This is a genomic window from Mycetocola lacteus (assembly GCF_003667575.1).
Taxonomy (GTDB): domain Bacteria; phylum Actinomycetota; class Actinomycetes; order Actinomycetales; family Microbacteriaceae; genus Mycetocola; species Mycetocola lacteus.
The window spans coordinates 54,083-110,263 of the sequence record NZ_RCUY01000015.1 but is presented as its reverse complement, the minus strand read 5'-3'; the positions used below and the strand labels follow the sequence as shown (position 1 = coordinate 110,263).

55 protein-coding genes (2 of these 55 only partly in view) are annotated in these 56,181 nt (G+C 66.5%); 39 read left to right on the top strand and 16 right to left on the bottom strand.

The window, feature by feature from the left end; genetic code table 11:
• Positions 1-1,416, bottom strand: the 5' portion of a protein-coding gene (locus D9V34_RS15885) for a TrkH family potassium uptake protein (protein ID WP_370581415.1). It extends 3 nt beyond the left edge of the window; only the first 1,416 of its 1,419 coding nucleotides appear in the window; its start codon is at positions 1,414-1,416; its stop codon lies beyond the left edge, outside the window.
• 97 nt (positions 1,417-1,513) lie between these two features.
• Between D9V34_RS15885 and D9V34_RS15880 the strand changes: the two genes are divergently transcribed.
• The 6 genes from D9V34_RS15880 (at position 1,514) to D9V34_RS15860 (ending at position 4,623) form a co-directional block, all read left to right on the top strand.
• Positions 1,514-1,966 carry an ArsR/SmtB family transcription factor gene (locus tag D9V34_RS15880; RefSeq protein WP_121689444.1) on the top strand — a complete coding sequence of 151 codons (453 nt, stop codon included), beginning with the start codon at positions 1,514-1,516 and terminating at the stop codon, positions 1,964-1,966.
• 112 nt (positions 1,967-2,078) lie between these two features.
• The gene (locus D9V34_RS15875; protein ID WP_005504750.1) at positions 2,079-2,177 is read left to right on the top strand and encodes a 30S ribosomal protein bS22; all 99 of its coding nucleotides are present in this window, start codon (positions 2,079-2,081) and stop codon (positions 2,175-2,177) included.
• Positions 2,178-2,447: 270 nt separating this feature from the next.
• Positions 2,448-2,939, top strand: coding sequence for a DUF6932 family protein (locus D9V34_RS15870; RefSeq protein WP_121689443.1), 492 nt, complete (start codon positions 2,448-2,450; stop codon positions 2,937-2,939).
• Positions 2,936-3,898 carry a hypothetical protein gene (locus tag D9V34_RS17670; RefSeq protein ID WP_147441716.1) on the top strand — a complete coding sequence of 321 codons (963 nt, stop codon included), beginning with the start codon at positions 2,936-2,938 and terminating at the stop codon, positions 3,896-3,898. Before D9V34_RS15870 ends, D9V34_RS17670 begins: the two co-directional genes overlap by 4 nt.
• 100 nt (positions 3,899-3,998) lie before the next feature.
• Positions 3,999-4,259: a glutaredoxin family protein gene (locus D9V34_RS15865; protein ID WP_030149183.1), complete on the top strand. Its 261-nt coding sequence runs from the start codon at positions 3,999-4,001 to the stop codon at positions 4,257-4,259.
• Between the two features lie 61 nt (positions 4,260-4,320).
• Complete coding sequence (locus tag D9V34_RS15860; protein ID WP_121689442.1) at positions 4,321-4,623, top strand: Dabb family protein; 303 nt, start codon at positions 4,321-4,323, stop codon at positions 4,621-4,623.
• A gap of 126 nt (positions 4,624-4,749) precedes the next feature.
• Here D9V34_RS15860 and D9V34_RS15855 read toward each other — a convergent pair whose 3' ends face one another.
• Entirely contained in the window at positions 4,750-5,715 is a 966-nt protein-coding gene (locus D9V34_RS15855) for a PfkB family carbohydrate kinase (RefSeq protein WP_121689441.1), read from the bottom strand.
• A gap of 33 nt (positions 5,716-5,748) precedes the next feature.
• A complete protein-coding gene (gene uriT / locus D9V34_RS15850) occupies positions 5,749-7,176 on the bottom strand; it encodes a uridine transporter UriT (protein ID WP_121689593.1) in 1,428 nt (475 codons plus the stop codon).
• A 241-nt stretch (positions 7,177-7,417) separates the two neighbouring features.
• Here uriT and D9V34_RS15845 point away from each other — a divergent pair, with 241 nt between their 5' ends.
• Positions 7,418-8,416, top strand: coding sequence for a LacI family DNA-binding transcriptional regulator (locus D9V34_RS15845; protein ID WP_121689440.1), 999 nt, complete (start codon positions 7,418-7,420; stop codon positions 8,414-8,416).
• A gap of 61 nt (positions 8,417-8,477) precedes the next feature.
• Here D9V34_RS15845 and D9V34_RS15840 read toward each other — a convergent pair whose 3' ends face one another.
• From D9V34_RS15840 to D9V34_RS15825, 4 genes are all read right to left on the bottom strand, one after another.
• Entirely contained in the window at positions 8,478-9,413 is a 936-nt protein-coding gene (locus D9V34_RS15840; RefSeq protein WP_121689439.1) for a nucleoside hydrolase, read from the bottom strand.
• 176 nt (positions 9,414-9,589) lie between these two features.
• Positions 9,590-10,189 carry a peroxiredoxin-like family protein gene (locus D9V34_RS15835; protein ID WP_121689438.1) on the bottom strand — a complete coding sequence of 200 codons (600 nt, stop codon included), beginning with the start codon at positions 10,187-10,189 and terminating at the stop codon, positions 9,590-9,592.
• Positions 10,190-10,298: 109 nt separating this feature from the next.
• Complete coding sequence (locus D9V34_RS15830) at positions 10,299-11,441, bottom strand: sensor histidine kinase (RefSeq protein ID WP_121689437.1); 1,143 nt, start codon at positions 11,439-11,441, stop codon at positions 10,299-10,301.
• Positions 11,435-12,127 carry a response regulator transcription factor gene (locus tag D9V34_RS15825; RefSeq protein WP_245992056.1) on the bottom strand — a complete coding sequence of 231 codons (693 nt, stop codon included), beginning with the start codon at positions 12,125-12,127 and terminating at the stop codon, positions 11,435-11,437. The genes D9V34_RS15830 and D9V34_RS15825 overlap by 7 nt, the downstream gene beginning before the upstream one ends.
• Positions 12,128-12,281: 154 nt before the next feature.
• Here D9V34_RS15825 and D9V34_RS15820 point away from each other — a divergent pair, with 154 nt between their 5' ends.
• On the top strand, positions 12,282-12,728 hold the full coding sequence (locus D9V34_RS15820) for a DM13 domain-containing protein (RefSeq protein WP_183092005.1): 447 nt from the start codon (positions 12,282-12,284) through the stop codon (positions 12,726-12,728).
• A gap of 12 nt (positions 12,729-12,740) precedes the next feature.
• On the top strand, positions 12,741-13,202 hold the full coding sequence (locus tag D9V34_RS15815; protein ID WP_245992055.1) for a DoxX family membrane protein: 462 nt from the start codon (positions 12,741-12,743) through the stop codon (positions 13,200-13,202).
• 133 nt (positions 13,203-13,335) lie between these two features.
• On the opposite strand, the gene aspS is transcribed toward D9V34_RS15815, so the two are convergent.
• The gene (gene aspS, locus D9V34_RS15810; protein WP_121689435.1) at positions 13,336-14,676 is read right to left on the bottom strand and encodes an aspartate--tRNA(Asn) ligase; all 1,341 of its coding nucleotides are present in this window, start codon (positions 14,674-14,676) and stop codon (positions 13,336-13,338) included.
• Positions 14,677-14,829: 153 nt separating this feature from the next.
• On the opposite strand from aspS, the gene D9V34_RS15805 reads away from it, so the two are divergent.
• Genes D9V34_RS15805 through ccsB form a run of 5 tightly spaced genes read left to right on the top strand, consistent with a single transcriptional unit; the run spans position 14,830 to position 19,569 of the window.
• On the top strand, positions 14,830-15,465 hold the full coding sequence (locus D9V34_RS15805; RefSeq protein ID WP_030149194.1) for a histidine phosphatase family protein: 636 nt from the start codon (positions 14,830-14,832) through the stop codon (positions 15,463-15,465).
• A gap of 2 nt (positions 15,466-15,467) precedes the next feature.
• Positions 15,468-16,082, top strand: coding sequence for a TlpA family protein disulfide reductase (locus D9V34_RS15800; RefSeq protein WP_245992054.1), 615 nt, complete (start codon positions 15,468-15,470; stop codon positions 16,080-16,082).
• Between the two features lie 4 nt (positions 16,083-16,086).
• Positions 16,087-16,833: a cytochrome c biogenesis CcdA family protein gene (locus D9V34_RS15795; RefSeq protein WP_121689434.1), complete on the top strand. Its 747-nt coding sequence runs from the start codon at positions 16,087-16,089 to the stop codon at positions 16,831-16,833.
• Positions 16,817-18,514 carry a cytochrome c biogenesis protein ResB gene (gene resB / locus D9V34_RS15790; RefSeq protein WP_121689433.1) on the top strand — a complete coding sequence of 566 codons (1,698 nt, stop codon included), beginning with the start codon at positions 16,817-16,819 and terminating at the stop codon, positions 18,512-18,514. Before D9V34_RS15795 ends, resB begins: the two co-directional genes overlap by 17 nt.
• A complete protein-coding gene (gene ccsB, locus D9V34_RS15785; RefSeq protein ID WP_121689432.1) occupies positions 18,511-19,569 on the top strand; it encodes a c-type cytochrome biogenesis protein CcsB in 1,059 nt (352 codons plus the stop codon). The genes resB and ccsB overlap by 4 nt, the downstream gene beginning before the upstream one ends.
• Before the next feature lie 60 nt (positions 19,570-19,629).
• Here ccsB and D9V34_RS15780 read toward each other — a convergent pair whose 3' ends face one another.
• Positions 19,630-21,384 (bottom strand): sigma-70 family RNA polymerase sigma factor, encoded by a 1,755-nt coding sequence (locus tag D9V34_RS15780; RefSeq protein ID WP_245992065.1) that lies wholly within the window; start codon positions 21,382-21,384, stop codon positions 19,630-19,632.
• 177 nt (positions 21,385-21,561) lie between these two features.
• Positions 21,562-22,557 carry an o-succinylbenzoate synthase gene (locus D9V34_RS15775; protein WP_121689430.1) on the bottom strand — a complete coding sequence of 332 codons (996 nt, stop codon included), beginning with the start codon at positions 22,555-22,557 and terminating at the stop codon, positions 21,562-21,564.
• A 66-nt stretch (positions 22,558-22,623) separates the two neighbouring features.
• On the opposite strand from D9V34_RS15775, the gene D9V34_RS15770 reads away from it, so the two are divergent.
• Complete coding sequence (locus D9V34_RS15770) at positions 22,624-23,361, top strand: FadR/GntR family transcriptional regulator (RefSeq protein ID WP_121689429.1); 738 nt, start codon at positions 22,624-22,626, stop codon at positions 23,359-23,361.
• Between the two features lie 61 nt (positions 23,362-23,422).
• Here D9V34_RS15770 and D9V34_RS15765 read toward each other — a convergent pair whose 3' ends face one another.
• The 3 genes from D9V34_RS15765 to D9V34_RS15755 are packed head-to-tail and all read right to left on the bottom strand — an operon-like array spanning position 23,423 to position 25,781.
• A complete protein-coding gene (locus D9V34_RS15765; RefSeq protein WP_121689428.1) occupies positions 23,423-24,457 on the bottom strand; it encodes an L-idonate 5-dehydrogenase in 1,035 nt (344 codons plus the stop codon).
• Complete coding sequence (locus D9V34_RS15760) at positions 24,457-25,227, bottom strand: SDR family oxidoreductase (RefSeq protein WP_121689427.1); 771 nt, start codon at positions 25,225-25,227, stop codon at positions 24,457-24,459. Before D9V34_RS15760 ends, D9V34_RS15765 begins: the two co-directional genes overlap by 1 nt.
• A complete protein-coding gene (locus D9V34_RS15755; RefSeq protein WP_220700609.1) occupies positions 25,224-25,781 on the bottom strand; it encodes a gluconokinase in 558 nt (185 codons plus the stop codon). Before D9V34_RS15755 ends, D9V34_RS15760 begins: the two co-directional genes overlap by 4 nt.
• A gap of 139 nt (positions 25,782-25,920) precedes the next feature.
• On the opposite strand from D9V34_RS15755, the gene D9V34_RS15750 reads away from it, so the two are divergent.
• From D9V34_RS15750 to D9V34_RS15725, 6 genes are all read left to right on the top strand, one after another.
• Complete coding sequence (locus D9V34_RS15750) at positions 25,921-26,607, top strand: SDR family oxidoreductase (protein WP_121689426.1); 687 nt, start codon at positions 25,921-25,923, stop codon at positions 26,605-26,607.
• A 190-nt stretch (positions 26,608-26,797) separates the two neighbouring features.
• Complete coding sequence (locus D9V34_RS15745) at positions 26,798-27,259, top strand: hypothetical protein (RefSeq protein ID WP_121689425.1); 462 nt, start codon at positions 26,798-26,800, stop codon at positions 27,257-27,259.
• A gap of 193 nt (positions 27,260-27,452) precedes the next feature.
• Positions 27,453-27,893, top strand: a complete 441-nt coding sequence (locus D9V34_RS15740) for a hypothetical protein (protein ID WP_121689424.1) — start codon at positions 27,453-27,455, stop codon at positions 27,891-27,893.
• A gap of 147 nt (positions 27,894-28,040) precedes the next feature.
• On the top strand, positions 28,041-28,943 hold the full coding sequence (locus tag D9V34_RS15735; protein WP_121689423.1) for a 1,4-dihydroxy-2-naphthoyl-CoA synthase: 903 nt from the start codon (positions 28,041-28,043) through the stop codon (positions 28,941-28,943).
• The gene (locus D9V34_RS15730) at positions 28,943-30,259 is read left to right on the top strand and encodes an AMP-binding protein (RefSeq protein ID WP_121689422.1); all 1,317 of its coding nucleotides are present in this window, start codon (positions 28,943-28,945) and stop codon (positions 30,257-30,259) included. The genes D9V34_RS15735 and D9V34_RS15730 overlap by 1 nt, the downstream gene beginning before the upstream one ends.
• 65 nt (positions 30,260-30,324) lie before the next feature.
• Positions 30,325-31,311 (top strand): 1,4-dihydroxy-2-naphthoate polyprenyltransferase, encoded by a 987-nt coding sequence (locus D9V34_RS15725; protein ID WP_425454456.1) that lies wholly within the window; start codon positions 30,325-30,327, stop codon positions 31,309-31,311.
• Positions 31,312-31,374: 63 nt separating this feature from the next.
• Here D9V34_RS15725 and D9V34_RS15720 read toward each other — a convergent pair whose 3' ends face one another.
• Positions 31,375-31,776 carry a DUF4229 domain-containing protein gene (locus D9V34_RS15720; protein ID WP_121689421.1) on the bottom strand — a complete coding sequence of 134 codons (402 nt, stop codon included), beginning with the start codon at positions 31,774-31,776 and terminating at the stop codon, positions 31,375-31,377.
• Between the two features lie 99 nt (positions 31,777-31,875).
• Between D9V34_RS15720 and D9V34_RS15715 the strand changes: the two genes are divergently transcribed.
• The 4 genes from D9V34_RS15715 to D9V34_RS15700 all read left to right on the top strand — a co-directional run bounded on the left by D9V34_RS15715 (position 31,876) and on the right by D9V34_RS15700 (position 36,395).
• Positions 31,876-32,274 (top strand): PLD nuclease N-terminal domain-containing protein, encoded by a 399-nt coding sequence (locus D9V34_RS15715; protein WP_121689420.1) that lies wholly within the window; start codon positions 31,876-31,878, stop codon positions 32,272-32,274.
• The gene (menD, locus tag D9V34_RS15710; RefSeq protein ID WP_245992052.1) at positions 32,271-33,998 is read left to right on the top strand and encodes a 2-succinyl-5-enolpyruvyl-6-hydroxy-3-cyclohexene-1-carboxylic-acid synthase; all 1,728 of its coding nucleotides are present in this window, start codon (positions 32,271-32,273) and stop codon (positions 33,996-33,998) included. Before D9V34_RS15715 ends, menD begins: the two co-directional genes overlap by 4 nt.
• 156 nt (positions 33,999-34,154) lie before the next feature.
• Positions 34,155-35,018 (top strand): polyphosphate kinase 2 family protein, encoded by an 864-nt coding sequence (locus D9V34_RS15705; RefSeq protein WP_121689587.1) that lies wholly within the window; start codon positions 34,155-34,157, stop codon positions 35,016-35,018.
• Positions 35,019-35,108: 90 nt separating this feature from the next.
• Positions 35,109-36,395 carry an acyl-CoA dehydrogenase family protein gene (locus D9V34_RS15700; protein ID WP_121689418.1) on the top strand — a complete coding sequence of 429 codons (1,287 nt, stop codon included), beginning with the start codon at positions 35,109-35,111 and terminating at the stop codon, positions 36,393-36,395.
• Between the two features lie 21 nt (positions 36,396-36,416).
• Here D9V34_RS15700 and D9V34_RS15695 read toward each other — a convergent pair whose 3' ends face one another.
• A complete protein-coding gene (locus D9V34_RS15695) occupies positions 36,417-37,664 on the bottom strand; it encodes an isochorismate synthase (RefSeq protein ID WP_121689417.1) in 1,248 nt (415 codons plus the stop codon).
• Between the two features lie 119 nt (positions 37,665-37,783).
• On the opposite strand from D9V34_RS15695, the gene D9V34_RS15690 reads away from it, so the two are divergent.
• The 4 genes from D9V34_RS15690 to D9V34_RS15675 are packed head-to-tail and all read left to right on the top strand — an operon-like array spanning position 37,784 to position 42,033.
• Positions 37,784-38,488 (top strand): demethylmenaquinone methyltransferase, encoded by a 705-nt coding sequence (locus tag D9V34_RS15690; RefSeq protein WP_030149220.1) that lies wholly within the window; start codon positions 37,784-37,786, stop codon positions 38,486-38,488.
• A 10-nt stretch (positions 38,489-38,498) separates the two neighbouring features.
• Entirely contained in the window at positions 38,499-39,566 is a 1,068-nt protein-coding gene (locus D9V34_RS15685) for a polyprenyl synthetase family protein (protein WP_245992051.1), read from the top strand.
• A 57-nt stretch (positions 39,567-39,623) separates the two neighbouring features.
• The gene (locus D9V34_RS15680) at positions 39,624-40,988 is read left to right on the top strand and encodes an FAD-dependent oxidoreductase (RefSeq protein ID WP_121689416.1); all 1,365 of its coding nucleotides are present in this window, start codon (positions 39,624-39,626) and stop codon (positions 40,986-40,988) included.
• A gap of 40 nt (positions 40,989-41,028) precedes the next feature.
• Positions 41,029-42,033, top strand: coding sequence for an alpha/beta hydrolase (locus D9V34_RS15675; protein ID WP_121689415.1), 1,005 nt, complete (start codon positions 41,029-41,031; stop codon positions 42,031-42,033).
• 229 nt (positions 42,034-42,262) lie between these two features.
• Here the strand turns inward: D9V34_RS15675 and D9V34_RS15670 are convergent, their stop codons facing one another.
• Entirely contained in the window at positions 42,263-43,807 is a 1,545-nt protein-coding gene (locus tag D9V34_RS15670) for a PucR family transcriptional regulator (protein WP_121689414.1), read from the bottom strand.
• A 188-nt stretch (positions 43,808-43,995) separates the two neighbouring features.
• Here D9V34_RS15670 and gabT point away from each other — a divergent pair, with 188 nt between their 5' ends.
• From gabT to D9V34_RS15620, 10 genes are all read left to right on the top strand, one after another.
• Positions 43,996-45,339 carry a 4-aminobutyrate--2-oxoglutarate transaminase gene (gabT, locus tag D9V34_RS15665; protein ID WP_121689413.1) on the top strand — a complete coding sequence of 448 codons (1,344 nt, stop codon included), beginning with the start codon at positions 43,996-43,998 and terminating at the stop codon, positions 45,337-45,339.
• A gap of 15 nt (positions 45,340-45,354) precedes the next feature.
• On the top strand, positions 45,355-46,815 hold the full coding sequence (locus tag D9V34_RS15660) for an NAD-dependent succinate-semialdehyde dehydrogenase (protein WP_121689412.1): 1,461 nt from the start codon (positions 45,355-45,357) through the stop codon (positions 46,813-46,815).
• Between the two features lie 19 nt (positions 46,816-46,834).
• Positions 46,835-48,265 (top strand): gamma-aminobutyraldehyde dehydrogenase, encoded by a 1,431-nt coding sequence (locus tag D9V34_RS15655; RefSeq protein WP_121689411.1) that lies wholly within the window; start codon positions 46,835-46,837, stop codon positions 48,263-48,265.
• 26 nt (positions 48,266-48,291) lie between these two features.
• A complete protein-coding gene (locus tag D9V34_RS15650) occupies positions 48,292-49,653 on the top strand; it encodes a flavin monoamine oxidase family protein (protein WP_121689410.1) in 1,362 nt (453 codons plus the stop codon).
• 113 nt (positions 49,654-49,766) lie between these two features.
• Positions 49,767-50,651, top strand: a complete 885-nt coding sequence (locus tag D9V34_RS15645) for a universal stress protein (RefSeq protein WP_121689409.1) — start codon at positions 49,767-49,769, stop codon at positions 50,649-50,651.
• Positions 50,648-52,225, top strand: coding sequence for an APC family permease (locus D9V34_RS15640; RefSeq protein WP_121689408.1), 1,578 nt, complete (start codon positions 50,648-50,650; stop codon positions 52,223-52,225). Before D9V34_RS15645 ends, D9V34_RS15640 begins: the two co-directional genes overlap by 4 nt.
• A 120-nt stretch (positions 52,226-52,345) precedes the next feature.
• On the top strand, positions 52,346-52,960 hold the full coding sequence (locus D9V34_RS15635; RefSeq protein WP_121689407.1) for a hypothetical protein: 615 nt from the start codon (positions 52,346-52,348) through the stop codon (positions 52,958-52,960).
• Positions 52,961-53,093: 133 nt separating this feature from the next.
• The gene (locus tag D9V34_RS15630; RefSeq protein ID WP_245992050.1) at positions 53,094-55,271 is read left to right on the top strand and encodes a bifunctional copper resistance protein CopD/cytochrome c oxidase assembly protein; all 2,178 of its coding nucleotides are present in this window, start codon (positions 53,094-53,096) and stop codon (positions 55,269-55,271) included.
• Positions 55,271-55,966: a copper resistance CopC family protein gene (locus D9V34_RS15625; RefSeq protein WP_121689406.1), complete on the top strand. Its 696-nt coding sequence runs from the start codon at positions 55,271-55,273 to the stop codon at positions 55,964-55,966. Before D9V34_RS15630 ends, D9V34_RS15625 begins: the two co-directional genes overlap by 1 nt.
• On the top strand, positions 55,963-56,181 hold the 5' portion of the coding sequence (locus D9V34_RS15620; RefSeq protein WP_121689405.1) for a copper chaperone PCu(A)C. It continues 345 nt past the right edge of the window; only the first 219 of its 564 coding nucleotides appear in the window; the start codon lies at positions 55,963-55,965; its stop codon lies off the right edge, out of view. Before D9V34_RS15625 ends, D9V34_RS15620 begins: the two co-directional genes overlap by 4 nt.

Genomic DNA, 56,181 nt, shown 5'->3' with positions numbered 1-56,181 from the left:
GCCCACGATCGGGCGCTCTTCGGGGCGCCTATAGAGTTTAGAGCTTGTCGAGGCCGCAACCGCTGCGGCGAGGGTCACCGTTCCCACCCGTCCGAGCAGCATGGTCACCGCGAGCACGTACTTCCCCGGATCGTCCAGGGTTTCGGTTAGGCCGGTCGAGAGCCCCACCGTGCCGAAGGCCGAGACCACGTCAAAGAGCACGTTTTCCAGGGGATCCTTGGTCATCTGGATTAGGATGATCGTGGCAATCGCCACGATCGCCGCACCCCAGAACACCACCGAGAGCGCCACCCGCACCACATCCTGGGGGATCCGGCGGCCGAAGGCCTCCATGTCCGGGTTTCCCTTGGCTTCGGCCCAGGCTGCCAGGAACAGCACCGCCAGGGTCGTGACCTTGATGCCGCCGGCGGTGGAGGCCGAGCCGCCACCGATAAACATCAGCATCGAGGCGACCAGCTTGCTGGAGCCGTTCAGATCCCCGATCTCGATGGCGTTGAATCCGCCCGACCTGGTCATCACCGACAGGAAAAACGATTGGAACGCGGTATCACCCGCGTTCATCCCGCCGAGGGTTTTCCGGTTATCAAATTCCAGGACCGTAAACACGATCGCCCCGGCCACCACCAGAATCAGCGTGGTCACGATGGTGAGCTTGGCGTGCAGCGGGAGCTTACGCGGGTGGAAGAGGTTCTTGCGCAGCGCAAAGATCACCGGGAAACCCAGCGCCCCAAGGAACACCCCGACCGCCAGGATGCCGAGGAAGAAGTAGTCGTTACTGAAGCTGCCCAGCCCCGCCGCATTGGGGGTGAACCCGGTATTGGTAAACGCCATCGCCGAATAGTAGAAGCTCTGCCAGGCCGCGGTGCCCGGATCCACCCCGTCAATCAGCATGCGGGGGAACAGCAGCAGCGCCACCGCACCCTCAATCACGATCAGGCTGGTGGCCACGGTGAGCAGCAGGCTACCAATTTCACCCAGCCGGATCGCCTGCCCCTCGGCCACCGGGCCATGGTGCATACGCATCGGGTTGGTGTCCCCGGCGGCGATCAACTTGGCTCGCAGACCGAGCTTGCGGGAGATGATCATGCCCAGGATCGAGGCCAGGGTCAACACGCCGACCGCGCCGATCTGCACTCCGACATAAACAAATACATTTCCGGCGGCCGACCAGTGGGTGGACATATCCACGGTGGACAAGCCGGTGACACAGATCACCGAGACGGCCGTGAACAGCGCATCCGCAAGCGGGGTTACCGTGCCCGAAGCCGAGGCAATCGGCAGCGAAAATAGCAGCGTGAACAGCAAAATCAGCAGCGTAAAGACGCCGATCGCGAAGCGAGAAGGGGAGTGTCCAATCGCGGTATTCCACGCCTCCTTGAGCCGGCCAAAGCCACTCACAGTTGGGCGTTGCGCCACGATTTCCTCCCCACGTTCAAAAAAATACGGACCCGGATTCATGCAAAGCCGGGTGGTAGTCATGGTATCCCGTCCCCGGACTGAGTAGCCTGGGGACATGGCAGACATTTTCGACGTGATCGCGGACGCCACCCGGCGCGATATTCTCAACCTCCTGCACCAGCGCAGCCAGGCCGAGATCGGCACGGGTGAGCAGGGCACCAGCGTGTCCGAAATCGTGACCGCGCTGGGGCTGAGCCAGCCCACGGTTTCCAAGCACCTCAAGGTGCTGCGCGAGGCCAACCTGGTGACCGTGCGTGAAGAGGGACAGCACCGGTTCTACCGGCTCTCGCCCGATCCCCTGGAAGACGTCGAGGACTGGCTGCTGCCGCTGCTCGGCGGCGAAGCCGTCACCGAAGACGTCCTGACCCTGGCCGCCAGCCTGCCCGCGCAGGCCCGCCAGGTGGCCGATGCAATCGGTCAGGCGGCAGCCGCCGGAACCCATCGAGTGGAGTCCGCGGTCCAGGCCGTGGTCAAGAAACTCGGCGGAAATAAGGGCTCCGACTCCTAGTGAAAACCGGCGCGTGCGCGCGTCGCCCCAGAATCGGGTACACTAACCGGAGGTATTTTTAAGCTGGCCGTGGCTCTCGCGTCCTCTGCCCAATCTTTATGTGAGGTCCTACATGGGTTCTGTTATCAAGAAGCGCCGCAAGCGTATGTCGAAGAAGAAGCACCGCAAGCTGCTTCGTAAGACTCGTCACCAGCGCCGCAACAAGAAGTAGACGCAACGCGCCAGTAAGCGCCCTCCTTCGGGAAGGCGCTTTTTGGCGTTAAAGCGGTATGAAGCGAGTATGTGGGAGTCGTCTTTCGCTGTCGAATACTGCTGGAAACATCATTAGATTGTGGCTTATAGACGCAAGATGGTAGTTCTTGTGGTATTGCGGACGGATGACTGGTGCGTCTAGCAATCTCCCCAATCCGGGGGCAATCGCGGGTTTTCGTTCAGGCAAACTGTCGTAAAACTATATGCTCGCGTTCATGGAGCTGCAGAAATGATCCCACTGATACCTGATGGAGAGTGGTACCTGCCCGCAGGAATCTATCGCACCGATCTGAGCGAAATCGAGGACCGCTTCGTAAAAGAGGCTCCTTTTCCGGACGAACGTCAGAGGGTATTTGAAGCTTTCAAACTTTGGATTGCGCTTGTCCGCGACCTGTTGCCAGGAGCCCGTTTCTGGATCAATGGCGGATTTGTTACTCATAAGACCTGGGCTGCACCGTCAGACGTAGATGTTATGATTCTGGTCAAATCTGTGGATGTTAACGCGCTTTCCGAGTCGGAACAGGGTCGCTTTGAACAGCTTCTGACTGATACTTCTGGTCCCAGAGTTCAACCGATGTCTGGTTTGGTAGATGCGTTCGTGTGTTTTCGCGGAGATGTCGGTGACACTGTCTATTGGAAAGAATTGTGGGCAGAGGTCCTGGACCAGGATCGAAAACAGATCATCGGCCGCAAGAAGGGTTATTTGGAGGTGGTCCTTTGACTATCGCACCTGAAGCAGTGGAATCCTTCCGGCGAGCCTGGCTAGATGCAGAAAGCGATGACTTTGCGAGCCGTATGGCGAGGCGTTCACTCGAAGCTTTAGCGCAGGATAACGAGACGTTGACCAAAGCGCTTTTTTCACTTAAAAACAAGTCACAGTCTGAGCTTGATCTACATCTTGAAGGAGGCTCCGTCTTTGGCCACGAAACAGATGCAGAGCCATTTGCCAACTTTATTCGTGCAATCTCAGATGCTTGTAAAGAGGTTGCGAAACAAGCCTTAGGACGTGAGCGGCGAAAGTCAACACTACGCATTTTGGCACCGGCTCCAGGGTCTGTGCATCTCGTACTGAAGGTGCCTGCGCCCGCTGAAAATGGCGTTCAGTCTGAACAAGTTACTCGAACCCCAACTGCCGATTCTCGTTCGCTAGACATGATTGCACGAGTATTAGCTCGGTCTGAAAAGGCTTCCGAGACAGCGCAGGCAGACGACGTCTTGTCTGGGCTTACGGCGTTGTTGCCGGCTAAAGCTCACATCGCGCTTCGTCGAGCTGCAGAGGTGATTGGCTCACAGAATTGGGATATCGAAGGGCAGTTACGCTCGGTCGATGGATTTAGTGACGTCAGCGTGACTTCGGCAGGTGCTGCTCGTCTGCTCGCCGTTCTCACTGAGCGGGTAGAGACAGAATCAAAGACTGAGTTGATAGGGGTGATCGACGGACATCGCCGTTCTCGCGAGTCATTGTGGTTTTCGACGGACTCACATAGTTCTTTCGAGGCGGCCGTGCCTGATCCGGAGTTGTTCGAATCAGTCGCTGCCGCCGCAGCTTCCAACAGCCCAGTGCGAGCCGTTTTTGAAGTTCTAACGGTGACAGGGGGCGGCAAGAATCCGACTGAACGGAAGATTTACAGGCTGGTGAAAATGACACCAGCTACAGACGGGAACGTGACCATGTTCTAGGTTGGTCATGCCTAATTACTTGGAGCCTGATTAGCGTCGGCAGCGCATGCTTTTTTGGTAAATGAATGATGTTTATTCCCAGCGAAGATAGGGTGGAAACATGACTTCGATCGCGCTGACCCTGATTGGAAAACCCGGCTGCCACCTGTGCGAAGACGCCAAGGACACCGTCACCCAGGTGATGGGCGAGTACGCCGACCGGGCCGACATTACGTTGGAAGAACTCTCGATTCTTGACGATTCCGAGCTCCACGACCGACACTGGGAAGAAATCCCCGTGCTGCTTGTTGATGGTAAGCAGCACACCTACTGGCGAGTGGACGCGGCGCGACTGCGTGCCGCGCTCGACGCCGCCCTGTAGCCCCGGCATCCGCTGGGAAATTCCGCTTTCGCACCCCGCGATGCCCGGCTCAAGGAGAATCATGACCGTCCGCCACTTTGTCACCTGGAAGCTCGCCGCCGAGGACGCCGCTACGCGCGCCGCAGACGCCGAGGGTATCCGCACCAACCTGGAAGCCCTCGTGGGCGTTGTACCGGGCCTGCGTGCCCTGAGCGTGCACGCTAACACCCTGTACCCGGAGAACAACTGGGACATCATCCTCGAATCCGAGCTGGACGACGCCGAAGCCCTCGCCGCCTACCAGGTCCACCCCGAGCACCTCAAGGTGGTCGAGTACGTCAAGCCCCGCGTCACCGAGCGCGCCTCGATCGACTTCGCGGTCTAACCCGTAGATACGACATCGGCCCGAACACACCAAGTGTGTTCGGGCCGATGTCGTATCGAGTCGAAGACCAGCGACCGCCGAGTCGTTGCCGAGGGCAGCAGTATCGGATCGCCGATTTGGGTCGCGCTAGGCGGCGCGTGCCGTATGAGCCTCCGCGCCGAAGGCTTCGAGAGCCGCCGCGGTCGGGTAGGAGACCTGTGCTCCGGCCCCGCGTGCCGCAAACGCACCGACCAGTGCGCCGAGCCTGGTTGCCTCGATCAGTGTGGCACCGCCGGCCAGGGCGTGGGCCAGCGCACCGGTAAAGGCGTCCCCGCAGCCCGTGGTATCCACCGCGTCCACGACATATGCCGGAATCGGCATGACCTGTTCGCCGGCCGTCGCGGTGGCATCAAGGACCAGCGCACCCGCGCGTCCCAGGGTGATCACGCAGCGCGAAATCCCCAGCGCACCCAGCGCCTCAAGCGCGTGCGCGCCGGCGATGGGGGCCTCGGGATCGATCCCGATCAGCCCGGCCAACTCGTGCTCGTTGAGGACCAGCAGATCGGTCAGCTCCAGCAGCTCGGGCTCCAGCTCGCGTAGCGGAGACGGGTTCAGCACAACCTGCACGTCGTGAGCTCGTGCCCGGCGGGCGGCGGCCAGCACGGTTTCCGGGGAAACCTCCAGAGCTAGTGTCAGCACCGAGGCTGCGTCCCACAGGGCATCCGGGACCGCGTCCACATGGGTCGCCGCAAGCTGGGCGTTGGCACCCGGCGCGATGATGATGTTGTTTTCGCCCTCGGCGTCTACGGCGATCAGGGCGGCACCGGTCGCGCAGGCGGCGATCCGCTCGACCTGGGTGGTATCCACCCCAAACGCATTCGCCGAGGAGAGCACCCGGTCGGCAAACTCATCGTCGCCCACCGCGCCGACCAAGCTCACGGTGCCGCCCAGCAGGGCGGCCGCCGCGGCCTGATTGGATGACTTGCCCCCGGGGGAGAAGCGCAGCTCGTTTCCGGTCACGGTCTCGCCGGGTCCGGGCAGACGCGGGGTCTGCACCGAGAGATCCAGGTTGAGTGAGCCGACAACGATAATGGTCCCGGGGGCGGGGGTCATAACTATTCCTTGGGGTTGGGGTGCCAGCGCGGGCTAGCGGGAAATTTCGGCGTTGGTCGGGCGGGGAATCAGGCTCGACATGAGCAGTGCGCCCACCAGCAGGATCGCCCCGGCCACCATGGCCGCCTGGTATCCGGCCGCGGTTCCGCCGCCGGAGAATGCTGTCTGGACCGCGTAGATCACCGCGAACGAGACGCCCGCGCCGAGGTTGATCGCACCGGTGTTCAGGCCCGGCAGCGAGCCCGGGGCCTCCTTGGGGGAGAGCACCACGCCCAGGCCGTTGATCATGATGTTGCCGATACCGGCGTAGCTGATGCCGATCGCAATCGAGAGCAGCAGGATGATCACGCGGATGTCGCTGCCGACGGTGAAGACCATCGCCACGATGCCCAGCACCGTGAGGCTCAGTCCGATGCGCAGCATGCGCAGGTAGCCGAAGCTCGCGGCCAGGCGACCCGAAACCGGGCCCATCAGTAGGCCCGCGAGGGCGTAGGGGGTCAGTGTCCACCAGGCCACCTCGCCGGCACCGAGCCCGAGGCCGACCTCGGTGTCCTGGGCGAGCGCGGGCAGGATGCCGTTCATCACCGCGAAGACACCGGCGAGGGTCAGCAGCGAGGTGCTGGCCAGCGCCCAGGTGGAGCGGTGCTTGAGCTGAGCGGGGGCCACCAGCGGGTGGGCGCTGCGGTTCTCCAGACGCCAGAACAGCCAGAAGGACACGGCGGTCACTACGGCGAGGATTGCTACGAGTGCCCAGTTAGCGGCGGCCAGGTTGCCGATCTCGTTGATCATGATCAGCGCGGCACCCACCGAGATGACCAGCAGGGCCGAGCCCCACCAGTCCATCTTGCCGGCGGTTCCGCCGAGGCTCTCGGGGGCCATGAAGCGGACGAAGATCGCGGCGAGCAGGGCGACGGCACCCATGACCCAGAAGATCGAGGCGAAGCCGAAGTTGCCGGCCAGCCAGCCTCCGGCCAGCGCGTCCACTCCGGCGATACCACCGTTGACGGCGGTCACCACACCCAGCAGGGTGCCGTACTTCTTGGGTTCGGTCACCTGGGAGCGCAGCATCAGCAGGCACATCGGAACCACTGGACCCGAGGCACCCTGGATGACGCGGCCGATCAGCAGCATCGGGATATTGGTGGCCAGGGCGGCGATCACGCAGCCCAGCGCCATCACGATGAGCATCGAGACCAGAACCTTGCGACGACCGATCAGGTCGCCCAGGCGTGGGAGGAACAGGGTGGTCAGCGCGGCCGAGGTGAAGAAGGCGGTCTGGGTCAGCGCCACCTGCGCACCGGTGGCCCCGAGCTCATGCTCGATGGTGACCAGGGCGGGGCTGAGCATGCTGGCGTTGAGCTGGAACGCGAAACACGAGGCCAGCAGCGCGACCATGAGCGCGGTGACGCTCGCGGTCCGGGGCGCGAGGGCGGGGCCTCGGCTGGTGAGGGGAGTGCTCATCGGATAGTCCACTTCGTTGTGAGGTTAGACCCTACGCGAGATTCGCGTGCGGGCCCGAGGTTTGGGGAGTTGTGGTGTGGATTGCGCGACCCCGCGGGGAACGAAATGGACTCGTTTTCCGCATGTTTGCGTAATCGTTTACACAGAGAATACCCCACAACATCCACTTCGGCAACGCGGGATTCCTTCGGGGGTTGCCGATAGGCTGGGAATTCTCCAATTTCCAGCGAAAGGGTCCGGGATGAGTGCGGAAGTTCGCCTGCAGGACGTGGCCGATGCGGCGGGCGTCTCGATCGCGACCGCCTCCCGCGCCCTGGCGGGCAAGGATCGGGTCTCTCGGAAGACTCAGGCGCTGGTCAAGCGCACCGCCGAACGCCTCGGATACCAGGTCAATGCGGCCGCCCGCGCGTTGCGAGAGGGAAGCAATCGCACCATCGGCATGATCATCCCCGTGGTGGGTAACCCGTTTTATGCGCAGGTGGTGCACGCGGTCGAGGCCGAGTTACAGGAGCAGGATCTGGAGCTGATCATCGCCGATTCCCACGGCGAGATTGAGCGCGAGGCGCGGCGGCTCGACCTACTGCTGGGTGGCCGGGTCGAGGGTGTGATCGTGGTGCCCTCGGATGCGCAGGGCTCCAGCGAGGCGCTGATTAAGACCGCCGCCCGGATCCCGCTGGTGCAGCTGGACCGCCGGGTCGAGGGGCTGGCCAGCGACTTTATCGGGGTGGATAACGACCGCGGCATCGACCTGGTGATCGCCCATCTGCGCGAGCAGGGTGTGCGCTCGATCGTCTATATCGGCGCCAATGACAACACCTCGGTGGGGCGCGAGCGCCGGTTGGCCTTCGCCCGGGCATCCGCGGGGCTCGATGTGCACGAGCCCATTTTTGGAAACTTCTCCCGCGAGTACGGACTCGAGGCCGGGGCCGCGCTGGTGGCCCGGGGTGAGCTCCCGGATGCGATCGTCTGCGGTGACGACCTGATCGCGGTGGGTGTGCTCGGGGCGCTGCGCGCGGCGGGCAAGCGGGTGCCGCGCGACACCCTGCTCACCGGATTCGATGACACCCTGCTGGCCGAGATCACCGACCCGCCACTGACCTCGGTGGTGCAGCCGATCGCCGCGCTGGCCCGCGAGGCCATTCGCGCGCTGGTGCTGCGCACCGAGGATCGGGATGCCCCGACCGTCTACAGCCGGATCGCCCCGCAGCTCGTGGTGCGCGAGTCCACGAGTCGCCCGTAACCCGCGTACATAGTTACGCCTGTGGCCCGCGGAATTCCGCGGGCCACAGCCATTTTTGAGACTACTTCAGGGTTGCGACGGCATCCTCGACCAGGCTCCAGAACCGGTCCACGTCGAGGTCGATCGCCACGTGGGCGTTCTTCTCGCGCTTCAGCATGTCGTGCAGGTCCACGCAGGTTGCCCCGGCAGTTTCGGTGCCCACCAGCTCGACATCCACGCGGGTGTGCACGGTGGTGGCCACGGCCGCATCGATGACCAGGGCCACTGCCACCGGGTCGTGCAGGGGGCCGTCGGGCATGCCCTCGACATCGTTATAGGAGTTGCAGAAGAACTCCAGCAGCTCGGCACCGAAGACGCCGGTCTCGTTGCCGAGGTTGCGGATACGGCTGCGCACGTCCTGGGTAATCAGGGCCTGGTGGGTGATGTTCAGACCCACCATGGTGAAGTCGATGCCCGACTTCAGCACCACGTCCACGGCCTCAGGATCGGCCCAGGCGTTGAACTCGGCGTAGGCGGCACCGCAGTTGCCGCGGCCGGTCGAGCCACCCATCCAGACGATCCGCTCGATCCGCTCCAGCAGCTCGGGGTAAGTGCGCACAAAGTGGGCGATATTGGTGAGCGGGCCGGTGGGGATCAGGGTGATCTTCTCCTCCGAGGCGCGCACGGTGTCGGCGATCAGCTCGATGGCCGAGCGCTCATCCAGCGGCACGGTGACCTCGGGCAGTACGGGGCCACCGAGGGCGTTCTCGCCGTGGATCCAGGTGCCGGGGGTGAGGGTGCGCTCAAGCGGCTCGGCCGCGCCGGCGGCGATCGGCACGCCGGTGATGCCGGCGACGGTGCAGGCGACGCGCGCGTTGTGGGTGGTGTGCTCGAGGTAGCCGTTACCGCTGACGGTCGTGATGGCCTTCAGATCGAGTGCGGGGTTGCCCGCGGCGAGCCAGATCGCGAACACATCGTCGTGGCCGGGGTCGCAGTCCAGGATGACCGGAATTGGCATTTTTCTCTCCATTGATCGGGGGCCAGAAGCCAAGCTATGCGTAAACGATTACACAAATTTGGAAGCGGGTCAAGCCGATGCCTCGATGGGTGGGCGCACACACAGGATTGGGGCAGACAAACGGCCGGTGTCCGCACCTCAACGGATGTGGGCACCGGCCGTGGACCGGGGTTGACCTAGCGCAGGGTCACGGACTCCAGCGCGGCCAGGATGGTGGCGGGTTCGGTGCGCTGGGTAAAGTCGGCGAAGGTTTCGATCCACTCCAGGGTCCCGGTGGCCGACAGGATGGCGACGGTGGGCAGGGGGAGGACCGCGGTGCCGTCGGCGTTGACCTCGGTGAAGTCCACACCGTGGCCGCGATAGAGCTCCTGAGCCTGCTCGTCCAGGCGCAGCAGGATCCCGAGTTCGGTGGCCAGCGTGTTGCCCGGGTCGGAGAGTACGTCGAAGTCCAGATCGTTCTTTTCGGTGATGCTCAGCGATCCGTCCGGGGTTTGTGGACTCAGCGCAATCAGCGCGATACCGGCCTCGCGCAGCGGTCCGGCCAGCTCATTTCGATAGCGTGCCAGGATCACATTGCAGTAGGGGCACCATGCTCCGCGATAAAACACCACAACCGCCGGTCGGTCTCCGCGGACAGCCGCGAACGTGGTGGGCTCGCCGTGCGGTCCGATCAGCTGGGCATCGGGAAACGCAGAACCCAGGGGTAGACCGGGGGCCTCGTGCACGGGGTCGGCGGCGGGCGAGATTTCGGGGGAGGGGGAGGCGTTTTCGGACATGAGGGTACTCCAATCAGCCCCGGCCGGGTGCCGGGGAAGTGTGTGGGGAAGCGCAGCCTAGCGGCCGGGGTCTGTGGCCCGGGGGGTGGTGCTGTGTGATGGGGGTGGCCTAGCGGCCGGACTCCGTGGGCAGCGTGATGTCCAGACAGAAGCCGTCGCTCACCAGGCGGGCACTTACATCGCCGCCGTGGGCCTTGACGATGCCGCGCACGATGGCGAGGCCGAGGCCCGCGCCGCCCTGGGTTCCGGCGGGTTCGGCGGTGCGGGCGGCGTCGCCGCGCCAGCCCACGTCGAACATGCGGCCCAGGTCCTCGGTCGAGACGCCGCTGCCGTGATCGAGGATGCTGAGCACCAGGTGCCCGTCCTCAAGCGTGGTGGCCGACACCAGGATTTCCGAGTGGTCGGGGGCGTGCCGGATGCCGTTGGCCAGGAGGTTGCCGATGGCCCGGGTCAACTCGCGGGGATCCCCCCAGAGCGTGTGACCCTCGACCCCGCGCTGCTCGATCCGGATGCCGCGGGCGGCGGCCACGTGCTGCACGTCGGAGACCGCATCGGAGACCAGGTCGAGCAGGTCCACCAGTTCGCGGCGCAGATCCAGGGTGCCCGATTCGATCCTGGCCAGGGCGAAGAGGTCGTCCACCATCAGGCCCATCGCGTCGACCCGCTCGCGGATCTGGCGGCTGTACTCGACCGGACGCTCGGCGACCCCCGCCTCCATTGCCTCGGCCAGCGCCCGGATGCCGGCCATCGGGGTGCGCAGATCATGGGAGATCCAGACAAAAAACTCGCGTCGGGCCGCATCCAGCCGGGTGATGTCAGCGCGGGCATCGGCGAGCTTGCGTGAGGTATCGGCGAGTTCCTCGGAGAGCGCGGCGAACTCTCGCCAGCCGGGGTTTTCGGGATCCACCACGTGGCCGTCGGCGATCCGCCGGGTCGAATCCAGCAGGTGCCCGGTGGAGCGGCGCACCACCCGGGTGGTCATCAGCCAGGCCGCCGTCATGCTCATCAGCGCGGCAACACCGAGCAGCCAGGCGAGCACTGTGAGGTCGTGCTCGGAGAACAGCATCTCGATCAGCACCACGATCGTGGATACGGCCACGGCGACCACCGCGGCCCCGGTCACGATCACAAACTGGGAGGCGATAGATCCGCGCCGGTTGAGGTGCAGCGCGCCCCAGGCGAGCAGCGAGACCGCCGCGGTGCACGCGGCCGTGGTGAAGACGATCAGGCAGAGATCGGAAACGCTCAGCATGTGGCCTCCACAAAGAAACGGTATCCGGCACCCCACACGGTTTTCAGGTGGCAGGGGAAGCGCGGGTCGGGTTCGATCTTTTCGCGCAGGCGGCGCACGTGCACGGTCACCGTGGAGGGATCGCCGAAGCCCCAGCCCCACACCTCGCGCAGCAGCTCGTCGCGACCGATATCGCGGCCGGGATTGGCCAGCAGGTAGAGGAAGAGTTCGTATTCGCGGGCGGTCAGCGTGATCTCGCGCTCATGCGCCCAGGCGCGACGGTGCACCGGGTCGATGCGGAAGTCGCCGTGCACGATCATCGCCGCAGCCCCCACGGTGGCGCGTCGACGCAGCAGCGCCTCGGCGCGCAGCTGGAGCTCGCGCAGCGAGAACGGCTTGGCCACATAGTCATCGGCCCCGTGTTCCAGACCCTCGATCCGCTGGTCCACCGCGGAGAGGGCGGTGAGCATCATGATCGGGACGTCCGAGTAACCGCGCACCTCGCGGCACAGTTCATCGCCGCTCTTGCCGGGAAGCATGCGGTCCACGATCAGCAGGTCGGGGATGCGCTCGCGCACTGCGGCGGCCGCGGTGGTCCCGTCGCCATACTCGGACAGGTCGAGCCCGGCGGCGCGCAGGAAATCGGCGACCACCGTTCGTACGGTTGGGTCGTCCTCAATCAGCATCACACGCGGTTTCGATTCCACAGGTCCGAGACTAACCCGGGGATCCCGCGCGAACCCTGAATTCTTACGGGAATGAAATATGCGCTTACGGCCCTGTTATATCCGCTCCGGGGGTGGGGCGGAATTGATTGGCTGTTGATCACGCAAGTTGTTCACCATCGAAAGGACCCACATCATGCGCATCAAGACCGTTCTCGTCACCGCCGCAGCAGCCATCGCCCTCACCGCGGGTCTGAGCGCATGTAGCTCGCCCGCCTCCGACACCGGGTCGAGCAAGCCCGCCGCATCACACTCGGCCGAGGCTACGACCCCCGCCGCCGCAAGCCTCAGCGGAACCTTCGCCGGGCTCAACGACAAGAAGGTGGCCGGCACCGCGAAGATCGACGGCGACACCCTGACCCTGTCCGGCTTCTCCTCCGATGAGGGCCCCGACCTGCACCTCTACCTGACCAACGGCACCGACGAGGCCGCGGTGACCGCGGGAACCACGCTGGGCGCGGTTAAGTTTGATGCCGCCTCGCAGACCTTCAAGCTCGACGGTGTCAAGGCCGGCGACTTCAAGTACGTCGTGGTGCACTGCGACAAGGCGCTGGCGGTCTTCGGCGCCGCACCCCTGGCCTAGGCGGTGAGATCGGTGACCGCCGTGTTTCCCCGGCGTCTCGCGGCGGTCGCCGCCTCCGTGGCCCGGGTGGTGCTGGGTATCCTCTGGCTGGGTGAGGGCATCACCAAGTACCGCGCCGGATTCGGCCAGGCCGACATCCTGCTGGTGGTGGGAAGCACCTCCAAAAACCCGCGGGTGCCCGAATTCTATAAATTCTTCACCGAGCATATTCTCGGTCCGGGATCGGGATTCTTCGGGATTCTGATGCCCGCCCTGGAGCTCAGCCTGGGCATCCTGCTGATCCTGGGGGTGCTGCCGCGTTGGATCGCGATGGCCGGCAGCGCGCTGCTGGTCTCCTACTGGCTCGCCGATCAGCTGATCGCCCAGTACCCGATCATGATCCTGCTGGCGATCCCGGTGATCGCCTGGCCGCTGGCAGCCGGAACCCTCTCGCTGCCCGCACTGTGGCGGCGGTGGAGGAAGTCCCGAAACTAACGGTTCCGCACCATCCCCCCGAGACTAGCTGGCTCTGACCCGTTCGCTAGCGGTTACGCACCTCCCCCCCCCCCGAGACTACGAAGGCCCGTTCCGCATCTGCGGAACGGGCCTTCGTCTGGGTAAGCGCGGGTTACGGGGCCAGACGGGTCGGGCCGCGGAACAGGTAGGTGACCTCGCGGATGCTCGACTCGTGCAGCATGAGCATCAGCACGCGGGCCAGGCCCATGCCGAATCCACCGTGGCTCGGTGCGCCGTAGCGGAAGAAGTCGAGGTAGAAGTCGAGCTCCTTGGGCTCCATGCCCTTATCGCGCATCTGAGCTTCCAGGACGTCGACGCGGTGCTCACGCTGAGCGCCGGTCGAGATCTCCACACCGTTGAAGATCAGGTCGTAGGAGTTGGTGAGGCCCGGGTTGTCCGCGTGACGCATGTGGTAGAACGGGCGGATCGAGGCGGCGTAGTCGGTCAGGAAGACGAACTCGTGGCCGTAGGTCTCGCGCACGTAGGCGGCGATCTGACGCTCACCCTCGGGGTCCATGTCGTCATCCGAACGCGGAACCTCGTAGCCGCGCTCCTTGATGATTTCCTTGGCCTCGGCCAGCGGAATACGGGGGAACGGGGTGGCGGGGACGGTGACCTCGACGTCGAAGAGCTCCTTGATGGCCTCGCCGTGCTTGGCCTTGACCGCGCTGAAACCGGCGACGATCAGGTCCTCGTGCAGCTTCATGACGTCTTCGTGGCTCTCGATCCAGCTGATCTCCGAGTCCACGGAGGTGAACTCCGTAGCGTGACGGCTAGTGAAAGAGGGGTCGGCGCGGAAGGCCGGGCCCACCTCGAAGATCTTGCCGAAGCCGGCGGACTGAGCCATCTGCTTGAAGAACTGCGGGCTCTGCGCCAGGTAGGCGGTGGTGTCGAAGTACTCGACCTCAAACAGCTCGGCGCGCGACTCGGAGGCGCTGGCCATGAGCTTGGGGGTGTGAATTTCGATGAAGTCGTTGTCGACCCAGTACTCGCGCATCGCGTGCAGGAAGGTGGTCTGGATCTTGAAGATCAGGTTCTGCTTGGGGTTACGCAGGTCGAGGAAGCGCCAGTCCTGACGCTTGTCCAGCGACGAGTCGGCGGCGATCGGGGTTTCCGGGTTGGCCGCGCTGAGGACCTCGAGCGAGGAAATCTTGACCTCGAGCCCGCCGAGCTTCACGCGCTCGTCGTGCTTGAGTTCACCGGTGACCGAGACGAAGGAGCCGTGAGCGAGACCGGAAATGGTCTCGGTCAGTGCGAGCTTCGCGGCCGAGGTGGGATCGTCCTCCACCAGTTCCCGGGTCGCCGGGGTGACCAGCTGTACCGCGCCGGACTCATCCCGGAGCACAATAAACTGGACCTTCTTCTGGTCTCGGACAGTTTCTACCCAACCGGATACGGTCACGGGGCCATCGGCCAGTGCCGCCAGGTTTTTTACCAATACGCGTTCAGTCACGTGCCCAGCTTAGCCGAGGCCCGGCCCGCCCGTGGCCCGCACCGCTACTTTCTGGCGCGTATGCGTGATACCTGAAGTTCCTGGAGATGGAGCGAATTCTCGGCAAACTCATAGTGAGCGTTTTCACAGCCTGAGCCCACGTAGACTGGGGACGTGGTTGCTGCCCAGATTCACCTCGTCCGTCACGGCGAGGTCTTTAATCCCGATCGAGTCCTGTATGGACGCCTGCCCGGCTTTGGCCTGTCCGAACGCGGACACAAGATGGCCGCGGCGGCCGCCAACGACCTCCTGGCGCGGGATCGAAAATACGGCACCCTGATCGCCTCTCCGCTGCAGCGCACCCAGGAATCCGCCGCCCCGGTGGCCGCCCTGCTCGGGCTGACCCCGGTGTTGGATGAGCGCGTGATCGAACCCCACAACCACTTCGAGGGCAAGCAGATGCGCCGTGCGGTCCTCAACCCGCGCAACTGGCCGGCCCTGCGCGACCCGAACCTGCCCAGCTGGGGTGAGCCCTACGGATCGATTGTGACCCGGATGATGGCGGCCATCGAGCACGCCTGGAAGACCACCTCCTCGGGTGACGCCGTGATCGTCAGCCACCAGCTTCCGATCTGGATGGTGCACCGCTACCTCGCCGATGAGGCCCTGCGGCACGATCCGCGTAAGCGCCGCTGTGCGCTCTCAAGCATCACCACCCTGGAAAAGGTGGGTGACCGTTTTGTCGAGGTGGAGTATCGAGACCCGGCGGCCGAACTGGCTGCGGGCTCGCTGGATGTAGGAGCGGTATAGCGATGATCGGATTCCGAGGCTCGAAGCTGGGACGCGCGGGCATGGTGGGTGCCGCGGCACTCGCGATGGTGCTGACCCTGGCCGGCTGCGCCAACGACAAGCTCGCCAGCGAATACACCTCTGCCGACAACAAGAACTACATTGCCGGTGACGGTAGCGTGACCGAGATTGCCGCGAAGGATCGCGAAAAGCCGGTGTCCTATGAGGGCAAGGACGAGGAGGGCAAGAACATCGCCTCCGCCGACCTGCTCGGCGACGTGGTGGTCCTGAACTTCTGGTATGCGGGCTGTGCGCCCTGCCGTGCCGAGGCCCCCGATCTGCAGGCGCTGAACGAGAAGTACGACGGCAAGGGTGCCAGCTTCGTGGGTGTCAACGTCTACGACCAGGCCGAAACCGCGCTGGCCTTCAACAAGACCTACGGGGTCACCTACCCCTCGATCCTCGACATCAACGACGGTGCCGTGAAGCTCGCCTTCACCGGCCAGGTGCGCCCCAACGCGGTGCCAACCACCCTGGTGATCGACAAGGAGGGCCGCGTGGCCGCCCGTATCCTGGGCAAGATCAGCGACCGCTCGATCCTGGACACCCTGATCCGCGACACGATCGCCGAGAAATAATCGGATGAATATCGGTCAAATCATCGGGGACGGCGGCCTTCTGGTCGCCATTCCTTTGGCATTGCTGGCCGGCCTGGTGTCCTTTGCCTCGCCGTGTGTGCTGCCGCTGGTTCCCGGCTACCTCGCCTATGTGGGCGGCATGGCCCCGCAGAGCGGTGAGCGTCCGGCGCGGGAGCGTCGTCGTCTACTGCTCGGGGTGATCCTTTTTGTCCTCGGCTTTACCCTCGTTTTTGTGCTGATGAGCATCGTCGCCGGTGCCGCCGGAGTCTTCCTGGTGGAGTGGAGCGGGATCATCACCCGCATTCTCGGCGTGGTCATCATCATCATGGGTGTGGCCTTCGTGGGTCAGGTCAGCTTCCTGCAGCGTGAGTGGAAGCCCTCCTGGACCCCCGCCACGGGCCTCGTGGGTGCCCCGCTACTCGGCATCGTGTTTGCAGTGGGCTGGGTGCCGTGCCTCGGACCGACCCTGACCGCGATCCTCAGCCTGGGTTACAACTCGGGCACCGTGGGTCGCGCGGTGATCCTGGCGATCGCCTACTGCATCGGCCTCGGACTGCCCTTCATCCTGGTAGCCCTCGGCTTCGGCTGGATGGCCGGTGCCACTAAATTCCTCAAGCGTCATATCCGCGTGATTAACATCGCCGGTGGCGTTCTGCTCGTTCTCATCGGACTCCTCATGGTCACCGGACTATGGGGTCAACTGATGTCTAGCCTAGGTTCGGTGATTGCAGGCTTTGACCCGGCCATCTGATTACGTAGACGCGAGCTCACCCCAGAGTGAGCCCGACGCCCCGATTAACGCCCCCAAGCTGGGGTTTGTGGGAGCGCTGCGCTTTGCGTGGCGTCAGCTCACCAGCATGCGCACCGCGCTGCTGCTGCTCCTGCTGCTGGCGATCGCCGCGGTGCCCGGATCCCTGGTCCCGCAGCGCAGCTCGGACCCCAACGGTGTGATCCAGTACTTCCGCGACAACCCCGACCTGGCACCGGTCCTGGACAAGATCCAGATGTTCGACGTGTACAGCTCGGCGTGGTTCTCGGCGATCTATCTGCTGCTGTTTGTGTCGCTGATCGGCTGCATCATCCCGCGCACCAAGCACCACTATCAGGCGATGCGTCAGCGCCCGCCGCGCACCCCGGCTCGGCTCAACCGGCTTGCGGTGCACCGCGAGCAGAACCTGTCCGGTGGCAGCACCGGCGAGGCGATCACCGCCGCCCGCGACCTGCTGAAGAAGTCGGGCTACCGCACCGAAATCTACACCGGCAAGGATGGCGTGGCCTCGGTCTCCGCCGAGCGTGGATACCTGCGCGAAACCGGAAACCTGCTCTTCCACTCGGCCCTGGTGCTGGTCCTGGTGGCCGTGGGCTTTGGTGGCGGCTTTGGCTATGCGGGGCAGAAGGTGGTGGTCGAGGGCCAGACCTTCGTCAACTCGCTGGTCGACTTCAACTCCTTCAACCCGGGCCGCTTTGTGGACACCGAGTCGCTGCCCCCCTACTCGCTCAAGCTCGACAAATTTGACGTGGAGTACGAGACCAAAAACATCAACGCCTACGGCCAGGCCATCGACTACACCGCCCACGTAACCTCGCGGGACGTGGACGGCGACACCGAGAAGCACCAGATCAAGGTCAACCAGCCGCTGCGTATCGACGGCACTAACGTCTACCTGCTGGGTAACGGCTACGCACCCAAGGTGACCGTGCGCGACCCCGAGGGCAACGTGGTCTTCACCGACTCGATCCCGTTCCTGCCGATGGACACCAATCTCACCTCGCAGGGTGTCATCAAGATTCCGGACGGGCTGGCCAAGCAGATCGGCATGATCGGTTTCTTCTACCCCACCGCGGTCGAGCAGACCACCGGGGCGTTCGCCTCGAACTACCCCGACCTGATCTACCCGACGCTGAGCCTCAACGTCTACTCGGGTGACCTGGGTATCAACGACGGTGTGCCGAAGTCGGTCTACTCGCTGGACACCGACAAGATGACCGAGATCGCCGGCCGCACCATCGGCAAGAAGGAGGGTGGCACCGCGCCGCTCAAGCTCATGCCCGGCCAAACCGAAAACCTGCCCGACGGGCTGGGGACGATCACGTTTGAAAACGTCAACCCCCACCCCAAGAAGGATGACTATGCGGGCTCGGTCGCCCGCTTCGCCTCGCTGGATATTCACCGCGATCCGACCCAGGTGTGGGTGGGAATCTTCGCCGGTCTGATCCTGCTGGGCCTGCTGACCTCGCTGTTCATCCCGCGCCGCCGCGTGTGGGTGAAGGCAACCGAGGGTGCCGACGGCACCGTCCTGATGGAATACGCGGGCCTGGCCCGTGGAGAAGACCCCGGCCTGCGTGAGGCCGTGGACAATATTGCCGAACGGCATATTCGAGCCCTCGGGGCAGTCCCCGATGAGGCCCGGGAAGGTAACGTAGAAGCGTGACACTTGATCTGATCTCCGTATATGCCCTGTGGTCGGCAATCGCGCTGTATGCGATCGCCTTCGTGGCATTCGCCTTTGACCTGGCGCGCCGAAGCGCCGAGGTCGCCGCCGCCGCCGACGAGGCCGCCGAGAAGGCAGCCGCCGCCGAGCGCGCGGCCGCCGGTGAGCCCGTCGCGGTGGGGGCCTCCGCCTCCGTAGCCGCCGGTTCTGCCGGCGCTGCTCAGGCGCGTCCCGGCCGCCCGGCCGGGGGCACCCTGACCCTGGAAGAGGACCACTCGGGCACGGTCACCGCGACCCGTTCGGTATCCCTGCGGATCGGTGTGGCCCTCTCTATCCTTGGCTTTCTGCTGCACCTCACCGCGGTCATCACCCGTGGTGTGGCCGCAGGCCGGGTGCCGTGGGCCAACATGTACGAGTTCGCGATGACCGGCACCGCCGTGATCGTGGCCGTGTTCCTGATCATCCTGACCCGCGTGGACCTGCGCTTCCTCGGTGCCTTCATCATGGGCCTGATCGTGATCCTGTTGGGCCTGTCCTCGCTGAACTTCTACATCGAGGTGGCCCCGCTGCCGCCGGCACTGCAGTCGGCCTGGCTGGTGATCCACGTGTTTGTGGCCACCACCGGAACCGGATTCTTCTTCCTCGGCTTCGCGCTCACCGCCCTGCAGCTGATCCAGGCCCGCCGCGAGGCCGCCGGAACCGCCCTGTCGGCCAAGCGCTTCCGTTTCATGGCGACCCTGCCCAGCTCGCAGCGTCTGGACAACCTGTCCTACCGCGTGAACATCATCGGCTTTATCCTCTGGACCTTCACCCTGATCGCCGGCGCGATCTGGGCCGAAGCCGCCTGGGGTCGTTACTGGGGCTGGGACGTCAAGGAGGTGTGGACCTTCATCATCTGGGTGGTCTACGCCGGATACATTCACGCTCGCGCGACCCGCGGCTGGCGCGGAAACCGTGCGGCCTGGCTGTCGATGATCGGTGCCGTCACGGTGCTGTTCAACTTCACCGTGGTCAACCTGTTCTTCAAGGGCCTGCACGCCTACTCGGGTCTGTAAACCCGCACGCGGCATCACAAAACCCCCACACCCGGACGGTGTGGGGGTTTTGTATATCGGCTACTGGGTGATGACCACCGTCGCGGCGCTTGTGGGCCCGCGGCGCTCACCCTGCTCATAGTGGGCGCTGAGGACAACCCGGGAGAGTGTGGCGGGAATGTTGATCGGGGTCTCGGTCACTCCGTCGGTTCCGCCGGTGATCGGTCGGGTACCCAGCGGATCGATGGTGAGGACCGCCGGAGCCCCCGGCTGCGAACGGATGATGGCGGTGATGCCATACACCGGATCCCACCGCACGGTGGGGCGCTCGGGGGTGGTCAGCAGGATCGTCTGAGTGGTCTCCGGCGAGGTCTCATCCTCGACGCTCTGATCGACCCGCAGCTGCGAGAACCCCGCGGGCAGCTCGAGCGGAGCCGTGTGCCATCGGCCGCTGTCATCGGCGAGGACCGTCGCATCCACCCCCGGTCCGGTGAGGTGAACCGCGGCCTCGGGCTCGGCCGTACCGCTGAGAATCGGCCAGAGCAGACCGCCACCATCATCGACGCGGGTGATCCGTGGTGCCTCCGGTGTGGCGGGGGTTGGTGCGGATGTCGAGGGCTGCGGTGTGGGCAGAACGCTTGGTGAGGGCGACGATATCTCCGGAACACGCGGCGCATCGGCGCTGGGGGTCGCGGTGATACCGGGGAGCAGCGTGATGCCCGGGTCGGCATCCTCGCTCACGGGTTGTTCGGGTTGTTCGGGCTGCGGGGTAACTGGGCCCGAGGGTACCAGGGGGGCCGTGGTGCCCGGACGTGCGGCGGACTGGGCCGGCGGCGGCGAGGCCTTGGGAAGCAGGGCCACACCAATAATGCCCGCGGCGACCAGTGCTCCGGCGGTGGCGGTGGCGGTGATGGTCATGGCGGGTTTGCTGTGGCGCAGGGCCGCGACGGCGGCGACCGCCGAACTCGAGGAGTTTCCGGCGAGGTAGGCGGCGGCACCGGTGCCGATCAGCGCGGGCAGCAGCCATACCCGCAGGCTGCCGGCGAGTTCGCGCCCCTCGACCACCAGCGCGCGACAGGAGTCGCACTGGTCGATATGGGTGTCGAAGCGGGCTCGGTCCCTCGTGCTCAGCGCATCACGGCTGTACTCGCCGATGCGCTGGACCACCCAGCGGTGCTCGCTCTCGGCGGGGAGGATCGCAAAGTGCTCCTGAATCCAGGCCTGACGCAGTCCCTCACGGGCGCGATACGCCAGCGCGGATACCGAGTTTGCGCTGACACCGATCAGCGGGGCGATCTGGCGTGGCCGCTTCCCCTCAACTTCGACATACCAGAGCACCTCCTGCCAGCGGGTGGGCAGCGTCGCAAATGCTCGAACGATCAGCTGGCGTTCAAACTCCTTGGAGGTCATATCGGCGCTGAGGTCACCAACAACCTCCAGCTGATCCACGTTCACCTCGTGCTGGCGGCCGCCCCAGCGGGCGATTACCGAACGGATGGTGGCAAAGAGGTAGGGGCGGAATGCGTCCTGCGGACCGGACCCACGGTTGACCGTGGCGATGATGCGACTAAAGGCCTCGGACACCACATCGTCTGCGTCAAAAGAGCGGGAGATGGCCCGCGACGCGCGTTTTCCGGCTTCCGCATGACGCGTCCAGAGCGTCGCAAATGCCCCCTCTTCACCGGCGCGGGCGGCGCGGAGAAGTTCGGAGTCGTCGGGGGCGGGTTGTTCGCTGTTCAGAGGTGATCCTTGGGTGGGGGAGCTCGGCTGGGCAACCGAGTGGGGTGGGGGATTTTCCGCGGAGAGGGGGGATATTGTGCACTCCCCAGTGCCCACCCTCTCCGCGGCATGAATACCTCCCCGGGTACTCACGTCGGCACGGGGTGGAGCTGCGGCCGATGTGTTGCTACCCCGTACACCCAACTAGAGCGGGGGTTGGTCATTTCATGACGCGGGTTATTTAAGTATTTTCCCGAGGTCCCACGGATTCAAGATCACATCTGATATTCCAGGCTACTGCTCAGCTACGGCGACGCAGGCTCGGACCCGCTCGAACCACCAGTCGCGGCGCTCGGGAGCGGCGGCATAGCGCGTCAGCAGGTCCGGATTCACGGCGATCCGGCCGGTGTGGATCGCCCCGTCGCGGGGCAACAGGGGGTGATCGGTCACATCCGCCGCGAGCAGCGCCGCCGTGCCCAGGCCACACGCGAACGAGATTTCGGGCAGCGAGGCGGCCAGCCGTGCACCCATCGAGAGGCCGATCGAGGTGTCCAACGCGCTGGACACCACCACCGGGAGACCGGCCGCGGCAACGATATCGCGAGCCCGGGCGATCCCGCCCAGCGGCTGCGCCTTAATCACCAGCAGATCGGCGGCCCCGGCCCGGGCGACGGCCAGGGGATCCTCGGCCTTGCGGACACTCTCATCGGCGGCGATCCGCACCCCGAGCCCGAGAATACGTGTGCGCAGCTCGGAGAGTTCGGACACGGTCGCACACGGCTGCTCGGCATATTCCAGCTCATAGGGTGCGAGAGCCGCCAGTGCCAGCTCCGCCTCGGCCACGCTCCAACCGCCGTTGGCATCCACGCGGATGTTGCCCGCGGGACCGAGGACCGAGCGGACGGCGGCAACCCGCGCCACATCCTCGGCCAGGGTCTGCCCGCGCTCGGCCACCTTAACCTTGGCCGTGGTGCAGCCGGGGAAGCGGGCAAGTACCGCGGGCACCGCTTCGGCGGCCACCGCGGGCACCGTGGCGTTCACCGGAATCTCGGTGCGCAGCAGCTCGGGTTCGGGCCCATAGGCAAAATCGATCGCCGCATCCAGCCATGTTCGCGCCTCGGCCGGTTCATACTCGACAAACGGGGAGAACTCGCTCCATCCGCGTGGCCCCTCAAACACCAGGGCCTCGCGACGCAGCAGGCCGCGGAAGCGCGTGTTGAGGGGAAGATCCACAACGTGAGCGGTGGCCAGGATGTCGGTCACGGAAACCTCTGCGGCGGAGTAGGACATACCCCTATTGTGCTCCGGTTTGCTGAACGACGGCGGTATTCGCGCGACGCCCGATAGTCTGGGGGCATGTCCTCAAGCCTGCATGATCGCGCGGTGGAAGAGCTAGGCCGGCGTATCATCTCCGGCGAGCTGCCCGCGGGTTCCGCCGTCCTCGCCACCGACCTGGCCACCGAACTCGGGGTGAGCCGTTCGGTGATCCGTGAGGCCGTCCGTGTGCTGCAGTCGCTGGGGCTGGTGGAATCGGTGCGACGCCTGGGCATCCGGGTGCTCGCCGAGGACCACTGGCGGGTGCTGGATCCCCAACTGATCGCCTGGCGGCTGTCCGGAACGGGCCGCGGGGCACAGCTGCGCTCACTCACCGAACTGCGGCGCAGCGTCGAGCCTGCCGCCGCCGAGCTGGCCGCCCGGCACGCCCCCGACGCGGTGGCCGAACGCCTGCTTCAGATTGCCGCCCGGATGCGCTCGATCGGCCGGGCGGGCGACCTGGAATCCTTCCAGGACCTCGACATTCAGTTCCACGCGCTGGTGCTGGGGGCCAGCGGAAACGAGATGTTTGCGGCCATGTCCGGGATGATCGGCGCGGTCCTGCGCGGTCGCACTCGGCTGGGGCTGATGCCCAAGCACCCGCATGAGGATGCGCTGCAGCTGCACATCGATGTGGCCGTCGCCATCCAGGGCCGCGATCCCGAGCGTGCACGCGCGGCGATGGACGCGATCATGAGCCGCACCCTCGCCGAGGTGGAGCACATCTGGGCCGAGGAGCCGCGCACCGCGCGCACCCCGCTGCCCGGCACGCTGGGTTAGCCGGACCACACCATACAACAATCGGGCCGGTGAAGATCACCGACCCGATTTTTGTCTGAGGCTAGAACACCAGCAGCACCTTGCCGCTGGTGGATGAGTCCAGGGCCACGGCGAAGGCCTCGGCCGCATCCTCGACCGGGAACTCGTGGGTGATCACCGGATCGATGCGCAGCGAGCCATCGGCCAGAGCCGCGATCACCTCGTCGATCTCGTCATTGAAGCGGAACGAGCCCACCAGCTCAAGCTCGCGCACGATCGCCAGGCTGATCAGTGCCGGCTGCTCACCCGAGGGCAGCAGCCCCACCATGACCACGCGTCCGCCCCGGGTGGCCCCGCGAACGGCCGAGGCGAGCCCACGCCAGTTTCCCGAGGACTCGATCACGATGTCCGCCTGGACCGCGGCGATGGCCTCGGTATCGGTGGCGTCCAGGGTCGCGTCGGCCCCGAGTTCCCGCGCGATCTCCCGCGGCTTCTCGTGCAGGTCCACCGCGGTGATGTGGGCGGCTCCGGCGCGCTTGAGCACGGCTACCACCAGCGCACCAATCGGTCCGGTTCCGATCACCAGCACCGATTTGCCGGCCACCTCGCCCGCGCGGGACACCGCGTGCCAGGCCACCGAGGCCGGTTCCACCAGGGCCGCGTCCCGCAGCGAGAGGCCCGCGGGCAGCGGACGCAGCATGCGAGCGGGCAGCGCAACCCGGCGGGCAAAGGCCCCATCGGTGTGCGGATGGCGCGCGGCGCTGCCCAGGTACGTCGAGGCCGGGGCCAGGTTCGGCCGATCCTCGGGGTAGCGTATGCCGTCCACGGCATGCGGGGTATTGGGATGCACGGCCACCGGCGTACCGGCGGCGGGACCGGACCCATCGGCGGCCGCGTGCAGCACCGTGCCCACAACCTCGTGCCCGAGCACCAGCGGATCGATCAGGATCGATTCCCCGGCCGCCCCGTGGGTCCAGTAGTGCAGGTCCGACCCGCAGATCCCGCCATAGGCGATCTCGATGACCGCCTCGTCGCTTACGGGCGTGGGTTCGGGAAGGGTTTCGATCCGCAGATCTTCCTTGGCATGGGCGAGAACACCCAGGTTTTCGCGTGACACTAGACCACCACCGTCATTCCGCCATCGATGAAGATGACCTGTCCGTTCACAAAGTCCGATCCAGCCGAGGAGAGCCACACGGCGGGGCCCGCCAGGTCCGCCGGGGTGCCCCAGCGGGCGGCCGGGGTGCGTCCGAGGATCCAGCCATTGAACTGCGGGTCGTCCACGAGCTTCTGGGTCATATCGGTGTGAATGTAGCCCGGCGCGATCGCGTTGATCTGAATGTTGGATCCGGCCCACTCGGCGGTCATCGCCCGGGTCAGGTTGCGGATACCGCCCTTGGCCGAGGTGTAGGCCGAGAGGGTCGGCCGGGCCAGATCGGTCTGCACCGAGGCGATGTTGATGATTTTGCCCGAACGCCTGGGCAGCATGTGGCGGGCAACCGCGCGGCCCACCAGGAAGGCCGAGGTGAGGTTGGTGGCGATCACGCGATCCCAGTCGGCACGATCCAACTCGACCAGCGGTTCGCGGTGCTGGATGCCGGCGTTATTCACCAGTACGTCGAGAGCGCCGATGCGCGCCTCGATCTCGGCGATGCCCGCGTCCACCGCGTCCTCGTCGGTGATGTCAAAGGCGACCGCGTGGATGCGATCGGTTCCATAGCGGGCCACAAACTCGGCCTCGGTCTCGGCCAGCCGGGCGGCGTCGCGCCCGTGCAGTACCAGGGTGGCGCCGGCGTCGGCCAGGCCCTCGGCGATGCTGCGGCCGATGCCGCGGCTGGAACCGGTGACCAGGGCCAGGCGGCCGGTCAGATCAAACAGGGTGCTCATGCTGACTCCTCGGTGTGGGTGGCCGCGCTGATCGGGTCGCCGGTCAGCGCGCTCAGTCGGGTGTGGATCTCGGCGAGGATCTGCTCGGGGGTCTGATCCAGACTCACCTCGAAGGCGTGCTCATCGGCCTCGAGCGGTTCGAGCGCGGCAAACTGCGAGTCCAGCAGGCTGTTGGGCATGTACTCGTGGTTGCGTCCGGCCTGACGGGCGGCGATCAGTGCGCGGTCGCCCACCAGGTGGATCAGCACTGTGCTCGGGGCCAGTCGCACCAGCTGGTCACGGTAGCGGCGCTTGAGGGCGGAGCAGGCCACCACGATCGGGGTGCCGGAGGCCAGGTCATCGCGAATGCGTTCGGCGATGATTTCCAGCCAGGGTGCCCGATCCTCGTCGTTCAGGGGCTGGCCCGCGGCCATCTTTTCCTTATTGTGCACCGGGTGCAGATCGTCCCCATCCACGAAGGGGAGCCCCAGGCTCTCGGCCAGGGCGATGCCGATGGTGGATTTGCCGGAACCCGACACTCCCATCACGATCAGGGGCGGTGGGGACGTGGGCATCGATGACCTCCGGGATTCGGGCGCTTCATTACATCCGACATGATTCGCGAGCTTGATTGAATAAGTCTTACGTATAAACCATAACACCTCCCTGCCCAGGTACTCGCGCGCCGCCAATCCGACGTGCTAGCGTGAGCCCATGTCAGCTATTGCCATCATCGGGGGACACGGCAAGGTAGCCCTTCACCTCGAACAGATTCTTGTTAACCGCGGTCACCAGGTCACCGGTGTTGTCCGGAATCCGGAACATGTCGCCGACGTTGAGGCCACCGGGGCCAGCGCCGTCGTGGCCGATATCGAAACGCTCGTGATCTGGCAGATCGAAGACCTGCTGCGCGGGTTCGACGTGATCGTCTGGTCGGCCGGTGCCGGCGGGGGGAGCCCCGAGCGGACCTATGCGGTGGATCGTGACGCGGCAATTCGCACGATTGATGCCGCCCTGCGCCTGGAGACCCGTCGTTTTCTGATGGTGTCCTATCAGGGCGCGCGCATCGACCACGGCATCGACCCCGAGGATTCCTTCTTCGCCTACGCCGAGGCCAAGGCCGCCGCCGATGAGTACCTGCGTCGACAGAACCTGGACTGGACCATCCTTGCTCCGGGGGCCCTGACCGACGAGGACTCCACGGGCAAGATCTCGGTGACCGACACCCGGGGGCCGATGAGTCGAGCCAATGTGGCCCTGGTCGCCGCCGATGTGATTCATGCCCCCGAAACCGCCGGACACACCATCCCATTTGTGGATGGCGAGACCGATATCGCCGATGCCCTGCGCGCGGTGATCGCGGGTCAGGCTACCGGTGGAGAAGCCACGCTTCCGGGCTAGCCTTCCGGCATCGAGGGGGTGATTCCGGCTCGATTTCAGCATGTGCGGTACCCATTCTCGATAAAACGAGCGGGTAACGATAGCAATTTATGCCGGGTTACGCATGACAAATGTCGTTGTATGTAAGTAGTCTGCGTGGTGGGGGAATCACAGCACCCCGATTTTTGCACCACTAAAATCTGGAGTTTTCATGCGTATCACTGCTCGTCGCGCCGCCGTTGCCGGTGCCACCCTGTTTCTTGCCCTGGGCCTGTCTGCCTGTTCCGCCGGCGGAAACGCGGACGGAAAGGCTTCGGAGGCACCCAAGACGCAGACCGTCGCCGAGGCGTGCGATCTGATCGAAACCGAGATGAACGCGGTGGGATCCGACGTCCAGTCGGCCATGTCCAACGCGGCCACCGACCCCAGCGAGGCCATCGCCGCGCTGAAGACCGTCTCCGACAAGCTCAAGGAGACCTCCGCCAAGGTCCAGAACGCCGACGTCAAGAAGGTTGTTGACCCGATGGTGGACGCCTTCGGTCGCCTGGGTGCCGCAATGGAGAAGATCACCGGCGACCCCGCCGCCGCAACCGAGGCGCTCACCGAAATCCAGGCCGTTGCCGGTGACATCCAGACCGTGGGTGCCGACTACGGCAAGGTCTGCTCCAAGTAGTTACCGCCACACCGAACCCCCGTCCATGCATTGTGGACGGGGGTTCGGCGTTTTTGTGCCGGGACAAACGCCGAAACCGACACCGAATCGTGCGTCATCCGCACCAAACGTCCGAATCCTCCTGATCATTCGTAGGCTGCGTGGGGGGTTTCACAGCGCCCCAATATTTTGCACCGAAGAATCAGGAGTTTTTATGCGTAATTCACTGCAGCGCGCGGCCGTCGTTGGCACCACCCTGTTGCTCGCCCTGGGCCTGTCTGCCTGCTCGGCGGGGGAGGGTGGCGCAGCGGGCGGCAACCAGAGCGTGAAAGCCGCCTGCGACATCATGGAAAAGGACATGCGGGCCGTCGCCTCGGACATGGACAGCGCCGCGCTTGGTGCCGACCCGGTGGCCGCCGCCTCCACGATGAATAAGGTCGCCGACCAGCTCAAGACGAGCGCAAAGAAGGTCACCAACCCCGAGGTGACCAAGGTGGTCGGCCCGATGATCGATTCGTTCGACAAGCTGGGCACCGCCCTGGAGAAGATCTCCGACGACCCGTCCGCGGCGATGGAGTTGGCATCGGACATGCAGACCCTGGCAACCGACATGGAGGAAGCCGGTACGGCGTACAACAAGGTCTGCAAGGGCTAGTTTCCCCGCGGATCGGCGCTACCGCCCACGGGATACCCGTGGGCGGTACCGTGTTGTGTGGGCGCGGCGGCGCTCCCGAGCACGTGGTGTCCGGGATCACCCCGCCGGACACGGAGATTCTCATCCGCGGCGTCCTATGCTGGAAGCATGCACGTTTCCGATCTGTTTGACGAGTCTGCTTGGCGCGATGTCCCGGGCTTTGAGGCCCTCACCGACATTACGTACCACCACGATGTGAACGGTCAGGTGGCGCGGATCGCGTTCAACCGGCCCGAGGTACGCAACGCGTTCCGCCCGCGCACGGTGGATGAGCTCTATGCGGTGCTGGATGATGCCCGCCAAAACTCGAAGATCGGTGTGGTCCTGCTCACCGGAAACGGACCGAGCCCGAAGGATGGCGGCTGGGCGTTCTGCTCCGGCGGCGATCAGCGCATCCGCGGCCGCGACGGTTATAAGTACTCCGACTCGGAGACCGCCGTGCAGGACACCGCCCGCTCGGGCCGCCTGCACATCCTTGAGGTTCAGCGCCTGATTCGGATGATGCCCAAGGTGGTCATCGCGGTGATTCCGGGCTGGGCAGCCGGGGGTGGACACTCGCTGCACGTCGTCTGCGACCTGAGCATCGCCTCGGCCGAGCACGGCAAGTTCAAGCAGACCGACGCCGATGTGGGCTCGTTCGATGCGGGCTACGGCAGCGCGTATTTCGCGCGTCAGATCGGGCAGAAGTTTGCCCGCGAGGTCTTTTTCCTCGCCGAGGAGTATTCGGCACAGCGGGCCTATGAGATGGGCGCCGTCAACCGGGTTGTGCCCCACGCCGAGCTGGAGTCCACCGCCCTGGCCTGGGCTCGGACGATCCTGACCAAGTCGCCCACGGCGATCCGGATGCTGAAGTTCGCCTTCAACGCGGTAGATGACGGCATGGTGGGGCAGCAGGTCTTTGCCGGTGAGGCAACCCGCCTGGCCTACGGCACCGATGAGGCCGTGGAGGGACGCGACTCGTTCCTGGAAAAGCGCGCCCCCGACTGGTCGCCCTACCCCTGGCAGTACTAGTGACCGAGCAGGTGCCCGCCCGCTACGTCTCCGCCGCGGACCGGGAGGTTTTTGCCGACGCGGTAGTGGACATGCTGGCGGGTATCGGCCCGGCGCTGCTTCCGGTGGCCGGACCCGAGCTGCCCTCCGACGCGCACCCCACGGTGCCCTCCGGGGTCGACGTGGTAATCGAAACCTCGGGATCCTCGGGGATACCCAAGCGCATCGCCCACTCGCGGCACGCGCTGCTGCACTCGGCCCGGGCCACCGAGCGGGTGCTTGGTGGGCCGGGCACCTGGCTCTCGGCGCTGCCGGGCAACTACATCGCCGGATTGCAGGTCCTGGTGCGCTCGCACCTGGCCGGAACCACCCCCGCCTATCTGCCGCCCGGGTCCTTTGACCCGGCCGTGTTCGAGGCGCATGCGCGGCTGATGTTCACCCGGGCGCTGGGTCGACGGTACGTCTCGCTGGTGCCCGCGCAGGTGCAGCGCGTGCTGGATCACTCCAACGTGCTAGCCGAGTTTGATGCGGTGTTGGTGGGGGGTCAGGCGATCCCCGAACCCCTGCGCGAGCGCGCCCGGGCGGCCGGGGTAAATCTGGTCCGTACCTACGGTGCCAGCGAGACCGGCGGCGGCTGTGTCTATGACGGCGTCCCGCTGCCGGGGGTGAGCGCGGCGATCGTCGCGGGGGAGATTCGACTCTCCGGCCCGCTGCTGGCGCTCGGCTATCTCGCCGCCGATGGCACCTGGGACAGCACCCGCACCGATGCGGCGTTTGTGTTTGATGATGATCGGGGCAGCGCCGAGCATGAGCTTCAAATTCTGCCGGCCTCGCCGGTGACTTCGGCATCCGCAAACCTCGGTGCCTACGAGCCCAGGCCCGAATCCGAGGTGGGAATGCCCACCCCGGCGGAGTCCACACCTGCTGGAAGCATCCGGTATCTAGATTCCACCGGGTCTGTTGTTCACCGTGCGCTGCGCACCGGGGACACCGGCGAGATCGTGGACGGGGTGCTGTCAGTGCACGGCCGGATCGATAACGTGCTGATCTCCGGCGGGATCAACGTGAGCCTGGACCGGATCGATCAGGTGGTGCGCACCGCCGGCCTCGAGGACGCGGTGGCCGTGGCCGCCCCCGATGAGCGGTGGGGCCAGGTGCCGGTGGTGTTCACCGCGCAGCCCGATCCCGATCCCGAGGGCAGGCTGGAGCGTTTGCGCGCCGCCTGTGCGGCGCAGATCGGACGGGAGGCTCGGCCGCGCGCGATCATCGAGCTGACCCAGATGCCGCTGCTGGCATCCGGGAAACCCGACCGCCGCGCCCTCGCCGCGCGCATCTGAACCCAATCCCGCGTCCGTCAGGGGCGCATGTCGTAAGATTCGTGGCAGACACTCTGGAGGAACCGTTGGCCAACAACCCGTCGCGCACCAGCGCACACAAGCCGCTGCGTAATACGCCCAAGGGCACCGGGAAAAGCGGAAACCCCGCAGCCCGTGAGATTCAGGAAATCCCCAAGGCTCGCCTGGGGGACTGGATCAACGGGGCACGCCCGTTCACCCTCTCGATGGCGGTGGCTCCGGTGGCGATCGGTACAGGTGCGGCAATCTTCGCCTCCGACCCCGGCGTGTACCACTGGGTGCGTGCGCTGCTCTGCCTGGTGATCGCGGTCGCCCTGCAGATCGGCGTGAACTTCGCCAACGACTACTCCGACGGCATCCGGGGCACCGACCAGCACCGGGTGGGACCGTCCCGTCTGGTGGGCAGCGGCCGCGCCCCCGCCCGGACGGTCTTCACCGTGGCGATGACCTTCTTCGGGATCGCCGCGGTCGCCGGCCTCGCGCTGGTCATTATCTCGGGCATTTGGTGGCTGCTGATTGTTGGCGTTCTGGCCATCGTGGCCGCCTGGTACTACACCGGCGGCAAGCGACCCTACGGTTACATGGGCCTGGGCGAACTGTTTGTGTTTGTTTTCTTCGGGCTGGTCGCGACCCTGGGCACCACCTTTGTGCAGATCGGCGCGGTGACACAGCCCTCCATCGCCGGGGGTATCGCCGTAGGATTCATCGCCGTGGCGACCCTGATGGTGAACAACCTGCGTGATATTGAGCAGGACAAGATCGCCGGTAAGCGCACCCTCTCGGTGCGCATCGGCGGTACCGCAACCCGGATCAGCTACGCGGTGCTCCTGCTGCTGGCCCTGGGACTGGCGATCTGGCTGGCGGTCTTCATCCCGCTGGTGTGGGTCACCCTGTTCAGCCTGCTGGTGATGATCCCGGCGATCATCATCGTGCTCACCGGCAAGACCGCCCGCGAGTTTGTGCTGGTGCTCAAGCTCACCGGTGTGCTGCAGCTGGTCTTCGGCCTGACCCTCGGATTCGGCCTGGCCTTCTAGGCACCGCACACAAAAAACCGCCCGGATCGAGATCGATCCGGGCGGTTTTGTGGTTCTGGGCGGCTACTTGCCGGGGGCGGTGTCCTCGGCGGGAACCGTGGCCGGGACCGCGTCGGCGGGGGCTGCTTCGGCTGGGGCCGGCTGGGTTTCCTTCTCGGCGGGCTGTGCGGCGGCGGCCGGAGCCTCGTCCTCGTCCTGGTCGAGCAGGGCATCCTCATCGTCCAGGTAGTCGTCCTCGACATCCTCGTCCTCGCCGTGAACGGGGTGACGCGCCTCATACAGCGATCCGGCGACCCGCTCGCGCGGGGTGCGCAGGAACACCAGGGAGATGGCGAATCCGAGCGCGGCGGCGGCGACGGCCGCCCACATCGGGTCGATCCCAAGCAGGAGCAGCGCGGCCAGCGGCACGGCAAAGGCCAGCAGGCGCAGGATGGTAAACACGATTACGGATTGCAGGGGTTTCACCCGACCAGTCTACGTCGCCCAAGCTGAGTATTTCCGCCCGGAGGGAACCGTACGCCAAACGGCTGCTTGTTCCCGGGTACGCCCGGTAGCATAGGAGCCATGCCCAGGATCCTCTTTGCCCTCGTGGTGGTTCTCGTTGTCGCCACCGTCTACACCGTCGTGGACTGCGCGATGCGCGAAAACAGCCGCATCCGCGGGCTCTCCAAGCCCGTCTGGCTGGTGGTGATTCTGCTGCTGCCGGTTGCCGGTCTGGTGCTCTGGTACACGATCGGTCGGGCCCGTGGTGCCGCCCCGCAGCCCCGCACTCCGGATGATGATCCCGCCTTCCTCGGTGACCTGCGCCGGGTGAGTGAGCAGGATGAGCGGATCCGCCGCCTGGAGGAGGAGCTCGCCGCCCTCGACGCCGAAACCGACCTGGGTCATCCCGACATGTTCGGCCCCCGCGACGGCAAAAACTCCGACGACGAGCCCGGTTCGGACTCCGAGCCGCGTCGATGAGCGTTGGAGATTCCCCCGCGAGCATGTACGCGCGGGGTCTGGTTGCCGAGCTGATTCGCCTCGGCGTCCGTGACGCCGTGGTGTGCCCCGGTTCGCGTTCCCAGGCGTGGGCACTGGCCTTTGCCGAGGCCGAGGCGGCCGAACAGATTCGTCTTCGGGTACGGATTGACGAGCGCTCGGCGGCGTTCCTGGCCCTCGGCCTGGCGGCTGAAACCGGGCTGCCGGTGCCGATTGTGGTGACCAGCGGGACCGCCGTGGCAAACCTCCATCCCGCCGTCCTTGAGGCTCACCACTCGCATATTCCGCTGATCGTCCTGAGCGCCGACCGTCCCGAGGAACTGCGGGGTATCCGCTCCAATCAGACCACCGCGCAGGCGCACCTGTTTGGCTCGGCGACCCGGCTGAGCCTGGATGAGGACGCCCCGAATGCCGACCGGGATGAGATCGCCCGTGCGGCCGAACATGCCCGGGCCGCGTTTGCCGCGGCAGCCGGTGCCGTGCCCGGACCGGTGCAGCTCAATGTGGGATTCCGCGAGCCGCTCTCCAGCGCGCTGGCGGCGGAAGTGACCGTTCCGGTGCCGGAAGGCTCGGCCGAGCAGGACCAAGTCGACGCGGTGATCGCAGCCGAGAAGGCATCCGATGCCGCCCCCTCCGCGGTGCCCGCGCACGTGCTGCCGCGCGGACCGCGCACCGTGGTCATCGCCGGAAACGGCGCCGGTCCCGGTGCCGAAGACCTCGCACACCACGGCGGCTGGCCGCTGATCGCCGAGGTGTCCAGCGGCAGCCGCTACGGCCGCGCGCTGATTGTGCCCTACCGTGAGCTCCTGGATTCCCCCGACCACGGCGGGCTGATCGAGCGGGTCATCGTGTTCGGACAGCCGACGCTGAGCCGTCAGGTTCCCGCGCTGCTGCGCCGCGAGGGTGTGGAGACCTGGGTGGTCTCCGAACCCGATACCGAGCTGTTTGATCCCGGACACAACGCTCACCGGGCCACGAGCCTGAGTGTTGAGCCGGGGGCGGTCGACCGCGACTGGCTGGGCCACTGGGTGGTCGCGGCCCGGGAGCTGACAGCCGAACGCTCAACCGATGTGGCCCCGGATTTGGAGGCCGCACACTCCCACGACCCGGCCACCCGCCTGGCGTACGTGCGCGGGGAATTCCAGGCCATTCGCGCGGCCCTGGATCGCCGCCTGCTGGTGGAGTCCGTCTGGCGGGCAACCTGGCCGCATGATCGCCTGGTGTTTGGGGCGTCGCGCCTGATCCGTGTTGCCGACGAGCACGTGCCGGGGAAGAAACTCTCGGTGTTTGCCAACCGAGGGCTGGCCGGAATCGACGGAACCGTGGCCACAGCTTCGGGGATCGCGCTGGCCCAGCAGGCCGAATCCGAGACCGGCGTGACCCGCCTGGTCCTCGGAGACCTCACCCTCCTGCACGACGTGGGTGGGATGCTGCGGGTCCCCGGCGAGCAGGTGCCGCGGATCCAGATCATCGTGGGCAACGACGGAGGTGGCACGATCTTCGACGGCCTCGAGGTGTCCCAGAGCGCCGCGCCCGATCTCGCCGCGCGGGTGCTGTTCACCCCGCAGGAGGTCAAACTCTCCGCGCTGGCCGAGGCCTACGGCTGGGAGTATCGTCGGGCGGCCACCCGCGCGGACCTGGACCAGGCGCTCACCGCGCCCACCACCGGGCCGGTGCTGATCGAGGTCACGCTCACCCGCGAGTAGTCGGCCGGTGGGGCCGCGCGCTTCCGAGGCCGGTGGTGGCTTGGTGCGCCGTGCGCCATTCCGAGGCCGGTGGTGGCGCGGTGCGCCGTGCCCCGGTCGGGGGCAAATTCGCGGGTGGGTCTGGTGCGCCGCGGCATCGGGGTGCACAATGTGGACATGTCATTCCACTCCGAAGCCTGGTCCGAAGATCCTCAGCACGTCCTCCGGGTGGGTCCCGGATTCCGCCTCGACTCGGTCGAAACGGATTCCACCCCCGGATTCAAGGGCGGTAAAAAAGCCGGCGTCGCCGAGCTCGCCCGGGTGGTTGACACCCTGAGCGATCTCCAGGAACGCCTCCATGCCGCCGCGACCGCCGGTGCCACCGACTCGGTGCTGCTTGTGTTGCAGGCCATGGACACCGCGGGTAAGGGCGGCATCGTTCGCCACGTCGTGGGTGCCGTGGACCCGCAGGGTGTGCAGCTCGCCTCGTTCAAGAAGCCCACCGCCGAGGAGCTCTCGCACGACTTCCTGTGGCGCATCCACAAACAGGTTCCCGCCGACGGCAAGATCGGTGTTTTTGATCGCTCGCACTACGAGGACGTGCTGATCGGGCGGGTACGCGAGCTGGCGTCCCCCGAGGAGATTGAGCGTCGGTATGAGGCGATCAACGAGTTCGAGCGGGAGCTGGTGGATTCGGGTACCCGGATCATCAAGATCATGCTGCAGATCAGCCCCGACGTGCAGAAGAAGCGCCTGCTGGACCGTCTGGACCGTCCGGATAAGCACTGGAAGTTCACCCCCAACGACGTCACCGAGCGCGAGGTCTGGCCCGACTATCAGGAGGCCTACCAGATCGCGCTCACCCGCACCTCGACCGATTACGCGCCCTGGTATGTGGTGCCCGGCGATAACAAGTGGTACGCCCGTGTGGCCGTGCAGCACCTGCTGGTCGACGTGCTCTCGGAGATCGATCCGCAGTGGCCCGCGGCCACCTACGACGTCGTGGAAGCGCGCGCGGCGCTGCTCGCCAGCAAGGTGTAGCACCCCGCGGCGGCGTCATGTTGAGAAACACTCGACCGGCGCCGCCGCACCCGCGGCTAGCGTGGAGGCACCCCACGTGAAAGGCCGCGCATGACCCTCCTCCAGACTTCACCCGTTCGTTCCCGGATCGCCATCGCCCCCGATGCTGATCCGGCACGGGTATTCGCCCCGATCTTCGCCCGGATTGCCGAGGGTGCCGCGGCCCGAGACCGGGATCGTAGCCTGCCCACCACCGAGATCCGGGCCCTGGCCGATGCCGGGTTTGGTGCCCTGCGGGTGCCGCGCGCCGAGGGCGGGTTTGGGGTGAGCCTGACCGAGTTGTTTGCGCTCCTGGCCGATCTCGCCGCCGCCGATTCCAACATTGAGCAGGCCCTGCGTGGGCACTTTGCGTTTATCGAAGACCGGCTGGTCAGCCCGGACGCTGCGTCCCGCGCGCTCTGGATCGACCGCGCGCTGCGTGGCGACCTGGTGGGCAACGCCTGGACCGAGATCGGATCAAGTGTCCGCGGCGAGCTGGGGACCCGGCTGCGTACCGACGCGGGCGGTACCCGCCTGAGCGGGGAGAAGTTTTACACCACCGGCAGCCTGTATGCCGACTGGATCGACGTGCTCGCGCACTCCGAGGAGCTGGACACCCAGGTCATTGCGGCCGTGTCCGTGCACCAGGCGGGCGTGGACATCACCGACGACTGGGACGGTTTCGGTCAGCGCACCACCGCGTCCGGTGGCACCGTCTTTACCGAGGCGGTCGTGGACCCGGCCGATGTGATCGACTTCTCCGAGCGCTTCGGCTATCAGCTGGCCTTCTACCAGGTGTTCCACCTGGCGGCCCTCGCCGGTGTGGCCCGGGCTGCGGCCACCGAGGCCGGCACCCAGCTGGCCGCGCGCTCGCGCACCTACAGCCACGGCAACGCCGACCGTGCGGTTGAGGATGCTCAGCTACTCCAGGTGGTCGGTGAGGCCGCGGCTCAGGGCTTCGCGCTGGACGCGATCACCGAGCGTGCGGCGAAGGCCCTGGAGGCGGCCGAGGCGGCGACGCTGGCGCGGAACGCCCTGCGCGCCGACTCTGCGGCGACCCCCGAGCAGCGCCAGTCCGCCGAGACGGTCTTGGCCGAGGCGATCGGGGCGGCCGAGCTGGCGGCGTTCTCCGGTCAGGTTGCGGCGATCCCCGGGGCTCTGCGGGCGACCTCGATCATCTTTGACGCGCTGGGGGCCTCGGCGATCCGCGCCGGCGGTGCGCTGGACCGGCACTGGCGTAACGCCCGGACCCTGGCCAGTCACAACCCGTGGGTGTATCGAGCCCGCCTGCTTGGCCGTTTCGTGGCCACCGGCGAACGCGACGACGCCTCCTGGGCGGTCGGGGTGGCCGCAAGCTAGCGGCGCTTGCCGCTGTGCTGTCTAGGACAGGGCGTCTCGAATCGGCCGGAACTTCATCCCCGTCTCGCGGAACTCCGACTCGGGATCGGACCCGGCGACGATGCCGCCCCCGGCATAGGCGGTGATGTGCCCGTCGGGATCCACCTGGGCGCCGCGCAGGGCGATGGCCCAGTCGCCGTTGCCGTGGGCGTCCACCCAGCCGGTGGGCCCGGCGTAGCGGCCGCGGTCGAAGGGTTCCAGCTCATTGATCAGGTCGATCGCGGCGAGGGTCGGGGTGCCACCCACCGCGGCGGTGGGGTGCAGGGCCTGGATCAGGTCGAGCACGCTCGCGCGGTCGCTGATCCGCCCCGAGATGTCGGTGGCCAGGTGCCAGAGGTTGGGCAGGCGCAGGGTGAAGGGGGAGTCCTGACCGTGCAGCCCGGCGGCGTGCGGGGCGAGGGCGGCGAGGGCGCTGCGCACGGCGAACGCGTGCTCGTCGCGGTCCTTGCGGGACTCGATCAGGGTTTCGGCGGCGGCGCGATCCTCGGTGGCACCGTGGCCGCGGGCGGCGGTTCCGGCGAGGACCCGCAGCGAGAGCGATCCATCCCGCACCGAGATCAGGGTTTCCGGGCTCGCACCGATCATGCCGTCCACCGCATATGTCCAGCACTGCGGGTAGGCGGCGGCCAGGTCGGCGGCCAGGCGGCGTCGGTCGCCGTCCGCCTGGAGCTGCCCGGTGACAGTGCGGGCGAGCACAATTTTGGCCACGTCCCCGCGCTGAATCCGGGCGAGGGCCGTGCGGACGAGGTCGCGGTGACGTTCGGCATCGGCCGGGTCCTCGGCCAGGTCGGCGGTGAGGCTCTGGCCCAGCGGGGTGCGCGCGGGCAGCAGGTCGGCGTCTACGGTGGGTTCACCCTCCAGTGATACCCGGGTGATCCAGGCGTGCTCGCCCGAGCGTCCCACGATCACGCGGGGAACGATCAGGACGCTCTCGGCACTCGACACGGCCGAGAAGGCGATGGTGCCGAAGGCGACCAGTCCGGTTCCGGGTAATCCAACCTCGTCCCGAACCCGCGCGGTATCGGCGATCTGCTGCCACTGTGTGGCCAGGTCGGTGATTCGATCCTCGCCCGCGGTGGAGAGTCGCAGGGCGACGCCCGAGCCCACGATTCCCGCCCCGTCCCGCATCCACATCAGCGGATTTGTGCGGTCGGCAAACCCAAACAGGGTGCCCGGATCGGCCAGTGCACGAGTGGTGACATGGAGCCGGGGAATAACGGGAGTGGACACCCTCTAAGCCTAGGCGGTTTTACATGAGTACACGCCGAGATGTGGCGCACCCGCCGAGTGGGGCGAATTCACGGCCCGGGCGCGGACACGGCGGCGCGAAAGTGTCTAGGATAGTGAGCATGCATAAGGCCGATCTTTCCAAAGCGCCCACACAGGTTTCGGCGATGTTCGATGAGGTAGCTCCGCGCTACGACCTCACCAACACCGTCCTGAGCCTCGGGAATGATCGACTCTGGCGCGTGGTGACCACCCGCGCAATCGGCGCGGTACCGGGCGAGCGGATCCTCGACCTGGCCGCCGGCACCGGCACCTCCAGCGCCTCGATCGCCGGCACCGGCGCGAGCGTCGTGGCCGCGGACTTCTCCCCGGGCATGCTCGCCGAGGGGCGTCGTCGCTATGGCCACATCAACCGGATCAGCTTTGTCGAGGCCGATGCCACCAAGCTGCCCTTCGCGGACAACGAGTTTGACGCCACCACGATCTCCTTCGGGCTGCGTAACGTGGTCAACCCCAAGCAGGCCATCGCCGAGATGCTGCGGGTGACCAAGCCCGGCGGACGCCTGGTGATCTGCGAGTTCTCGACCCCGCCGAATAAGCTCTGGCGCGGCCTCTACGACTTCTACCTGCACCGTGTTTCGCCGGTGCTGGTCCGCCTGGCCAGCTCGAACCCCGACGCCTACGACTACCTCAACGAGTCGATTCAGGCATGGCCGGCCCAGGCCGAGCTCGCACAGTGGATGCGCGAGGCCGGATGGACCGACGTTGAATACCGCAACCTTACGGGCGGTATCACCGCGCTGCACCGCGGTATCAAGGCCAGCTAGGGTGGGTAAGGTGAATCACGCACCCGAGGCTCGTATCACGAGTCTGTCTCAGCACCTGGGCCTCACCGAGCGCATTTTTGCGTCCCCCGCCACCAAGAAGCTGCTCCACGAGGTGGATGCCGGACTGGTGCGCATCGAGGCTGGTTTGGAAAAGCAGCTGGCATACACCGACTCGGTGGCCGACAGCATGAGCCGGTACCTGCTGGAGGCAGGTGGCAAGCGCATCCGTCCGATGCTGCTGCTGCTCACCGCCCAGCTGGGCGAGGGCACCACCCCCGAGGTGGTGCTGGCAGCCGAGGCCATCGAGATCACCCACCTGGGTTCGCTCTATCACGACGATGTCATGGACGAGTCGGATAAGCGCCGCGGGGTGCCCAGCGCCCACACCGTGTGGGGCAATTCGGCCGCGATCCTCACCGGCGACCTGCTCTTTGCCCGCGCCAGCCAGATCATGGCCGAGCTCGGCGAGCGCGCGATCCAGCTGCAGGCCAGCACGTTTGAGCGCCTGGTCCTGGGCCAGCTGCACGAGACCGTGGGCCCGCGCGAGGATGAGGACATCGAGGCGCACTACATTCAGGTGCTCTCGGACAAGACCGGATCGCTGATCGCCGCCGCCGCCAGAACCGGCGTCATTTTCAGCCATGCGGATCCCGCCTATGAGGCCGCGGTGGTTGAGTACGGCGAGAAGGTGGGCATCGCGTTCCAGCTGATCGACGACGTGATCGACCTCTCCCCGGCTCCCGAGGAGACCGGCAAGGTTCCCGGCACCGACCTGCGGGCGGGTGTTGCGACCCTGCCGATGATCTACCTGCGCCGTCTGGCCGAGACTGATCCCGAGGCCGCCTCGCTGGTCGCCCGGATCGAGACCGACAGCGAGGCCGAACTCACCGGCGCGGCCGCCGAGGACTTCACCGCGGCGATTGCCGCCCTGCGCGCCCACGAGGTGACCGCGCGCACCCTGGCCGCCGCTCACCGCTGGTCCGCCGAGGCCGTGGCCGCACTCGCGCCGCTGCCCAAGGGCCCGGTCAAGGATGCTCTCGTGCGTTTTGCCGAGACCATCGTTGAACGCTCCAGCTAACTACACCCCTCGTCACAACCCCGCGTCGCCTGACGCCAACAAAGGAGATATCGACACATGAGCAAGTTGCGCCTGGCCATCGTGGGAGCCGGTCCCGCCGGAATCTATGCCGCCGACATCCTGCTCAAAGCCGAAAAAGAGTTCGACGTGTCGATCGACCTGTTTGAGCACCTGCCGGCCCCCTACGGCCTGGTTCGCTACGGTGTGGCCCCCGATCACCCCCGCATCAAGGGCATCATCAACGCGCTGCGTGACGTGCTGGACCGCGGTGACATCCGCATCTTCGGCAACGTCCGCTTCGGCACCGACATCACCCTGGAAGACCTGCAGAAGCACTACAACGCGGTGATCTTCGCCACCGGTGCGATCCGGGATGCCGACCTCAAGGTCCCCGGCATCGAGCTGGAGGGCTCCTACGGCGCCGCGGACTTCGTGAACTGGTTCGACGCACACCCCGACGTGCCCACCACCTGGCCGCTGAACGCCCGCGAAATCGCGGTGATCGGTAACGGAAACGTCGCCCTGGACGTGGCCCGCATGCTGGCCAAGCACGCCGATGATCTGCTGCCCACCGAGATCCCAGACAACGTGTACCAGGGTCTCAAGGCGTCCCCGGTGACCGACGTGCACGTGTTTGGTCGTCGCGGCCCGGCCCAGGTGAAGTTCACCCCGCTTGAGCTGCGTGAGCTGGGCGAGCTGAACGACGTGGACATGGTGCTCTATGACGAGGACTTCGACTACGACGAGGCTTCCCAGGAGGCCATCGCCACCAATAAGCAGATCATGGTCATCGACCGCGTGCTGCAGAAGTGGCGCAAGGAGCCCCAGGAGGGTTCGAGCCGCCGCCTGCACCTGCACTTCTACGCCAACCCCGAGGAGATCCTCGGTGAGGATGGCAAGGTTTCGGCGCTGCGATATGAGCGCACCAAGCCCACCGGTTTTGGTGGGGTTGAGGGCACCGGCGAGTACCGCGAGGTTCCGGTTCAGGCCGTCTACCGCGCGGTGGGCTACTTCGGTTCCCCGCTCGAGCAGATCCCCTTCGACGAGACTCGCGGTGTGATCCCGAACCGTGGCGGTCAGGTGCACGACATTAACGGCGACCAGATCCCCGGACTGTACGCGACCGGCTGGATCAAGCGCGGCCCGATCGGCCTGATCGGCGCGACCAAGTCCGACGCGATGGAGACCATCGAAAACGTGCTGGCCGACCGCGCCACCTGGTGGACCCCGGAGGCCCCCGAGGAGGAGGCGATCCCGGCCCTGCTGGAGGAGCGTGGCGTCGCCTACACCGACCTCGACGGCTGGCACCGACTGGACGAGCACGAGATCGGCCTGGGCGAGCCGCACGAGCGCGCCCGCATCAAGGTGGGTCACCGCGGCGAGATGATTCGCATCTCGCGCGACGAGCCCGCGGCCGAGTAACCTCTCACCACGGGGTTCGATTCCGAGTGGGGGAGTGGAGATGACCGAGCACATCTGGGAAACCGATGTGCTCGGTGCGCCCTTTGAGGCCCGCACCCTCCCGCTCGGAACCGACGTGCACGGCGAGGTGGTCGCGACCCTGGTGCGCGATACCCGCCGCCCCAAACGCTTCGAATCCCGCCCCGGATATGTACTGCCCCGGCAGGCGATCGCCCACGATACCGACGTGCTCTATCTGCACGGCTGGTCCGACTACTTCTTCCAGACCGAGCTGGCCGATTTTTGGCATCAGCGTGGGGCGCGCTTTCACGCGCTGGATCTGCGCGATTACGGACGCAGCATGCGCCCCGATCGTGCGCCGGGATTCATCACCGATCTGACCACCTACGACGCGGACATTGAGGCCGCCCTGACCGTGATGGGCCACGGCGAGGAGGCCCCGGTTTCTCGGCGGCTGATCATTCTGGCGCACTCCACCGGAGGGCTGACCGCGAGCCTCTGGGCCAACCGTCATCCGGGACGCATCGACGCGCTCATCCTCAACTCCCCGTGGCTGGAATTCCAGGGTGGCGAGCTGGGCCGCGGCACGCTGGAACCGCTGCTGAGTCTGGGGGCCCGCTACGATCCCCGGGTTACCCTGCCCGGCGTGGATTTCGGCTACTACAGCCGGGCGACCAGCGCCGCGTTTGAGGGCGAGTGGGCCTTCGACGATAGGTGGCGTCCCGAGCGCGGATTCCCGGTTGCGGTGGGGTGGCTGCGGGCGGTCCTGGCCGGGCACACGCAGGTGGCTCGTGGCCTGGCGATCGAGGTGCCGGTACTGACCCTGCTCTCGGATTCCTCCACGGTCACCGCAAGCTGGAACGAACGCATGAAGCACAGCGACAGTGTGCTGGTGGTCTCCGATATCGCCGAACGCGCGCTGAAGCTTGGCACCACGGTCACCGTCTCCCGCGTGGCCGGGGCGCTGCACGACGTGTTCCTCTCCGAACGCGGCGTGCGCGATCACGCCTACGCCCAGATGGACGCATGGCTGCGCGGGTTCTAGGCTCGCGCGGCAGACCGTGTGAAACCCGAGGTACCCATCTCTGGTGTTGAGTGATGATCGGGCGTAGCGTGGTCTCATGAGCCCGCAACCCGCGAACACCTGGCCTAGTGGCCGATCCGCTGCTGCGGGAAAGCACGACGTCCCCGTCGTCGCCCGATGGATGGAGCATTTCTGCCGCTGAACAATTGCGTACTGCACGAGCTTCGGAGCACGTGCGTTCGCACGGAGGCTACGCCCGCAGCGCCAGCCAGTAGTTGGTGCGCGCGGACATGGTGTCCAGCGGGGTGTCGGTGAGCTTCTCGATCAGCATGATGCGGGCGCGCAGGGTGTGCCGGTGGATGCCGAGTTCGCGGGCCGCCGGATCCCACTGGCCGTTGTGTTCGAGCCAGCTGGTGAGTGCCGCGATGAGCTCGGTGCCGTGGGCCTCGTCGTGGGCGTGCAGCGGGGCGAGGAGTTCGTGGGCGCGCTCGCGCACGGCGTCGGTGAAGAGCAGCTCGGTGATGCCCTGCCCACCGATATCGGCAAACGCGGTAACCCCGGGGGAGTGCGGGTCCTCGGCGAGCGCACGCCGCGCCTGGTCGATGCCCTCGGAGAGGTTCGCGTAACCCAGCGGATCGGAGAGCCCGCCGGCGAGGCCCCGGGCGGTGCCCAGCTCGGCGATCCGGGCACCCGCGTCCTCGGCGGGCAGCAGCGCGATGATCTCCCGTCCCCGGGTGGCAAAGAAACACCAGCCCGGGGCGGTCTGCGCGCGCTCATCCAGCTCACGCAGCAGCGGGTTGCCCGCGCCGTGGCCCGGATGCCAGACGGCGACGCGCACGGGCTCGGGCGGCAGCGCCTCGTGGATGTGCTGCAGGACCAGCCGGGTTAGTGAGGGCCGCTGATCCAGCAGCGCCTCCAGTGCGCCCGAGCGCAGCGCCCGGCGACCCCGGCGCAACCCGCGTCCCTGTTCCAGGGCGAGGCCGGTGAGGGCGACCACATTGGTGATGACGCTCTGCTCGGCCGGGTCGGGGGCGGGTCCAACGATCGCCAGGACCGCGCGCAGGTCCTCGCGCCGTCCCACGGTTTGCAGGCTCACGGTGCCGGCCGGGGTCTGGATCGTGGTGGCCGCGCGCTGCCCGCGATCCAGCAGCGCCGCCGCCTCGGCGGTCACGATCGCTGGTGGGTCCAGCGGCGGCCCGAACCGGGACAGGGCGGGGCCCGGCGCGCTAAATAGGAACACTGGCCGGTGCAGCAGCCGGGCCAGTTCGACAAAGATCTCGCGCTGCGGGTTGGGGCGCAGCGCGGCGAACGAGATCGCGCGCTGCGCGTTCATTGCCCAGGCCTGTCGTTCCCCGGCGGCGGCGGCCAGTGCGTCGGCGGCGGCGCGGATCACCGCGATAAACGCGGTCCGGTAGGGCACCTCAAACAGGGTCAGCCCGTGGGTTTCGCAGGCCTGCACCAGCCCCGCCGGAATGTCCGGGCGCAGCACCTCGGTCCCGTAGCCGAGGGCCGCGACCCCGACCGAGACCAGGCGCTGCACAAAGCTCTCATAGTCGGTGATCAGCGCGAGCCCGGTGCGCGTGCCGTTAATGAGCGGGCGGCGCTCCTCGGATTCGGTGAGGAACTGGCTGCCGGTGGTGAGCAGCACCTGGTGGCGGGCGAGGAACGGGGTGGGGTCGGCGAGGTCGGAGCTGGAAACCCAGTCGATCGAGATGTCGTGGGCGGCGGGGATGTCCACGATCCGGCGCAGCCCGAGGGCGGGGATACGGAGCAGGCGATCCACGGTGAGTGACATGCTGCCAGCCTAGCTGGCTCTGCCAATATGGCGAAGAATTCACCAGAGGTTTGACAGATTGTCGAGGCGCGCCGCGGGGAACCGTGCCTAGTCTGGGTGCAGATGGTGCGCAGAGGGACCATTCCGGGCGGTAAAACGTCCGACCGTTGCGCATCCCCTTAAACGCCACAAGTAACAAGGAGTGTTCAATGTCCGAGACCCCCGCACGCGGAGCAGACCTGACCCAGGCCCGCAACCTGGTCACCTCGATCCCCGGTCCCCGTTCGCAGGAACTGATGGCGCGTAAGCGCGCCGCGGTCTCGAACGCCATCGGCACCACGATGCCCGTCTTCGCCGAGGCTGCCTTCGGTGGCGTGATCCGCGATGTGGATGGCAACACCCTGATCGACCTGGGCTCGGGCATCGCCGTGACCGGTGTCGGAAACGCCAACCCCCGCGTGGTTGCCGCCGTCTCCGCCCAGCTCGAGGCCTTCACCCACACCTGCTTCATGATCACCCCCTACGACGGTTACGTCGAGGTGGCCGAGAAGCTCAACCAGCTGACCCCCGGAGATTTCGACAAGCGCTCGGCGCTGTTCAACTCGGGTTCGGAGGCCGTGGAGAACGCGGTCAAGATTGCCCGCTCCTACACCGGCAAGACCGCCGTGGTGGCCTTCGATCACGCGTACCACGGTCGCACCAACCTGACCCTGGCGCTGACCGCCAAGAACCAGCCCTATAAGTCCGGCTTCGGTCCCTTTGCCTCGGACATCTACCGCGCCCCGCTGAGCTACCCCTTCCGCGACGGCAACCGCACCGGTGCCGAGGCCGCCAAGATCGCGATCTCGCAGATCGAGAAGCAGGTCGGGGCCGAGAACCTGGCCGCGATCATCATCGAGCCGATCCAGGGTGAGGGTGGCTTCATCGTTCCCGCCGAGGGCTTCCTGCCCGCGCTGGCTGCCTGGGCCACGGAGAACGGCGTGGTCTTCATCGCCGATGAGGTGCAGACCGGCTTTGCCCGCACCGGCGCGATGTTCGCCTCCGAGCTGTTCGGGATCGAGCCCGACCTGATCGTGACCGCCAAGGGTATCGCCGGCGGTCTGCCGCTGTCGGCCGTGACCGGCCGCGCCGAGATCATGGACGCCCCGCAGACCGGTGGCCTGGGTGGCACCTACGGCGGAAACCCGCTGGCCTGCGCCGCGGCCCTGGCCAGCATCGACGCGTTTGAGCAGGACGGCCTGATCGAGGCCGCCCAGCGCATCGAGCAGCAGATCACCTCCGCCTTCCTCGCCGCCCAGACCACCGACGCCCGCATCGGCGACGTGCGTGGTCGCGGCGCGATGATCGCGATCGAGTTTGTGAACCCCGAGACCGGCGAGCCCGACGCGGCCCTGACCGGCGCGATCGCCAAGGCCGCCCACAACCAGGGCGTGATTGTGCTCACCTGTGGCACCTACGGCAACGTGATCCGCTTCCTGCCGCCGCTGACCATCTCCGAGGAGCTGCTGGCCGAGGGCCTGAGCATCGTCCTCGACGCACTCGCCAACGCCTAGAAAGGAATCAGACCGATGACTACCGAAGCAGAACTGCTGGCGAAGATCCCCACCGGGCTCTTCATCGGAGGCGAATGGCGCGATGCGTCGGACGGCTCTACCCTCGACGTGCTGGACCCGGCAACCGGTAAGGCCCTGGTCTCCATCGCCGACGCAACCGTCGAGGACGGTGCCGCGGCCCTGGATGCCGCCGTCGCCGCCCAGGCCGACTGGGCCGCGACCCCGGCCCGCGCCCGCGGCGAGATCCTGCGCCGCGCGTTCGACCTGCTCCAGGAGCGCCGCGAGGAATTCGCGCTGCTGATGACCCTGGAGATGGGCAAGCCGCTGGCCGAGGCCAACGGTGAGGTCACCTACGGGGGCGAGTTCCTGCGCTGGTTCAGCGAGGAGGCCGCCCGCCTGACCGGTCGCTACGGCACCAACCCCGAGGGCACCGGCACCATGATCGTGTCCCAGCAGCCGGTGGGCCCGACGTTCCTGATCACCCCGTGGAACTTCCCGCTGGCCATGGCCACCCGCAAGATCGCCCCGGCGCTCGCCGCGGGTTGCACCGTGGTCCTCAAGCCCGCCGCGCTGACCCCGCTGACCAGCCTCGCCTTCGCGCAGCTGCTGGTGGATGCGGGCCTGCCCGCCGGCGTGGTCAACGTGGTGACCACCTCGCGCTCGCAGGAGCTCTCGGCCCCGATCATCGCCGACTCGCGACTGCGTAAGCTCTCGTTCACCGGTTCGACCGGGGTGGGCCAGGCGCTGCTGCGTCAGAGCGCCGATAACGTGCTGCGCACCTCGATGGAACTCGGCGGCAACGCCCCGTTCGTGATCTTCGAGGACGCCGACCTGGACGCCGCGATCGAGGGGGCCCTGGCCGCCAAGTTCCGCAACATCGGCCAGGCCTGCACCGCCGCCAACCGCTTCATCGTGCACTCCTCGATCGCCGAGGAGTTCACCGCCCGGGTCACCGAGCGGGTCCAGGCGATGAAGATCGGTCGCGGCACCGAGGAGGGCGTGCAGATCGGCCCGCTGATCGATGACCGTGCGGTGGCCAAGTGTGTGGCCCTGGTGAACGACGCGGTTTCCCGCGGCGCGACCCTGCACACCGGCGGCACCGCGATCGAGGGCGAGGGATCCTACTTCGCCCCCGCCGTGCTGAGTGGCGTGGCTCCGGGATCCGACATCCTGCGCGAGGAGATCTTCGGGCCGGTCCTCGCGGTATCCACCTTCGACACCGAGGCCGAGGCCATCGCCGCCGCCAACGACACCGAGTACGGCTTGGTGAGCTACGTCTTTACCACCGACCAGGGTCGCGCACAACGCTTGATTGGTGCGCTGGAGACGGGCATGATGGGCCTCAACGTCGGAGTGCTCTCCAACGCCGCCGCACCGTTTGGTGGGGTCAAGCAGTCGGGGATCGGTCGCGAGGGCGGTTCCGAGGGTATTCACGAGTATCTGTCCACCAAGTACACGATGGCCCCGCTGGGCTAGAGCGAAACGGGAGAAGAGCATGACCGAGAAGCTGCAGAACTTTATCAACGGCGCGTTTGTGGATGTGGCCGGAACCACGATCCTCGACGTGATCGATCCGGCCACCGAAAACGTGGTTTCCCACGCTCCGGTGTCGGTGGAGTCCGATGTGGATGCGGCCTTCGCCGCCGCCAAGACCGCGTTTGCCACCTGGCGTCGCAGCACCCCGAGCCAGCGTCAGGCGGCGCTGCTGAAGCTTGCCGACGCGATCGAGGAAAACCAGGACGCCCTGGTTGCCGCTCAGGTGCGCAACACCGGTCAGCCGATCGAGACCGTGCGCGCCGAGGAGATCCTCACCGGTGCCGAGCAGCTGCGCTTCTTCGCCGGTGCCGCCCGGAACCTTGAGGGCAAGGCCGCGGCCGAGTACGTCGAGGGATTCACCTCGTTTGTGCGGCGTGAGCCCATCGGCGTGGTCGCCCAGGTGACCCCGTGGAACTACCCGTTCCTGATGGCGATCTGGAAGATCGGTCCGGCGCTGGCCGCCGGTAACACGATTGTGCTGAAGCCCTCGGACACAACCCCCGAGTCGACCCTGGAGCTCGCCCGCATTACCGCCGGGATCCTCCCGGACGGTGTGTTCAACGTGGTCCTGGGGGATGCCAGCACCGGCACCCTGCTCACCGAGCACAAGACCCCGGGACTGGTCGCGATCACCGGTTCGGTGCGGGCGGGTCAGGCGGTGGCCACCTCGGCCGCCAAGAACCTGCACCGCGTGCACCTCGAACTCGGGGGCAAGGCCCCGACCGTGGTGTTTGAGGACGCCGACATCCAGGCGGCCGCCCAGGGCATCGCCGAGGCCGGGTACTTCAACGCCGGCCAGGACTGCACCGCCGCAACCCGCGTGATCGTGCACCGCTCCAAGCACGACGAGTTCGTGAAGGCGCTGGTGGCCGCGGCCGAGGCCACGGTGACCGCGGGCCCGGACAACGCCGACGCGTTCTACGGTCCGATGAACAACAAGAACCACTTCGCCCAGGTGCTCGACATCCTCGGCAGCCTGCCCGCTCACGCGGTCGTGGCGGCCGGCGGAAAGCGCGTGGGGGAGACCGGCTACTTCGTCGCCCCGACCGTGATCACCGGCGTCAAGCAGGACGACGACGTGGTGCAGAAGGAGAGCTTCGGCCCGATCCTCACCGTGCAGGCCTTCGACACCGAGGAGGAGGCCATCGAACTCGCAAACGACGTCGAATACGCCCTCGCCTCGAGCGTCTGGACCGCCAATCACTCGCGCGCGATGCGCCTGGCCCGCGACCTCGACTTCGGCTGCGTGTGGATCAACACCCACATCGTGCTGACCGCCGAGATGCCGCACGGCGGATTCAAGAAGTCCGGTTATGGCAAGGATCTCTCGGGGTACGGCTTCGAGGACTACACCCGGATCAAGCACGTCATGACCAGCCTCGAAGGCTAGTTGACGGTTTTAGGAAAGGAAGCAACATGACCGAAATCACACGTGACGTCGTCATCATCGGTGCGGGGGCATCGGGGCTTACCGCCGCGACCGACCTCAAGGCACGCGGCCTCAGCGTCGCGGTGCTGGAAGCACGCGACCGGGTGGGCGGACGTCTCTGGACCGACACCATCGAGGGTGCGATGCTGGAGATCGGTGGACAGTGGGTGTCCCCTGACCAGACCGCGCTGATCGAGACCCTGGAGAACCTCAAGCTCGACACCTTCTCGCGCTACCGCGAGGGCGAGTCGATCTACATCGGCCGCGACGGCAAGCACACCCGCTACAGCGGTGACCGCTTCCCGGTGGACGCCGAGACCGCCGCCGAAATGGATCGCCTGATCGTGATCCTGGACGAGCTCGCCGAGAGCGTCGGAGCCACCGAGCCCTGGGCACACCCGCGGGCTCAGGAGCTCGACTCGATCACCTGGCAGGCCTGGCTCGAGGAAAACACCGACAACATCGAGGCTCGCGACAACATCGGCCTGTTTGTGGCCGAGGCGATGCTGACCAAGCCGCGCCACGCCTTCTCGGCGCTGCAGGCGATCCTGATGGCCGCCTCGGCGGGCAGCTTCTCCAACCTGGTGGATGAGGACTTCATCCTCGACAAGCGGGTGATCGGTGGCCTCCAGCAGGTGCCGCTGCGCCTGGCCGAGAACCTCGGGGACGACGTCTTCCTGAACCAGCCGGTCCGCCGCCTGGAGTACACCGACGACTCGGTGACCGCGATCGCCGACGGCATCACCGTCAAGGCACAGTACGCGATCATGGCCGTGCCGCCGAACCTGTACTCGCGGGTCGACTACCAGCCGCCGCTGCCGCGCCTCAAGCACCAGATGCACCAGCACATGTCGCTGGGCCTGGTGATCAAGGTACACGCGGTGTACGAGACCCCGTTCTGGCGCGAGGACGGCCTCTCCGGTACCGTCTTCAGCCCGTACCAGCTCGTGCACGAGGCCTATGACAACACCAACCATGAGGACCCTCGCGGCACCCTGGTTGGATTCGTGTCCGACCAGCACGCCGACAAGGTGTTCATGCAGGATGCCGAGGCCCGCAAGGCCGCAATCCTCGACTCGCTGGCCGCCTACTACGGCGAGAAGGCCCAGAACCCGGTTGTCTACTACGAGTCGGACTGGGGCAGCGAGGAGTGGACCCGCGGGGCCTACGCCACCTCGTTCGATATGGGTGGTCTGGCGCGCTACGGCGCCATGCAGTCGACCCCGGTAGGACCGATCTACTGGTCCTCCTCCGATCTGGCGGCCGAGGGCTTCCAGCACGTGGACGGCGCCATTCGCGTCGGTCACGACACCGCCCAGGCGATTATCGCCCGGCACGAATCCAAGTAGCAGTCCCTCAACGATCCACCACGGATCACCACACAGGATGTGATATTCGGGCGGGGTGCAACCGCACCCCGCCCTTGGCCTCCCCTTTTCAGTGAAGAAAGCGAGCGCTCACCATGCGATACGTTGTCGGCTACACAAATACCCCACAGGGGGCCGATGCCCTGGCCCTCGCGGCCCGGCTGGCGCGTTCGCGCGGTGCCGGGTTGGACCTGGTCCTGGTCCTCGACCGGGAGGAGCGCAACCAGCTGGTTCCGACCTCACCGGGCTTCAACCTGTATAAGCATCAGCTCGCCGAGAGCTGGCTGACCCAGGCGATTGCGACCCTGCCGGCGGACATTGAGGCCCGCCACCACGTGGTCTACGCCGAGTCGTTCTCCGAGGGCCTGATCCTCGCCGCCGAGGAACTCAACGTGCGTGCGATCATCGTGGGTGCCGGTGGCGGCATCTTCGGCCGGTTCAGCGTCGGATCAGTGGCCAACGCGCTGCTGCACTCCTCCCCGGTTCCGGTGGCACTCGCCCCCGCCGGTTTCGCCGAGACCGCCGACCCGAACGCGACCCTGACCCGGGTCACCGCGGCGATCGGTCTGCGCGCCGGTGCGCAGAACGTGCTCAACGCCGCCGTCAACCTGGCGGCCACCGCTAAGATTCCGCTGCGTCTGCTCTCGGTGGTGGCACTGGATGCGCCCGAGGGTGCCGAGGATCCCGAGGCTCAGGCCCGGGCTCACGCCCACGCCGAGGCCGTGCAGGCCGGGGCGCGCGAGGCGCTGCCCGAGGGCATCGAGGTGACCACCGAGATCGTGACCGGCAAGCGCATCGAGGATGCCGTGCTGTCGGTGGAGTGGGATCCCAACGAGATCGTGCTGGTGGGCTCCAGCCGCCTGGCGCGCCCCGCCCACCTGTTTATCGGATCCACCGCGTCGAAGATGCTGCGCGAACTGCCCGTGCCGATGAGCGTGGTTCCGCGCGAGTCGATGCTCTCGCAGGGAGAACAATCATGAGCGCCGAAACCCAGGCCACCCCGGGCCTGTCCAAGAAGGGACTGGGGGCCGGATCGGTCGGCCTGATCGGTGCGATCGTCATCGGTATCTCCTGTATCGCCCCGGCCTACACCTTCACCGGAGCGATCGGCCCGACCGTGGGCGCGGTTGGCACCCACGTGCCGGCGATCTTCCTGGTCGGGTTCATCCCGATGCTGCTGGTGGCCTTCGGCTATCGCGAACTCAACTCCCGGATGCCCGACAGCGGCACCTCCTTCACCTGGGGTGTGCGCGCGTTTGGGCCCTGGCTCGGCTGGATGTCGGGATGGGGACTGATCGCCGCCACGGTGATTGTGCTCTCCAACCTCGCCGGCATCGCCGTGGACTTCTTCTATCTGGCGCTCTCGCAGATCTTCCAAAACCCGGACATCGCGGCGCTGACCAAGAACCCGATCATCAACGTGGTCACCTGTCTGGTGTTTGTGGCCCTGGCTACGATGGTGTCCTACCGGGACATGAAGACCACCCAGAAGTTCCAGTATGTGCTGGTGGGCTTCCAGATCCTGGTGCTCGCGGTGTTCATCGTGGTCGCCCTGGTGCGGGCCTATGATGGCGACGCGGTGGACTTCACCCCGATCCAGCTCGAGTGGTTCAACCCGTTCGGCGTGGGCAGCATGTCCGCCTTTGCCGCCGGGCTCTCGCTCTCGCTGTTTATCTTCTGGGGCTGGGACGTGATCCTCACCATGAACGAGGAAACCAAGGGCGCTCGTTCGACCCCCGGCAAGGCCGCAACCTTCGCCGTGATCCTCGTGGTGGTGCTCTACCTGCTGCTGGCCGTGGCGATGATCTCCTTCGCCGGCGTCGGTACCACCGGTACCGGGCTGCAGAACCCCGAGATTCAGGAGAACGCGTTCTTCTTCCTCGCCGGGCCGATTCTTGGACCGCTGGCGATCATCGTCTCGATCGCCGTGCTGTCCTCCTCGGCCGCCTCGCTCCAGTCCACCTTCGTGGGTCCGGCGCGTACGCTCCTGGCGATGGGGCACTACGGCGCGCTGCCCGCCCGCTTCGGCAAGGTCAACCCCAAGTACTTCACCCCGGGGTTTGCGACCATCGTCTCGGCGGTATGCGCTTCGGTGTTCTACGCGGTCATGCGGATCGTGTCCGAGGCCGTGCTGCAGGACACCATCACCGCGCTGGGCATCATGATCTGCTTCTACTACGGGCTGACCGCGTTCGCGTGTGTCTGGTATTTCCGTAAGCAGTGGTTCTCCAGCGTCCGGAACTTCTTTATGCAGTTCCTGTTCCCGGGCATCGGCGGACTGATTCTTGCGGTGCTGTTTGTGATGACGATGGTGGACAGCTTCGACCCCGACTACGGTTCGGGATCCAGCGTCTTCGGAATGGGACTGGTGTTTGTGTTGGGAATCACGGTCATCCTGATCGGTGTGGTGATCATGGTCATCCAGCGCTTCCGTCACCCCGACTTCTTCCTGGGCAAGACCCTGACCGCCGGTATCGCCGGTGACGCACAGGAGAAGGAGGCCGCCGAGGCCGATGCGGCCATCGAGGAGGCCGCCCGGAACGCGGGTCGCTAGGTTTTATCCGGTAGGAAGGGGCCTCGTCGAGTGGAGTCGACGGGGCCCTTTTGTGATGTTCAGACACCGGTTCTGAGCATCGAGTCTGCCCACAGCGAACAAGCCCGTAGAATGGCGGGTATGGACGGCGCACGCGGGAAGCGGCTGATCCGCGGCCTGTTAGCGGCCGGGATCGCCACCTTTGTGGCCCTGCTTTCCCACGTGGGTGCCGGGGCCTCGATGCCGGGTGTCGTGGGCATCGTGGTTCCGCTGGTGCTCTCCATTGTGGTCTCGGTCTTTTTGGCCGGGAAGAAGCTTTCGGCGGCGCGGCTGTCGCTCGCGGTCCTGATCAGTCAGGCGTTCTTTCACATTCTGTTTGTGCTGGGTGCCGGCGGCCGGGTGCAGAACGCACCGATGAGCGGTCTGGGTCATCAGCACACCCCCACCGATGTGGACATCGTGGCCACCGTCTCCGCCGCCGAGCATGCGGCCCATCTGGGCCCGTTCATGTGGGGAGCGCACGCGCTCGCCGCGGCCCTGACCGTATTTGCGCTGTATCAGGGGGAGGCGCTGATGCGCTCCCTGCTGACCCTCGCCGCCCTCGCGCTGGCCGCCTGGTTGTACCGGCTGGAGCCCATCGAGGGTCCGCGTTCGGTGGCGGTTCCGCCCCGTGCCGAGCGGCCCGATGCGCTGATCCCGCTCGGGGTGTATGCCTCGACCCTGCGCCATCGCGGACCACCGGTACTCGCCCGCTAGAGTTCCCCCGTTTCCCGCGCCCACAGGGTCGCGGTTTTCCGCGCGTGCCGTCATCTCGCACCGCGCCGTTTCGGTATGCCCCGCGCTGCCCCCGTAGATATCTCCTGCATCACCGTGAAAGGAGCCACCCAACGTGGCCGTCACTTCCGCCTCGGATGCCTCACTGGCACCCGTTCCCGAGCGCGCTCTTCCCCCGCGCACCCCGAGCCAAAAACTCGCCTCCATTCTGACTCCCGCCCTGATGATCGCCCTGGCCCTGGTCACCCTGGTCATCGGCCTCAACCTGACCGGCGCGCTTTCCCGCGATACCGCGCTGGTGAACCCCGGCAACCTGGTGCTGTGGGGCCTGCCGGTCGCCCGCGTCCTGCACGACCTCTTCGCGAGCGTTACGATCGGCATGCTGCTCCTGGCCACCTTCATCCTGCCCGGCCAGAAGAGTGTGCCCGGTCGCACCAGCCGCATCCAGGAGCGTGCCGTGTACTGGGCCGGCTGGGCCGCCTGGACCTGGTTCTTTGCCGCCCTGGCGGTGCTGCTGTTCACCGCCGCCAACACGTTTGGTGAGCCGATCACCGCGCCCTCCTATCTGTCCAATCTGATTCAGTACGTCACCGGGATCGACCTGGGGATCGCGCTGGCGCTCTCGCTGGTGCTGGTCCTGGTGTGTGCGATCATCACCACGTTTGCCCGCCGCCTCGCCTGGGTCGCCGCGGCCAATGCGATCGGCGTGCTGGCCCTGCTGCCGCTCGCGCTCTCCGGCCACGCGGCCGGAACCGATGAGCACTCCAATGCCGTCAACAGCCTCGCCGTACACATCGTCGGTGTCACCGTCTGGGTGGGCGGGCTGATCGCGGTGCTCGTGTTCCGCAATGCCACGCGTAAGCGATTCCCGGTCGTGGTGGAGCGCTACTCGATTGTGGCCGGCTGGGCCTTTGCCGCGGTGGCCTTCTCCGGGGTGGTCAACGCCTCGCTGCGTCTGACCACGCTGAGCGATCTGTGGACCACCGCCTATGGTCAGCTGCTGCTGGTCAAGATCATCATCCTGGTACTCCTGGGCCTGGCCGGAGCGCGCTATCGCACCTCGCTGATTCCCAAGCTGCGTCAGGATCCCGCCAGCAAGAAGCTCTTTGTTCGCATGATCATCGCCGAGGTTGCGTTTATGGCCATCGCGATGGGGGCCTCGGTGGCCCTCTCCCGCAGCGCCCCGCCGGTGCCGCAGGTTCCGCTGCCCACCTCGGGCGAGGTGGACGATGCGGTGCGTAGCGCCCTGCTCGGCTTTGACGTGCCGCCGCCGGTAACCCCGTGGCGGATGATCACCGAGTTCCACGCCGACTGGTTCTGGATCGCCGTGGCCGTGGTGGGCGCGGGCCTCTACATTCGCACGGTGCTGCGTCTGCGCAAGCGCGGCGATAAGTGGCCGCTGTTCCGCACCATCTGCTGGGTGCTGGGCTGTGTCGGGCTGATCTATGTGACCAGCGGTGGCCCCGGCGTGTATGGGGAAACCTCGTTTAGCACCCACATGATTCAGCACATGGGTCTGATGATGTTTGTGCCCCCGCTGCTCGTGCTGGGTGGTCCGGTCCTGCTCGCCCTGCGCGCGCTGCCGGTGCGTACCGACGGGAGCCGCGGCCTGCGCGAGTGGATCCTGGTGCTTGTGCACTCCCGCTATCTCAAGCTGCTCTCGCACCCGGCCGTCGCCGGGGTCATCTTCGCCGGTAGCCTGGTGGTGTTCTACTACTCGGGCTGGTTCGAGTGGTCGATGTTCACCCACCAGGGCCACTTCCTGATGACCGTCCACTTCCTCGCCAGCGGCTACCTGTTCTTCTGGGTGCTGATCGGGGTGGACCCGGGACCGGGCCGTCCGATCTACCCGCTGCGCCTTATTCTGCTGCTGGCCACCCTGGCCTTCCACGCGTTCTTTGGTCTGTCGCTGATGTCGGCCACCGACATTCTGGCCGAGCCCTGGTGGACGGCGATGCGCTTCACCGACCAGGACGCGCTGCTGGCCGATCAGGGTGTGGGTGGCGGTATCGCCTGGGGTGCGGGAGAGTTCCCCACCGTCCTGGTCGCGATCGTTGTGGTGGTCCAGTGGATGCGCAGCGAGGAGCGTGCCGCCAAGCGGTACGACCGTCGTGCCGACCGCGATGGTGACGCCGAATTGAACGCCTATAACGCGCGTCTGGCCCAGATTAAGGTCCGTGATGACGCCGCCGAGTCCTCCGCGGACACCGCGATCCCCGAAACCCCCGCCGAGACCGCAGCTGGTCTCGAACTCACCGAGTCCGACTCTCACACAACGAAGGAGAATTCCTGATGTTGACCACCCATTCCGCCGCCGGTCCGCCCCGTCGTGCACGCCTCGCCCTGCTCCTGGGCACCCTGGTGACCGTCCTGTCCGCGGGGATCCTGCTTCCCGCCCACCAGGCCTCGGCCCATGACCAGATTCTTTCCTCCGATCCGGCCCCGAACGCAACCCTGACGGTTGCCCCCGAGAACGTGACGCTGACCTTCTCCGCCACCATCCTCGGCGTGGGAACCAAGGTCCTGGTGACCGATGCGGCGGGCACCGACTGGGTCGAGGGTGAACCCACCAGTGCCGGTGCGGTCGCCACGGCGCCGCTACGCCCGGGCATGCCCAACGGCGCGCTGACCATCGCCTGGCGCGTGGTGTCCTCGGACGGACACCCGATCAGTGGCACCATTCCCTTCACCCTGAATGCTCCGGCGGCCGGTGGTACCGAGGGATCCGCGGCCCCCAGCGCCCCGGCCGTCGTGACCCCGCAGGAGTCGGCGGCGGCGCAGCCCTCCGCAGCCCCGACGGCCACCGTTTCGGCCGAGGACGGCGGCTCATTTGGTCCCGATTCACCGCTGCGATACGTTGTGATTGGGATCGGCGGTGCCCTCGTGGCCGCGATTATCTTCCTGGTGGTTCGCCTGATTATCACTCGGAAACGTCCCGACAACACCCCAACCGACGACCCCATCAGTACCAAGGAGAACAACTCATGACCGTACGTGCGACCACTCGTGTAGGCCTGATCGCCGCAGCCGCCCTGCTCGCCCTGTCGGGGTGCGCCAGCACCGGTGCCGGCACGGCCCCCTCGACCTCGGCCAGCCCGTCCGAGGATGCGGCCACCGAGATGAAGGCTCCCGAGGGTGTGACCTTCACCGACGCGTGGATCAAGGCCGCCCCCGAGGGCATGTCCGCGGTGTTTGGCGAGTTC

What these genes read in the sequence shown, in the direction of transcription:
- D9V34_RS15880 (WP_121689444.1), top strand. Translation starts at nt 1,514, where the DNA reads ATGGCAGACATTTTCGACGTGATCGCGGACGCCACCCGGCGCGATATT.
- D9V34_RS15875 (WP_005504750.1), top strand. Translation starts at nt 2,079, where the DNA reads ATGGGTTCTGTTATCAAGAAGCGCCGCAAGCGTATGTCGAAGAAGAAG.
- D9V34_RS15870 (WP_121689443.1), top strand. Translation starts at nt 2,448, where the DNA reads ATGATCCCACTGATACCTGATGGAGAGTGGTACCTGCCCGCAGGAATC.
- D9V34_RS15865 (WP_030149183.1), top strand. Translation starts at nt 3,999, where the DNA reads ATGACTTCGATCGCGCTGACCCTGATTGGAAAACCCGGCTGCCACCTG.
- D9V34_RS15860 (WP_121689442.1), top strand. Translation starts at nt 4,321, where the DNA reads ATGACCGTCCGCCACTTTGTCACCTGGAAGCTCGCCGCCGAGGACGCC.
- D9V34_RS15855 (WP_121689441.1), bottom strand. Translation starts at nt 5,715, where the DNA reads ATGACCCCCGCCCCCGGGACCATTATCGTTGTCGGCTCACTCAACCTG.
- uriT (WP_121689593.1), bottom strand. Translation starts at nt 7,176, where the DNA reads ATGAGCACTCCCCTCACCAGCCGAGGCCCCGCCCTCGCGCCCCGGACC.
- D9V34_RS15845 (WP_121689440.1), top strand. Translation starts at nt 7,418, where the DNA reads ATGAGTGCGGAAGTTCGCCTGCAGGACGTGGCCGATGCGGCGGGCGTC.
- D9V34_RS15840 (WP_121689439.1), bottom strand. Translation starts at nt 9,413, where the DNA reads ATGCCAATTCCGGTCATCCTGGACTGCGACCCCGGCCACGACGATGTG.
- D9V34_RS15835 (WP_121689438.1), bottom strand. Translation starts at nt 10,189, where the DNA reads ATGTCCGAAAACGCCTCCCCCTCCCCCGAAATCTCGCCCGCCGCCGAC.
- D9V34_RS15830 (WP_121689437.1), bottom strand. Translation starts at nt 11,441, where the DNA reads ATGCTGAGCGTTTCCGATCTCTGCCTGATCGTCTTCACCACGGCCGCG.
- D9V34_RS15820 (WP_183092005.1), top strand. Translation starts at nt 12,282, where the DNA reads ATGCGCATCAAGACCGTTCTCGTCACCGCCGCAGCAGCCATCGCCCTC.
- D9V34_RS15800 (WP_245992054.1), top strand. Translation starts at nt 15,468, where the DNA reads ATGATCGGATTCCGAGGCTCGAAGCTGGGACGCGCGGGCATGGTGGGT.
- D9V34_RS15795 (WP_121689434.1), top strand. Translation starts at nt 16,087, where the DNA reads ATGAATATCGGTCAAATCATCGGGGACGGCGGCCTTCTGGTCGCCATT.
- D9V34_RS15775 (WP_121689430.1), bottom strand. Translation starts at nt 22,557, where the DNA reads ATGTCCTACTCCGCCGCAGAGGTTTCCGTGACCGACATCCTGGCCACC.
- D9V34_RS15770 (WP_121689429.1), top strand. Translation starts at nt 22,624, where the DNA reads ATGTCCTCAAGCCTGCATGATCGCGCGGTGGAAGAGCTAGGCCGGCGT.
- D9V34_RS15760 (WP_121689427.1), bottom strand. Translation starts at nt 25,227, where the DNA reads ATGAGCACCCTGTTTGATCTGACCGGCCGCCTGGCCCTGGTCACCGGT.
- D9V34_RS15755 (WP_220700609.1), bottom strand. Translation starts at nt 25,781, where the DNA reads ATGCCCACGTCCCCACCGCCCCTGATCGTGATGGGAGTGTCGGGTTCC.
- D9V34_RS15750 (WP_121689426.1), top strand. Translation starts at nt 25,921, where the DNA reads ATGTCAGCTATTGCCATCATCGGGGGACACGGCAAGGTAGCCCTTCAC.
- D9V34_RS15745 (WP_121689425.1), top strand. Translation starts at nt 26,798, where the DNA reads ATGCGTATCACTGCTCGTCGCGCCGCCGTTGCCGGTGCCACCCTGTTT.
- D9V34_RS15740 (WP_121689424.1), top strand. Translation starts at nt 27,453, where the DNA reads ATGCGTAATTCACTGCAGCGCGCGGCCGTCGTTGGCACCACCCTGTTG.
- D9V34_RS15735 (WP_121689423.1), top strand. Translation starts at nt 28,041, where the DNA reads ATGCACGTTTCCGATCTGTTTGACGAGTCTGCTTGGCGCGATGTCCCG.
- D9V34_RS15715 (WP_121689420.1), top strand. Translation starts at nt 31,876, where the DNA reads ATGCCCAGGATCCTCTTTGCCCTCGTGGTGGTTCTCGTTGTCGCCACC.
- menD (WP_245992052.1), top strand. Translation starts at nt 32,271, where the DNA reads ATGAGCGTTGGAGATTCCCCCGCGAGCATGTACGCGCGGGGTCTGGTT.
- D9V34_RS15705 (WP_121689587.1), top strand. Translation starts at nt 34,155, where the DNA reads ATGTCATTCCACTCCGAAGCCTGGTCCGAAGATCCTCAGCACGTCCTC.
- D9V34_RS15700 (WP_121689418.1), top strand. Translation starts at nt 35,109, where the DNA reads ATGACCCTCCTCCAGACTTCACCCGTTCGTTCCCGGATCGCCATCGCC.
- D9V34_RS15690 (WP_030149220.1), top strand. Translation starts at nt 37,784, where the DNA reads ATGCATAAGGCCGATCTTTCCAAAGCGCCCACACAGGTTTCGGCGATG.
- D9V34_RS15680 (WP_121689416.1), top strand. Translation starts at nt 39,624, where the DNA reads ATGAGCAAGTTGCGCCTGGCCATCGTGGGAGCCGGTCCCGCCGGAATC.
- D9V34_RS15675 (WP_121689415.1), top strand. Translation starts at nt 41,029, where the DNA reads ATGACCGAGCACATCTGGGAAACCGATGTGCTCGGTGCGCCCTTTGAG.
- D9V34_RS15670 (WP_121689414.1), bottom strand. Translation starts at nt 43,807, where the DNA reads ATGTCACTCACCGTGGATCGCCTGCTCCGTATCCCCGCCCTCGGGCTG.
- gabT (WP_121689413.1), top strand. Translation starts at nt 43,996, where the DNA reads ATGTCCGAGACCCCCGCACGCGGAGCAGACCTGACCCAGGCCCGCAAC.
- D9V34_RS15660 (WP_121689412.1), top strand. Translation starts at nt 45,355, where the DNA reads ATGACTACCGAAGCAGAACTGCTGGCGAAGATCCCCACCGGGCTCTTC.
- D9V34_RS15655 (WP_121689411.1), top strand. Translation starts at nt 46,835, where the DNA reads ATGACCGAGAAGCTGCAGAACTTTATCAACGGCGCGTTTGTGGATGTG.
- D9V34_RS15650 (WP_121689410.1), top strand. Translation starts at nt 48,292, where the DNA reads ATGACCGAAATCACACGTGACGTCGTCATCATCGGTGCGGGGGCATCG.
- D9V34_RS15645 (WP_121689409.1), top strand. Translation starts at nt 49,767, where the DNA reads ATGCGATACGTTGTCGGCTACACAAATACCCCACAGGGGGCCGATGCC.
- D9V34_RS15640 (WP_121689408.1), top strand. Translation starts at nt 50,648, where the DNA reads ATGAGCGCCGAAACCCAGGCCACCCCGGGCCTGTCCAAGAAGGGACTG.
- D9V34_RS15635 (WP_121689407.1), top strand. Translation starts at nt 52,346, where the DNA reads ATGGACGGCGCACGCGGGAAGCGGCTGATCCGCGGCCTGTTAGCGGCC.
- D9V34_RS15625 (WP_121689406.1), top strand. Translation starts at nt 55,271, where the DNA reads ATGTTGACCACCCATTCCGCCGCCGGTCCGCCCCGTCGTGCACGCCTC.